This is a genomic window from Streptomyces sp. NPDC040545 (assembly GCF_055595065.1).
The window spans coordinates 115,344-169,280 of the sequence record NZ_JBVIWA010000013.1 but is presented as its reverse complement, the minus strand read 5'-3'; the positions used below and the strand labels follow the sequence as shown (position 1 = coordinate 169,280).

General features: G+C 71.1%; 61 protein-coding genes, 4 tRNA genes and 1 pseudogene (1 of these 66 cut by a window edge). 33 read left to right on the top strand and 33 right to left on the bottom strand.

Annotated elements, in window-relative coordinates:
* Both opcA and ACZ573_RS24290 read right to left on the bottom strand, forming a co-directional pair.
* Positions 1–445, bottom strand: the 5' portion of a protein-coding gene (gene opcA, locus ACZ573_RS24295) for a glucose-6-phosphate dehydrogenase assembly protein OpcA (protein ID WP_471307405.1). It extends 488 nt beyond the left edge of the window; the window shows 445 of its 933 coding nt (coding positions 1–445); it begins with the start codon at positions 443–445; the stop codon falls past the left edge of the window.
* Positions 446–465: 20 nt separating this feature from the next.
* On the bottom strand, positions 466–2,109 hold the full coding sequence (locus ACZ573_RS24290) for a helicase HerA-like domain-containing protein (RefSeq protein ID WP_471307403.1): 1,644 nt from the start codon (positions 2,107–2,109) through the stop codon (positions 466–468).
* Between the two features lie 88 nt (positions 2,110–2,197).
* Between ACZ573_RS24290 and ACZ573_RS24285 the strand changes: the two genes are divergently transcribed.
* Positions 2,198–2,494: a type II toxin-antitoxin system VapB family antitoxin gene (locus tag ACZ573_RS24285; protein ID WP_030010424.1), complete on the top strand. Its 297-nt coding sequence runs from the start codon at positions 2,198–2,200 to the stop codon at positions 2,492–2,494.
* Between the two features lie 93 nt (positions 2,495–2,587).
* Positions 2,588–3,259 (top strand): LytR C-terminal domain-containing protein, encoded by a 672-nt coding sequence (locus ACZ573_RS24280; protein ID WP_471307402.1) that lies wholly within the window; start codon positions 2,588–2,590, stop codon positions 3,257–3,259.
* Between the two features lie 71 nt (positions 3,260–3,330).
* On the opposite strand, the gene upp is transcribed toward ACZ573_RS24280, so the two are convergent.
* A complete protein-coding gene (upp, locus tag ACZ573_RS24275) occupies positions 3,331–3,966 on the bottom strand; it encodes a uracil phosphoribosyltransferase (RefSeq protein ID WP_030010426.1) in 636 nt (211 codons plus the stop codon).
* 164 nt (positions 3,967–4,130) lie between these two features.
* Between upp and ACZ573_RS24270 the strand changes: the two genes are divergently transcribed.
* From ACZ573_RS24270 to ACZ573_RS24225, 10 genes are all read left to right on the top strand, one after another.
* On the top strand, positions 4,131–5,111 hold the full coding sequence (locus tag ACZ573_RS24270) for a universal stress protein (protein ID WP_471307399.1): 981 nt from the start codon (positions 4,131–4,133) through the stop codon (positions 5,109–5,111).
* 81 nt (positions 5,112–5,192) lie between these two features.
* Entirely contained in the window at positions 5,193–5,372 is a 180-nt protein-coding gene (locus ACZ573_RS24265; protein ID WP_030768873.1) for a hypothetical protein, read from the top strand.
* A 275-nt stretch (positions 5,373–5,647) separates the two neighbouring features.
* Positions 5,648–6,196 carry a tRNA adenosine deaminase-associated protein gene (locus ACZ573_RS24260; protein WP_471307394.1) on the top strand — a complete coding sequence of 183 codons (549 nt, stop codon included), beginning with the start codon at positions 5,648–5,650 and terminating at the stop codon, positions 6,194–6,196.
* 50 nt (positions 6,197–6,246) lie between these two features.
* Positions 6,247–6,675, top strand: a complete 429-nt coding sequence (tadA, locus tag ACZ573_RS24255; RefSeq protein ID WP_301374607.1) for a tRNA adenosine(34) deaminase TadA — start codon at positions 6,247–6,249, stop codon at positions 6,673–6,675.
* Positions 6,676–6,795: 120 nt separating this feature from the next.
* Positions 6,796–6,880, top strand: a tRNA-Ser gene (locus ACZ573_RS24250).
* Positions 6,881–6,956: 76 nt separating this feature from the next.
* Complete coding sequence (locus tag ACZ573_RS24245; protein WP_471307393.1) at positions 6,957–7,280, top strand: hypothetical protein; 324 nt, start codon at positions 6,957–6,959, stop codon at positions 7,278–7,280.
* Positions 7,281–7,736: 456 nt separating this feature from the next.
* A complete protein-coding gene (locus ACZ573_RS24240) occupies positions 7,737–7,898 on the top strand; it encodes a hypothetical protein (protein WP_167745563.1) in 162 nt (53 codons plus the stop codon).
* Positions 7,899–8,127: 229 nt separating this feature from the next.
* Positions 8,128–9,006, top strand: a complete 879-nt coding sequence (locus ACZ573_RS24235) for an RNA polymerase sigma factor SigF (protein ID WP_301369232.1) — start codon at positions 8,128–8,130, stop codon at positions 9,004–9,006.
* Between the two features lie 230 nt (positions 9,007–9,236).
* Complete coding sequence (locus ACZ573_RS24230) at positions 9,237–10,088, top strand: RNA polymerase sigma factor SigF (protein ID WP_202200826.1); 852 nt, start codon at positions 9,237–9,239, stop codon at positions 10,086–10,088.
* Positions 10,089–10,138: 50 nt separating this feature from the next.
* The gene (locus ACZ573_RS24225; protein WP_471307390.1) at positions 10,139–10,939 is read left to right on the top strand and encodes a hypothetical protein; all 801 of its coding nucleotides are present in this window, start codon (positions 10,139–10,141) and stop codon (positions 10,937–10,939) included.
* Positions 10,940–10,988: 49 nt separating this feature from the next.
* Here ACZ573_RS24225 and ACZ573_RS24220 read toward each other — a convergent pair whose 3' ends face one another.
* Positions 10,989–11,228 (bottom strand): hypothetical protein, encoded by a 240-nt coding sequence (locus ACZ573_RS24220; RefSeq protein WP_471307388.1) that lies wholly within the window; start codon positions 11,226–11,228, stop codon positions 10,989–10,991.
* Between the two features lie 244 nt (positions 11,229–11,472).
* Between ACZ573_RS24220 and ACZ573_RS24215 the strand changes: the two genes are divergently transcribed.
* Positions 11,473–11,865 carry a MarR family winged helix-turn-helix transcriptional regulator gene (locus ACZ573_RS24215; RefSeq protein WP_471307499.1) on the top strand — a complete coding sequence of 131 codons (393 nt, stop codon included), beginning with the start codon at positions 11,473–11,475 and terminating at the stop codon, positions 11,863–11,865.
* A gap of 85 nt (positions 11,866–11,950) precedes the next feature.
* Positions 11,951–13,498: pseudogene (locus ACZ573_RS24210) on the top strand (MDR family MFS transporter); the annotation flags it as partial.
* A 23-nt stretch (positions 13,499–13,521) separates the two neighbouring features.
* Here the strand turns inward: ACZ573_RS24210 and ACZ573_RS24205 are convergent.
* The 9 genes from ACZ573_RS24205 to ACZ573_RS24165 all read right to left on the bottom strand — a co-directional run bounded on the left by ACZ573_RS24205 (position 13,522) and on the right by ACZ573_RS24165 (position 22,920).
* On the bottom strand, positions 13,522–14,199 hold the full coding sequence (locus ACZ573_RS24205) for a TetR/AcrR family transcriptional regulator (RefSeq protein ID WP_471307386.1): 678 nt from the start codon (positions 14,197–14,199) through the stop codon (positions 13,522–13,524).
* Positions 14,200–14,321: 122 nt separating this feature from the next.
* Positions 14,322–16,535, bottom strand: coding sequence for an ArnT family glycosyltransferase (locus ACZ573_RS24200; protein ID WP_471307384.1), 2,214 nt, complete (start codon positions 16,533–16,535; stop codon positions 14,322–14,324).
* On the bottom strand, positions 16,532–17,800 hold the full coding sequence (locus tag ACZ573_RS24195) for a bifunctional glycosyltransferase family 2/GtrA family protein (protein ID WP_471307381.1): 1,269 nt from the start codon (positions 17,798–17,800) through the stop codon (positions 16,532–16,534). The genes ACZ573_RS24200 and ACZ573_RS24195 overlap by 4 nt, the downstream gene beginning before the upstream one ends.
* Before the next feature lie 25 nt (positions 17,801–17,825).
* Positions 17,826–19,364 carry a sensor histidine kinase gene (locus ACZ573_RS24190; RefSeq protein ID WP_471307380.1) on the bottom strand — a complete coding sequence of 513 codons (1,539 nt, stop codon included), beginning with the start codon at positions 19,362–19,364 and terminating at the stop codon, positions 17,826–17,828.
* Positions 19,364–20,131, bottom strand: a complete 768-nt coding sequence (locus ACZ573_RS24185) for a response regulator transcription factor (protein WP_390799675.1) — start codon at positions 20,129–20,131, stop codon at positions 19,364–19,366. The genes ACZ573_RS24190 and ACZ573_RS24185 overlap by 1 nt, the downstream gene beginning before the upstream one ends.
* 145 nt (positions 20,132–20,276) lie before the next feature.
* Entirely contained in the window at positions 20,277–21,158 is an 882-nt protein-coding gene (locus ACZ573_RS24180) for an amidohydrolase family protein (RefSeq protein ID WP_471307376.1), read from the bottom strand.
* A complete protein-coding gene (locus ACZ573_RS24175) occupies positions 21,142–21,480 on the bottom strand; it encodes an antibiotic biosynthesis monooxygenase family protein (protein ID WP_471307374.1) in 339 nt (112 codons plus the stop codon). Before ACZ573_RS24175 ends, ACZ573_RS24180 begins: the two co-directional genes overlap by 17 nt.
* A 115-nt stretch (positions 21,481–21,595) precedes the next feature.
* Complete coding sequence (locus tag ACZ573_RS24170; protein ID WP_471307372.1) at positions 21,596–22,489, bottom strand: DUF2797 domain-containing protein; 894 nt, start codon at positions 22,487–22,489, stop codon at positions 21,596–21,598.
* On the bottom strand, positions 22,486–22,920 hold the full coding sequence (locus ACZ573_RS24165; protein WP_471307370.1) for an Lrp/AsnC family transcriptional regulator: 435 nt from the start codon (positions 22,918–22,920) through the stop codon (positions 22,486–22,488). The genes ACZ573_RS24170 and ACZ573_RS24165 overlap by 4 nt, the downstream gene beginning before the upstream one ends.
* Positions 22,921–23,027: 107 nt before the next feature.
* On the opposite strand from ACZ573_RS24165, the gene ACZ573_RS24160 reads away from it, so the two are divergent.
* A complete protein-coding gene (locus ACZ573_RS24160) occupies positions 23,028–23,939 on the top strand; it encodes an SMP-30/gluconolactonase/LRE family protein (RefSeq protein WP_471307369.1) in 912 nt (303 codons plus the stop codon).
* Between the two features lie 14 nt (positions 23,940–23,953).
* Here the strand turns inward: ACZ573_RS24160 and ACZ573_RS24155 are convergent, their stop codons facing one another.
* The 7 genes from ACZ573_RS24155 to ACZ573_RS24125 all read right to left on the bottom strand — a co-directional run bounded on the left by ACZ573_RS24155 (position 23,954) and on the right by ACZ573_RS24125 (position 29,331).
* Positions 23,954–24,319: a PH domain-containing protein gene (locus ACZ573_RS24155; RefSeq protein ID WP_471307367.1), complete on the bottom strand. Its 366-nt coding sequence runs from the start codon at positions 24,317–24,319 to the stop codon at positions 23,954–23,956.
* A gap of 564 nt (positions 24,320–24,883) precedes the next feature.
* The gene (locus ACZ573_RS24150; RefSeq protein WP_471307366.1) at positions 24,884–25,093 is read right to left on the bottom strand and encodes a hypothetical protein; all 210 of its coding nucleotides are present in this window, start codon (positions 25,091–25,093) and stop codon (positions 24,884–24,886) included.
* 1 nt (position 25,094) lies between these two features.
* On the bottom strand, positions 25,095–25,640 hold the full coding sequence (locus ACZ573_RS24145; RefSeq protein WP_471307365.1) for a hypothetical protein: 546 nt from the start codon (positions 25,638–25,640) through the stop codon (positions 25,095–25,097).
* Between the two features lie 296 nt (positions 25,641–25,936).
* Positions 25,937–26,272 (bottom strand): hypothetical protein, encoded by a 336-nt coding sequence (locus ACZ573_RS24140; protein ID WP_471307363.1) that lies wholly within the window; start codon positions 26,270–26,272, stop codon positions 25,937–25,939.
* Positions 26,273–27,004: 732 nt separating this feature from the next.
* On the bottom strand, positions 27,005–27,139 hold the full coding sequence (locus tag ACZ573_RS24135; RefSeq protein ID WP_328962367.1) for a hypothetical protein: 135 nt from the start codon (positions 27,137–27,139) through the stop codon (positions 27,005–27,007).
* A gap of 646 nt (positions 27,140–27,785) precedes the next feature.
* Positions 27,786–28,478 (bottom strand): HAD family hydrolase, encoded by a 693-nt coding sequence (locus tag ACZ573_RS24130; RefSeq protein WP_471307361.1) that lies wholly within the window; start codon positions 28,476–28,478, stop codon positions 27,786–27,788.
* Positions 28,465–29,331 (bottom strand): GntR family transcriptional regulator, encoded by an 867-nt coding sequence (locus tag ACZ573_RS24125; RefSeq protein ID WP_403471637.1) that lies wholly within the window; start codon positions 29,329–29,331, stop codon positions 28,465–28,467. Before ACZ573_RS24125 ends, ACZ573_RS24130 begins: the two co-directional genes overlap by 14 nt.
* Before the next feature lie 153 nt (positions 29,332–29,484).
* Here ACZ573_RS24125 and ACZ573_RS24120 point away from each other — a divergent pair, with 153 nt between their 5' ends.
* The 14 genes from ACZ573_RS24120 to ACZ573_RS24055 all read left to right on the top strand — a co-directional run bounded on the left by ACZ573_RS24120 (position 29,485) and on the right by ACZ573_RS24055 (position 37,817).
* Positions 29,485–29,814 carry an SCO3933 family regulatory protein gene (locus ACZ573_RS24120; RefSeq protein ID WP_030764160.1) on the top strand — a complete coding sequence of 110 codons (330 nt, stop codon included), beginning with the start codon at positions 29,485–29,487 and terminating at the stop codon, positions 29,812–29,814.
* Positions 29,815–29,816: 2 nt separating this feature from the next.
* A complete protein-coding gene (locus ACZ573_RS24115; RefSeq protein ID WP_471307357.1) occupies positions 29,817–31,166 on the top strand; it encodes an FtsK/SpoIIIE domain-containing protein in 1,350 nt (449 codons plus the stop codon).
* Between the two features lie 79 nt (positions 31,167–31,245).
* Positions 31,246–31,437, top strand: coding sequence for a hypothetical protein (locus ACZ573_RS24110; RefSeq protein WP_471307355.1), 192 nt, complete (start codon positions 31,246–31,248; stop codon positions 31,435–31,437).
* A gap of 67 nt (positions 31,438–31,504) precedes the next feature.
* Positions 31,505–32,170 (top strand): DUF2637 domain-containing protein, encoded by a 666-nt coding sequence (locus ACZ573_RS24105; protein WP_471307352.1) that lies wholly within the window; start codon positions 31,505–31,507, stop codon positions 32,168–32,170.
* A 19-nt stretch (positions 32,171–32,189) separates the two neighbouring features.
* Entirely contained in the window at positions 32,190–32,378 is a 189-nt protein-coding gene (locus ACZ573_RS24100; protein WP_030764151.1) for a mobile element transfer protein, read from the top strand.
* A 20-nt stretch (positions 32,379–32,398) separates the two neighbouring features.
* A complete protein-coding gene (locus ACZ573_RS24095; protein WP_199810277.1) occupies positions 32,399–32,554 on the top strand; it encodes a hypothetical protein in 156 nt (51 codons plus the stop codon).
* A gap of 12 nt (positions 32,555–32,566) precedes the next feature.
* Positions 32,567–32,899 (top strand): SpdD-like protein, encoded by a 333-nt coding sequence (locus ACZ573_RS24090; protein WP_471307349.1) that lies wholly within the window; start codon positions 32,567–32,569, stop codon positions 32,897–32,899.
* A gap of 5 nt (positions 32,900–32,904) precedes the next feature.
* Positions 32,905–33,450 (top strand): GGDEF domain-containing protein, encoded by a 546-nt coding sequence (locus ACZ573_RS24085; protein ID WP_471307496.1) that lies wholly within the window; start codon positions 32,905–32,907, stop codon positions 33,448–33,450.
* A gap of 94 nt (positions 33,451–33,544) precedes the next feature.
* Positions 33,545–33,724 (top strand): hypothetical protein, encoded by a 180-nt coding sequence (locus ACZ573_RS24080; protein WP_471307347.1) that lies wholly within the window; start codon positions 33,545–33,547, stop codon positions 33,722–33,724.
* Positions 33,725–33,729: 5 nt separating this feature from the next.
* A complete protein-coding gene (locus ACZ573_RS24075) occupies positions 33,730–33,927 on the top strand; it encodes a hypothetical protein (protein ID WP_471307345.1) in 198 nt (65 codons plus the stop codon).
* Positions 33,924–34,991, top strand: a complete 1,068-nt coding sequence (locus ACZ573_RS24070) for a DNA cytosine methyltransferase (RefSeq protein ID WP_471307343.1) — start codon at positions 33,924–33,926, stop codon at positions 34,989–34,991. The genes ACZ573_RS24075 and ACZ573_RS24070 overlap by 4 nt, the downstream gene beginning before the upstream one ends.
* The gene (gene repSA, locus ACZ573_RS24065) at positions 34,988–36,400 is read left to right on the top strand and encodes a replication initiator protein RepSA (protein ID WP_471307340.1); all 1,413 of its coding nucleotides are present in this window, start codon (positions 34,988–34,990) and stop codon (positions 36,398–36,400) included. The genes ACZ573_RS24070 and repSA overlap by 4 nt, the downstream gene beginning before the upstream one ends.
* The gene (locus ACZ573_RS24060; protein WP_389804523.1) at positions 36,388–36,594 is read left to right on the top strand and encodes an excisionase family DNA-binding protein; all 207 of its coding nucleotides are present in this window, start codon (positions 36,388–36,390) and stop codon (positions 36,592–36,594) included. Before repSA ends, ACZ573_RS24060 begins: the two co-directional genes overlap by 13 nt.
* Positions 36,591–37,817, top strand: a complete 1,227-nt coding sequence (locus ACZ573_RS24055; RefSeq protein WP_469358132.1) for a site-specific integrase — start codon at positions 36,591–36,593, stop codon at positions 37,815–37,817. Before ACZ573_RS24060 ends, ACZ573_RS24055 begins: the two co-directional genes overlap by 4 nt.
* A gap of 79 nt (positions 37,818–37,896) precedes the next feature.
* On the opposite strand, the gene ACZ573_RS24050 is transcribed toward ACZ573_RS24055, so the two are convergent.
* Together ACZ573_RS24050 and ACZ573_RS24045 are read right to left on the bottom strand one after the other, a co-directional pair.
* Positions 37,897–37,969, bottom strand: a tRNA-Arg gene (locus tag ACZ573_RS24050).
* A gap of 218 nt (positions 37,970–38,187) precedes the next feature.
* Positions 38,188–38,278, bottom strand: a tRNA-Ser gene (locus tag ACZ573_RS24045).
* Positions 38,279–38,464: 186 nt separating this feature from the next.
* Here ACZ573_RS24045 and ACZ573_RS24040 point away from each other — a divergent pair.
* From ACZ573_RS24040 to ACZ573_RS24030, 3 genes are all read left to right on the top strand, one after another.
* Entirely contained in the window at positions 38,465–38,890 is a 426-nt protein-coding gene (locus ACZ573_RS24040; RefSeq protein WP_471307335.1) for an SSI family serine proteinase inhibitor, read from the top strand.
* 119 nt (positions 38,891–39,009) lie between these two features.
* Positions 39,010–42,339 carry a response regulator gene (locus ACZ573_RS24035; RefSeq protein WP_471307333.1) on the top strand — a complete coding sequence of 1,110 codons (3,330 nt, stop codon included), beginning with the start codon at positions 39,010–39,012 and terminating at the stop codon, positions 42,337–42,339.
* Between the two features lie 13 nt (positions 42,340–42,352).
* Positions 42,353–42,928: an antibiotic biosynthesis monooxygenase gene (locus ACZ573_RS24030; protein WP_471307330.1), complete on the top strand. Its 576-nt coding sequence runs from the start codon at positions 42,353–42,355 to the stop codon at positions 42,926–42,928.
* Positions 42,929–42,940: 12 nt separating this feature from the next.
* On the opposite strand, the gene ACZ573_RS24025 is transcribed toward ACZ573_RS24030, so the two are convergent.
* From ACZ573_RS24025 to ACZ573_RS23985, 9 genes are all read right to left on the bottom strand, one after another.
* Positions 42,941–44,590: a long-chain fatty acid--CoA ligase gene (locus ACZ573_RS24025; protein ID WP_471307328.1), complete on the bottom strand. Its 1,650-nt coding sequence runs from the start codon at positions 44,588–44,590 to the stop codon at positions 42,941–42,943.
* Between the two features lie 162 nt (positions 44,591–44,752).
* Positions 44,753–45,286: a SigE family RNA polymerase sigma factor gene (locus tag ACZ573_RS24020; protein WP_471307326.1), complete on the bottom strand. Its 534-nt coding sequence runs from the start codon at positions 45,284–45,286 to the stop codon at positions 44,753–44,755.
* 134 nt (positions 45,287–45,420) lie between these two features.
* Complete coding sequence (locus ACZ573_RS24015; protein WP_471307323.1) at positions 45,421–46,587, bottom strand: lipid-transfer protein; 1,167 nt, start codon at positions 46,585–46,587, stop codon at positions 45,421–45,423.
* Positions 46,584–46,997 (bottom strand): MaoC family dehydratase, encoded by a 414-nt coding sequence (locus tag ACZ573_RS24010; protein WP_471307321.1) that lies wholly within the window; start codon positions 46,995–46,997, stop codon positions 46,584–46,586. The genes ACZ573_RS24015 and ACZ573_RS24010 overlap by 4 nt, the downstream gene beginning before the upstream one ends.
* Entirely contained in the window at positions 46,994–48,052 is a 1,059-nt protein-coding gene (locus tag ACZ573_RS24005) for an acyl-CoA dehydrogenase family protein (protein WP_471307319.1), read from the bottom strand. Before ACZ573_RS24005 ends, ACZ573_RS24010 begins: the two co-directional genes overlap by 4 nt.
* Positions 48,052–49,026, bottom strand: coding sequence for a bifunctional MaoC family dehydratase N-terminal/OB-fold nucleic acid binding domain-containing protein (locus ACZ573_RS24000; RefSeq protein ID WP_471307317.1), 975 nt, complete (start codon positions 49,024–49,026; stop codon positions 48,052–48,054). The genes ACZ573_RS24005 and ACZ573_RS24000 overlap by 1 nt, the downstream gene beginning before the upstream one ends.
* Positions 49,023–50,174, bottom strand: coding sequence for an acyl-CoA dehydrogenase family protein (locus tag ACZ573_RS23995; RefSeq protein ID WP_471307313.1), 1,152 nt, complete (start codon positions 50,172–50,174; stop codon positions 49,023–49,025). The genes ACZ573_RS24000 and ACZ573_RS23995 overlap by 4 nt, the downstream gene beginning before the upstream one ends.
* A gap of 154 nt (positions 50,175–50,328) precedes the next feature.
* Positions 50,329–50,649 (bottom strand): hypothetical protein, encoded by a 321-nt coding sequence (locus ACZ573_RS23990; protein WP_471307493.1) that lies wholly within the window; start codon positions 50,647–50,649, stop codon positions 50,329–50,331.
* Positions 50,650–51,258: 609 nt separating this feature from the next.
* Positions 51,259–51,720 carry a DUF6344 domain-containing protein gene (locus tag ACZ573_RS23985; RefSeq protein WP_471307312.1) on the bottom strand — a complete coding sequence of 154 codons (462 nt, stop codon included), beginning with the start codon at positions 51,718–51,720 and terminating at the stop codon, positions 51,259–51,261.
* 286 nt (positions 51,721–52,006) lie between these two features.
* Between ACZ573_RS23985 and ACZ573_RS23980 the strand changes: the two genes are divergently transcribed.
* Entirely contained in the window at positions 52,007–52,630 is a 624-nt protein-coding gene (locus ACZ573_RS23980; RefSeq protein WP_471307309.1) for a hypothetical protein, read from the top strand.
* A 93-nt stretch (positions 52,631–52,723) separates the two neighbouring features.
* Here ACZ573_RS23980 and ACZ573_RS23975 read toward each other — a convergent pair.
* Both ACZ573_RS23975 and ACZ573_RS23970 read right to left on the bottom strand, forming a co-directional pair.
* Positions 52,724–52,811: transfer RNA gene (locus ACZ573_RS23975), tRNA-Ser, on the bottom strand.
* Positions 52,812–52,863: 52 nt separating this feature from the next.
* Positions 52,864–53,811 carry a trypsin-like serine peptidase gene (locus ACZ573_RS23970; RefSeq protein WP_471307305.1) on the bottom strand — a complete coding sequence of 316 codons (948 nt, stop codon included), beginning with the start codon at positions 53,809–53,811 and terminating at the stop codon, positions 52,864–52,866.
* Positions 53,812–53,937 lie beyond the last annotated feature (126 nt).

Below are 53,937 nucleotides of genomic sequence, written 5' to 3'. Positions count from 1 at the left end.
TGATCCGGCGCTGGGCGAGCGCGCCCAGCTGATCCCCCGCCAGGTCGGTGGGCGCGTCGGCCGGCCACCAGGCCACCACCGGGGCGTCCGGCAGGAGCAGCGGCAGGACGACCGAGCCGGCCTGCTCGGTCAGCGCCCCGTGCAGGCGCAGCAGCACGATCTCGCCGGTCCCGGCGTCGGAGCCGACCCGCAGTTCGGCGTCGACCCGGTTCGCGCGGAGCTTCTGCGGGCCGCGCGAGCTCCGCCTGATCACCGCGATGATGCGGCAGGGGTGTTCGCGCGAGGCCTCGGAGGCCGCGCGTACGGCGTCGTAGGCGTTCTCCTCGTCGGTGGCGAGGACAAGGGTCAGCACCAGCCCCATGGTCGGGCTGCCTATCGCCCGGCGGGCTTCGAGCAGGGCCCGGTTGACCTTGCTGGACGTGGTGTCGGTGAGTTCGGTCCGCATGCACCGAGTCTGTCACCGCGTCACCGGCGCCTGCGCGCCGTCCCGAAGATCGAGCGCGAGATCTCCCGGCCCAGCTGTGTCCCGATCGACCGGGCGAGCGAGCGGAACAGCCCGCTCCCCACCACCTGCTCGGCCGGCGGGGGATCCGGCTTCGGGGCGCTGCGCGCGGCCCGCGCCGCCTCCTTGGCCGCCTCCTTGGCCTCCTTCTCGGCCTCCTTCTCGGCCTCTTTCTCGGCCTCGGCGGCGGCCGCGGCGGCCTCCGCCCGCGCCTCCGCGGCGGCCTGTTCGGCGCTGATCTTCTCGTACGCCGACTCGCGGTCGACCGGCTCCGCGTAGCGCGACCAGAGCGGCGAGGACTTCACGGCCCGCTCCAGGTCGGCCGCCGCGATCGGTCCCATCAGCGACTGCGGGGCGCGCAGCCGGGTCGCCGCGACCGGGGTGGGTGCGCCCCTCTCGCTGAGCACGGTGACGACCGCCTCGCCGGTGCCCAGCCGGGTGAGCAGCTCCTCCAGGTCGTACGCGGAGTCGGGGAAGGTCTTCACGGTCGACTTCAGCGCCTTGGCGTCGTCGGGAGTGAAGGCGCGCAGCGCGTGCTGCACCCGGTTGCCGAGCTGGGCGAGGACGTCCGCCGGCACGTCCTTGGGGGTCTGGGTGACGAAGAAGATGCCCACGCCCTTGGAGCGGATGAGCCGGACGGTCTGGGTGATGGACGTGAGGAAGGCCTTCGAGGCTCCGTTGAAGAGCAGGTGCGCCTCGTCGAAGAAGAAGACGAGCTTGGGCTTCTCCAGGTCGCCGACCTCCGGCAGGTCGTTGTAGAGGTCGGCGAGCAGCCACATCAGGAAGGTGGAGAAGAGCTGCGGTTTGTCCTGGACGGCGGGGAGTTCCAGTACGGAGACCAGCCCGCGGCCGTCGGCGGCCGTCCGCAGGAACTCGCCCGTGTCGAACTCGGGCTCGCCGAAGAACTCCGAGGCGCCCTGCTGCTCGAAGGCGGTCAGCGCCCGCAGGATCACCCCAGCCGTCACCGTGGACAGTCCGCCGATCCCCTTGAGTTCGGGTTTGCCCTGGTCGGAGACGAGGAAGGCGACGACAGCGCGCAGGTCCTTGAGGTCGATCAGCTCCAGGCCCTTGGAGTCGGCGTAGTGGAAGATCAGGCCGAGGGACTGCTCCTGCGTCTGGTTGAGCTCGAGCACCTTGGACAGCAGCACCGGGCCGAAGCTGGTGACCGTGGACCGGAGCGGGATCCCGGGGCCGGTCCCGCCCAGCGAGTAGAACGCGCAGGGGTATCCGGTGGGCTCCCATGGCTGGGCCACGTCCCGGGCCCGTTCGGCGACCCTGTCGCCCGGCGTGCCGGGCGCCGAGATCCCCGAGATGTCGCCCTTGATGTCCGCGAGGAAGACGGGGACGCCGCCCGCAGACAGCTGTTCGGCGATGAGCTGGAGCGTCTTGGTCTTGCCCGTTCCGGTGGCTCCGGCGATCAGTCCGTGGCGGCCCAGCATCGCCAGGGGGATGCGGATCTGACGGTCGGGCAGGCATGCGCCGTCCCAGAGGAGGGCCCCGAGGTCGAGCGCGGGGCCGGTGAACGCGTACCCGGCGGCGATCTCCCCGGCCGGGCCGGCCGGGCCCGTCCGGTCCTCCGGAAGGGCGGGGTCGGTGCTCTCACTCATACTTCACTCCCCAAATAGCGCTGTTCGCCACTTTTGCACCACCGCCACGAGGCTGCGCCCGCACGCACCGGCCCGGTAGGCTTTCCGTGTGATCTTCAAGCGCATCGGAAGCGGACGGCCCTACCCCGACCACGGCAGGGAAACCACCCGGCAGTGGGCGGACGTCGCGCCGCGCCCGGTCCGGCTCGACCAGCTCGTGACGACCAAGGGCCAGCTGGACCTCGAAACGCTGCTCGCCGAGGACTCCACCTTCTACGGCGACCTGTTCGCGCACGTCGTGAAGTGGCGGGGCGACCTCTACCTGGAGGACGGGCTGCACCGCGCCGTGCGCGCCGCCCTCCAGCAGCGCCAGGTGCTGCACGCGCGCGTCCTCGAGATGGACTGACGGCTTCGTCTGGATTGCGCCTTTCGGGTCACCATTGACCTATCAGCAGATCATTTAGTAGGCATCGACTCCGGGCCGCACTACGCTGCGCCCATGAGCATGCTCACTCCCCCCGGCATGGGCGGAAAGTACCGCGTCACGGGAGCCGCCTACCCCCGTATGAGTCGTAAGCGGAGCCGTACCCGGATCGTCCTCGCCGTGCTCGGCTCGATCCTTGCGCTGTCCCTGGTCGGCTACGGGGCCCTGCAGCTCATCGACGTGTTCCGGGGCGACAGCCCCAAGCGGAACACGGCTGCGGGTGCCAAGGACTGCCCGACGACGCCTCCCGGTGCCGCTGCCAAGGGCGGCCCCGGCGCCGCCTCCGCCGCCCCGGCCGCCACCAAACCGGCGGTCGTCCTCCCCCCGCCCGGGGAGATCGCGGTCAACGTCTACAACGCGACCCCGCGTGCGGGCCTGGCCAAGGCGGTCGGTGACGAACTGGCCAAACGCGGCTTCGTCATCGGCAAGGTGGGCAACGCCCCGGCCGACTTCGACAAGAAGGTCCCCGGCACGGGGATACTGCTGGGCTCCCCCACGACCGACAAGGCCGTCTTCGCCGTGCTCGGCACACAGCTCGCCGGGGTCACCCAGCAGACCGACACCCGCGAGACCGCGGACGTCGACCTGATCCTGGGCGACGCCTTCACGGAGCTGAGTAAGAAGGAGGACGCGGACAAGGCGCTGGCCCTGCTGGCCAACCCCGTGCCCGCGCCCAAGAACTGCTGACGCGCAGGACGCCCCGGACGCGTCCCGCGCGGGACGCGTCCGATGCACCGCGCGTGTCCGGCGTGCCGGCCCTACTCCGCCGAGCCGTACATCCGGTCGCCGGCGTCACCCAGGCCCGGCACGATGTAGCCGTGCTCGTTGAGCCGCTCGTCCACCGCGGCCGTCACCACCGTCACCGGCGTGCCCGCCAGCTCGCGCTCCATGATCTCGACGCCCTCGGGCGCGGCCAGCAGCACCACGGCCGTGACATCGTCGGCGCCGCGCTTGATCAGTTCCTGGATCGCCGCGACCAGCGTGCCGCCGGTGGCGAGCATCGGGTCGACGACGTAGACCTGGCGGCCCGAGAGGTCCTCCGGCATGCGCGTCGCGTACGTGGAGGCCTCCAGGGTCTCCTCGTTGCGGACCATGCCCAGGAAGCCCACCTCGGCGGTCGGCAGCAGCCGCACCATGCCGTCGAGCATGCCGAGGCCGGCGCGCAGGATCGGGACGACCAGCGGGCGCGGGTGCGAGAGCTTCACGCCGGTGGTCGGGGCGACCGGGGTCTCGATGTCGGCCTGCTCCGTGCGCACGTCCCGGGTGGCCTCGTAGGCGAGCAGGGTCACCAGCTCGTCGGCGAGCCGCCGGAAGGTGGCGGAGTCGGTGCGCTTGTCGCGCAGGGTGGTGAGTTTGTGCGCCACCAAGGGGTGATCGACGACCTGCAAACGCACAACATCCTCCAAAACTCAGCCTGCGACCTGCAAAAACGGTCGCACGACGCGACCTGCACCCAAAAGGCTACGCGCTGACGCGGCCCCTTCGCGTCCGAAGCCGCGCTCCCGCCCGCCGCTTCCTTGCGGATGCGACCCGCGCGGACGCCCAGCAGGCTGGACGGATGAGCAACACACCGGTGATCGCGGCCGTCGACGGTTCGGAACACAGCCTCAGGGCCCTGGAGTGGGCACGGAAGGAGGCCGTCCGGCACGACAGCGGGCTGCTGGTCGCCCATGTGCTGCCCGACCATGCCCAGTTGTACGCCGGGCGCCGGGCCTCGCTGCACGACGCCTCCGAGCCCGCGGAATTCGCCGACCCCGTACGCGACTGGGTCGAGTCCCTACTCGGCGCCGGCGGCTCCGGGCTGCCCGACGGGGTCACGTACGAGGCCCTGGAAGGCTCCGTACCCGAGGCGCTGCGGGTGATCGGCTCGCGGGCCCGGATGCTGGTGATGGGCTCCCGGGGCCGCGGCGGCTTCGCCAGCCTGCTGCTCGGCTCCAGCAGCCGGGCCGTGGCCAGCACGGCCGCCTGCCCGGTGGTCGTGATCCCGCACGCGGAGCGCGGCGTCGGCGTCGCCGCCGACGCCGACGCCGCCGACGACGATGCCGATGCCGGCGCCGAGCAGTCGGCCGGGCGGGTGGTGGTCGGGCTGCACGCCGCCGAGACGCCCGACGACGTACTGACCTTCGCGTTCACCGAGGCCGCCGTGCGGGGGACCACCGTCCAGGTGGTCTCCGCGTACGCCATCCCGCCCTCGCCGACCCTGGTGATCGACAGCCCCTTCGCGGTGATTCCGCCGGAAGGGCTGGCCGACGAGGGGGACGGCGTACCGGCCGAGCGGGAGATGTTGCGGTCCCAGACGGAGCGGCTGGCACCGCTGCGCGAGCGGTTTCCGGACGTCCCGGTCGAGCAGGCCGCGGTGCCCGGGGACCCGGCGGGCCGGCTCGTCATCGCCTCCCGGGCGGCAGCGCTGGTCGTGGTGGGCCGCCACCACCCGCGGCGCACCGCCATGTCGCTGGCGATCGGCTCGGTGGCCCATGCGGTGCTCCACCACGCGCACGGCCCGGTGGCGGTGGTCCCGACCCTCAAGGACGACGTCTGACCTGCGGTGGGGTGGCATCAAACGCGCCGTCCGGGGGAAGGTGGGTGCAGGGGGGACGACCGACCAGCCAGGTGGTGGCCGATGCCCGACAGGCAGCCGAAGGACGAGGTGCCGGAGACCGCGGCACAGCGCCGAGCACGCCGCGCGCAGTTCCTGCGCGACCTGATGGAGGCGCGCGAGCTGCGCGATCGCGTCCAGCCCCGCCGCGCCCGGGCGGCCCGTATGCGCCAGCAGATGCGCATGCGCACCTTCCGCTGGTGATCCGGGGCCCCGCCGCGCCGCGACACGTCCGGGCTGCACCACCCGCCCCACACCCCTCCTCACGACCCCGCCGCCCCCGCGCCGCAACCCCGTACAGCCCCTGCCGGTGCACGGCGCGGCACGACGCAAGCGCGGAAGACCTCTCGCAAAGCCGCTGTTTCTGCCACGATGCCGATTGGGCGGGGTACGGACGGCGAGCAGCACGGCCGCTTTGCCCCAACCTCCGGCCGGGGGGACCTCCAACCGGCACGCCTAAGACCAGTGGGAGAGTCACGGTGTATTTCGCCGCACTGCTCGCGCGCACCGAAGACGGGTGGGAAGCGAGCGACATGGAACTCGACGACGTCGAGTCCCTCAGTGATCTGATCGATCTCGCCCGGTCCGCCGCTGTCGACGACGACACGGTGGTCGCCCTCATCGAGCAGGAGGACGCCTGGTTCGGCGTCGTCCGCGTGGACGGCGAGGAGGACCCGCGGTACTTCGTATCGAACGCCTCCGCGGCCGCCCGCAGCTCCTACGGCTCGATGCTGACCAAAGAGCTGCTGGGCAGCGACGAGGAGGACGACGAACTCGACGACCTGGACCTGGACGGCACCGAGGACGGCGAGGAGGATGCCGTCGCCGTGTTCACGGACGAGGACGCCGACGAGGACGAGGTGGGCGGGACCGGTGCGGAACCGGTACCGGCCGGTCCGCTCGGTGACCCCCGGCTGCTGGACGATCTCGGGGTGACCAACAAACAACTGATGACCCTGGACGGGGACGCACTCTCGGAGATCGCCGACTCCCTCGGCGCCACCGAGGTCCTGGAGGCCGTCCGCTAGTGGTCCCTGCGAACACCGACGATCCCGTACGGGACCCGTGGCGGGACTCCATGCGCCTGGCGCTCCAGGAGGCCGCCCGGGCGGTGCCGGCCGGCGATGTGCCGGTCGGCGCCGTCGTGCTGGGCCCGGACGGGCGGATCCTCGCCACCGGGTACAACGAGCGCGAGGCGACCGGCGACCCCACCGCGCACGCCGAGGTCGTGGCCCTGCGCCGGGCGGCCGCCGCGCTCGGGGAATGGCGCCTTCCGGGGTGCACCCTCGTGGTGACCCTGGAGCCGTGCGTCATGTGCGCGGGCGCGCTCGTCCAGTCGCGCGTCGCCCGGGTCGTCTACGGCGCGGACGACGAGAAGGCGGGCGCCGCCGGGTCGCTGTGGGACCTCGTACGGGACCGCCGGCTCAACCACCGTCCCGAGGTGGTCCGCGGTGTCCTGGCCGACGAGTGCGCGCGGCAGCTGACGGACTTCTTCCGCGACCTCTGAACGGCGTGCGGGCCCCGGTACCGGCACCCAGGGCCCGGAAAGGGCCTGCGTACGGCCACCGTGCCGCCCCCGGACCTACCGATTTCGGCGGATGGGGTTCCTTAGGCTAGGATCCATCTCGGTAGTGTGTCCGAGTGGCCGAAGGAGCTCGCCTCGAAAGCGAGTATGGGGCAACCCATCGGGGGTTCAAATCCCTCCACTACCGCTTCGATCGAGAGCCCCGCCCCGCAAGGGTCGGGGCTCTCGGCGTGTTCCGGGTCGTCTCTCCGGAGGACACCCGCGTGACCGCCCGCCCCTTCGGCCGTTGTCACGGCATGACCAAGACCCAGCGCATGCTCGCCGCCCTCGCCCTCGCGGGGGCCGCCGCGGGCCTCGCCGCACCCGCCGCCTCGGCCGCCCCGGTCTCCCCCCTCACTCTCCCGGACCTGCCGTCGGCCGCCCCGGGGATGCCGGCCGGGGCCCAGCCCACGTCCGTCCAGGAGATCGGGTCGCAGCTGAGCGCCGGCGCGAACCAGCTCAACGCGCTGATGGAGCTGCCCGACCACCTGGCCCCCGTCATCGCGCCCGTGCAGCCCCTCACGGACCTGGCCGGCGGCCTGGAGTAGCCAGCGGGGCCGCAACCGCCGCCACACGCCCCTTGTGCGCTCCCTGTGCGCCCTGTGCGCGCCCCCTGTACGCCCGAGCCCCCGTACGCCCGCGCGGGCCGCGGGGACGACGCGAAGAAGGCCCCGACGGGAGTCGGGACCTTCTTCGCGCGGAACGGGGGACGTGGCATCGGGGGGACAAGCCACCTCCCCCGACGAGGACGGACCTGCCGGTCCGGGCCGCGATCAGGGGGAAGCGCGCGGCCCCGACCCCGCAGTGAGGCCCTGCCCCTCGCCCACCGGTTTCCTGCCAGAACCGGTGGGCGCACACCCATCCTGTGCCCGCCGCCACTGCACGCTCCACGGCAAAGGACCCGGAGTACCGGGCCATTGGTCCTTAAAGGACAGGTGAGTGTCCAATCTTGACCGGTTAGACTCACCCGACTTGCTCGGACCGGTTGGGGAGGCCGCCCGCACGTGGACACCAAGAAGCTCATCACGGGTGCCCTCACCGTGTTCGCCCTCTTCGTGATCATCACCCAGCCGAAGAGAGCGGCCGAGATCGTGGAAATAGGCTTCCAGGGGATATCGGATGCCGCCTCCGGCATCGGCGAGTTCATGACCGAACTGGTGCGCTGACCCGTACGCTGAAGCGGTTACCGGACTTCCGGCCCCCCACTCCGACGGGTGGGGGGCTTTTTGTATACCCACCACTGGGGATATTGCCCTGATATGCCCAACTTGCCCTCAACACGGCGCTATACGGTGCTTGCACACAGTGCACATCTCTTGTGATGCTATGACCGCTTTTGATGGATGAGTTGACTGAAGGGGTGGCGTGACCGTGCCGGCCAGTACTGCGCCTCAAGTGCCACCCCAGCAGGACCCCCAGGTGCCGCCCCAGCCGGAGCCCCAGCGGGAACACCGCCAGGAGCCCCGTCAGGAGCCGCCCGAGGAGCCCCCGGTAGCGCCGAGACCCCCGAGCAGGGGCGCGGACACCCGGGCGCTCACCCAGGTCCTCTTCGGGCAGCTGAAGGGCCTGGAGCCGGGCACCGGCGAGCACAGCCGGGTGCGCGGGGCCCTCATCGAGGCCAACCTCCCGCTCGTCCGGTACGCGGCCGCCCGATTCCGCAGCCGCAACGAGCCGATGGAGGACGTGGTCCAGGTCGGCACCATCGGCCTGATCAACGCCATCGACCGGTTCGACCCGGACCGCGGCGTGCAGTTCCCGACCTTCGCGATGCCGACCGTCGTGGGCGAGATCAAACGGTACTTCCGCGACAACGTCCGCACCGTCCACGTGCCGCGCCGCCTCCACGAGCTCTGGGTCCAGGTCAACGCCGCCACCGAGGACCTCACGACCCTCCACGGCCGCACCCCGACCACCGCCGAGATCGCCGAGCGGCTGCGCATCACCGAGGACGAGGTGCTGTCCTGCATCGAGGCCGGGCGCAGCTACCACGCGACCTCGCTGGAGGCCGCCCAGGAGGGCGACGGCATGCCCGGGCTGCTGGACCGCCTCGGCTACGAGGACCCGGAGCTGGCCGGCGTCGAGCACCGCGACCTCGTCCGCCATCTCCTCGTACAACTGCCCGAACGCGAGCAACGGATCCTGCTCCTGCGGTACTACAACAATCTGACGCAGTCACAGATCAGCGTGGAGCTCGGCGTCTCCCAGATGCACGTCTCCCGACTCCTCGCCCGGAGTTTCGCCCGACTGAGATCCGCAAACAGGATCGAGGCGTAACCGGAACGAGTGGAGATCATTCACACGTTTCCCGACAGATCGGACTGATCGCCCTCCAGGCTTGTCTGTCGCTGGAGATATATGTCGACATGGCGCTACAGCGCGTTGCCGACATGTGACATTCTGCGTGAACCGCGTTTGCCGCAGCCCCGCCTCCGGTATTCAGGTGGAGGCTGCGTTCCTCCGACGGGCGCGCAGTACGCGACCGTCCGCGACCTCAAGGGGGTGGCATGTCCGTAGACCAGGGCAGCTCCAAGGTGCTCACGCTCGTCAAGAGCGCGCCTGCGCCCACAGCACCTGCAGCGTCCGACCGCTCGGAAGCCATCGACACCCGGACTCTCTCCCGCTCCCTCTTCCTGCGGCTCGCCGCCCTGGATGCGGACAGCCCCGAACGGGCGTACGTACGCGACACCCTGATCGAGCTGAACCTGCCTCTCGTGCGCTACGCGGCCGCCCGATTCCGCAGCCGCAACGAGCCGATGGAAGACATCGTCCAGGTCGGCACCATCGGGCTGATCAAGGCGATCGACCGCTTCGACTGCGAACGCGGCGTCGAGTTCCCGACGTTCGCGATGCCGACCGTCGTGGGCGAGATCAAACGATTCTTTCGGGACACTTCCTGGTCCGTCCGCGTCCCGCGCCGGCTCCAGGAACTGCGCCTGGCGCTGACCAAGGCCAGCGACGAGCTCGCCCAGAAGCTGGACCGCTCGCCGACCGTGCCGGAGCTCGCCGCCGTGCTCGGGGTCTCCGAGGAGGACGTCGTCGACGGCCTCGCCGTCGGCAACGCCTACACCGCCTCCTCGCTCGACTCGCCCTCCCCCGAGGACGAGGGCGGCGAGGGCTCCCTCGCGGACCGCCTCGGGTACGAGGACACCGCGCTGGAGGGCGTCGAGTACCGCGAGTCCCTGAAGCCGCTGCTCGCCAAACTCCCGCCCCGGGAACGGCAGATCATCATGCTGCGCTTCTTCGCGAACATGACGCAGTCGCAGATCGGCGAGGAGGTCGGCATCTCCCAGATGCACGTCTCCCGGCTGCTGACCCGCACCCTCGCGCAACTGCGCGTAGGCCTCATCGGGGAGTGACCCGGCGCCTCGCGCTTCCCAATTGACGATCCGTCAGGAAAACTGGCGCGATGCGAAAGGGATCGCGAGCGGCCGCCGCCACCACCACCCTGCTCGCCCTGTGCTGCACGGCCGCCGCCGGCCTCACCGGCTGCGGCGGCCCGGCGCGGGACGGCTATGTCGCCGTGGGCGCCGCGGCTCCGGGCCCCGAACGGGGCGCGGGGGAGAACGTGGCTCCGCGGGGTCAGGTGGAGTTCCAGCAGCTCGGAGGCCCGGACACGGCGGGCGGATCCGCCCGGTCGGCCACGGCCTCCAGTACGTCGACCGGTGTCGCGGGATCCGGGAGCCCTGGCGGCTCCGCCCCAGGCGGAGCCACGACCACCGGCCCCGGCGGCTCCGCAGGCACCCCCTCGGACCCGGGCAGGACCCCACCGCGCCCCGGCACACCCGGCACGCCGACGGCGCCCACCGCCCCGGCCTCACCGGCCTCTCCGACCTCGCCGGGCACCCCGGCGAGCCCGCCCGGCAGGCCCGGGACGACACCGCCGGCGCCACCCGCGTCCACACCGGCCCGGCTGACGCTGTCCGCGCCGGTCAGGTCGGCCGCGGCCGACCGCTGGTGCGAGCAGGTCACCGTGACCTTCACCAACACCGGAACCACCGCGGCCCGTTCGGGCACGGTCAGCTTCGCGACGCACATCATCGGCGCCCTCGGCATCGACTGGGCCACGATCACCACGAGCCAGGCCCTGCCGGCGCCGCTGGCGGGCGGGACCTCGAAGACGCAGACCTACACGGTGTGCGTGGAGTCCTGGCGGGTGCCGCTGGGCATGCACGTGGACACCCGGAAGGTCACCGCGACCTGGAGCTGAGCCGAGGTGCGGTGAGGCGAGGGGCCCTCGGGGCGCTGCCCGGGGGCCGTCAGGTCAGGGCCATCCAGGCGGCAACGCCGATGACGAGCACGAGGGCGAGGACCAGCCCCACCTTCAGGGCCGGGTTCGAGGACGACCCGGACCGCTGCTCCGCGCGCCGCTGCTGACGGGCGCCCGGACCCGCCTGGCGGGCGGGTGCGGCCTCCTCGACGAAGGCCTTGAACATCTGCGTGCTGCCCGCGGGGTCGTAGTTGCCCTCGGGGACCTGTGAGTTGTGGTTGTCAGCCATGGAGCAGGACCCTAGCCGGTTTTCCGATTCCTTTACCGCCCCACCCCCCAGATTCATTTGCCTGTAGCAACCATGCGCTTCTATGGTTGCCTCAAGCAACAAGATGGGGGACCCGGTGACCGTGCAGACCGCTCCGACCGTGCAGAGCGCACCAACCGTGCAGAGCGCACCGACCGCGCCGCCTGCTCCGACCGCACCTCCTGCTGCGACCGCTCCTCCTGCTGCGACCGCCCCGTACGCGGAGCTGGCCCGCCAGCTCACCGGCATCGGCGCGGTCAAGCGCGAGCTCGCCCGCTGTCTGCCCGCGGACTGCCCGCCCGGCGCCGCCGCCGTCCTCACCCTGCTCGACCGGCACGGGGAGATGCGGCTGAGCCGGCTGACCGAGTACATGGGGGTCGACATTTCCGTGACCAGCCGGCACGTCACGCACATCGCCGACCGCGGCTGGATCGAGCGCGAGACCGACCCGGGCGACGGGCGCTGCCGGATCCTGCGGCTCACCCCGGCCGGGCGGGTGCTCCTCGCCGAGCTCGGCGCCCGCTGCACGGCCTCGCTGGAAAGAGCCCTCCACGACTGGTCCCCCCAGGACATCGACGTACTCAACACCCTGCTGGCCCGACTCCGATCGAGCTTCTAGACAAAGGAAAGACATGGCCCAGTCGGAGACGACGACCGACCACCCGCCCGCGTCCGCGGCCACCCCCGCGGCCTCCTCCGTGACCATGACCCACCCGCAGATCATGAAGGCGCTGTCCGGGCTGATGCTCGGCATGTTCGTGGCGATCCTGTCGTCCACGATCGTCTCCAACGCCCTCCCCCAGATCATCAGCGACCTCGGCGGAACCCAGTCCTCGTACACCTGGGTGGTCACCGCCGCGCTGCTGTCGATGACGGCCGCCACCCCGCTGTGGGGCAAGCTGTCCGACCTCTTCAGCAAGAAGCTGCTGGTCCAGATATCCCTCGTGATCTACGTCCTCGGATCCGTGGTCGCGGGCCTGTCCCAGAACACCGGCACGCTGATCGCCTGCCGCGTGGTCCAGGGCATCGGCGTCGGCGGCCTCTCCGCCCTGGCGCAGATCGTGATGGCCGCGATGATCTCCCCGCGCGAGCGCGGCCGGTACAGCGGCTACCTGGGCGCGGTCTTCGCCGTCGCCACCGTCGGCGGCCCGCTGCTGGGCGGTGTCATCACCGACACCGAGTGGCTGGGCTGGCGCTGGTGCTTCTACGTCGGCGTGCCGTTCGCGATCATCGCGCTGATCGTCCTCCAGCGCACCCTGCACCTCCCGGTCGTGCGCCGCGACGTCAAGGTCGACTGGCTGGGCGCCTTCCTGATCAGCGGCGCCGTCTCCCTGCTGCTGATCTGGGTCACGCAGGCCGGCGACTCCTACGAGTGGATCTCCTGGCAGACCTGGGCGATGACGGGCGGCGCGCTGCTGCTCGGCCTGCTCTTCGTCCTCGTCGAGTCCCGCGCGAGCGACCCGATCATCCCGCTGCGGCTGTTCCGCAACAAGACCATCAGCCTCGCCTCGGCGGCCTCCCTGTTCGTGGGCATCGCGATGTTCTCGGGGACCGTGTTTTTCAGCCAGTTCTTCCAGTTGGCCCGCGGTGAGTCCCCGACGATGTCCGGAATCCTCACGATTCCGATGATCGCCGGCCTCTTCGTCTCCTCCACGGTTTCCGGTCAGGTGATCACCAAGACCGGCAGGTGGAAGGCCTGGCTCGTCTCCGGCGGCGTCCTGCTGACCGCCGGCCTGGGTCTGCTGGGCACCCTGCGCCACGACACCCCGTACTGGCACATCGCGATCTACATGGCGCTGACCGGCCTCGGTCTCGGCATGATGATGCAGAACCTGGTCCTCGCCACCCAGAACCAGGTGGCCCCCGAGGACCTGGGCGCGGCCAGCTCGGTCGTCACCTTCTTCCGCTCCCTCGGCGGCGCCATGGGCGTCTCCGCGCTGGGCGCGGTCATGGCCCACCGGGTGACGCACTACGTCCAGGACGGCCTCGCGGCCCTCGGCCCGAAGGCAGCGGCCCTCGGCCACGGCGGCACCGCCGGGGGCGGGATCCCCGACCTCGACAAGCTGCCCGCGCCGATCCGCGAGGTCATCGAGTCCGCGTACGGGCACGGCGTCGGCGACGTCTTCCTCTACGCCGCCCCGTTCGCGCTGCTCGGACTGGTCCTGGTGGTGTTCATCAAGGAGGTCGCCCTGAAGTCGAAGCCGGCGGCCCACGCCCCGGCGGCGTCGAACGAGCCGGCCCCCGCCGAGACCGCCGTCAAGGCCTCGTCCGCCTCTTAGGGATCCTGCCGGGCCCCGCCCGGCGGAACCTTGGCCTCGATACCCGCGATCAGGATGTCGAGCGCGAGGCAGAAGTCGCCCTCCGGCGCCCGCCGGACCGTCCCGCCGCATCCGTGCAGGAAGTGCGAGACGGCCAGGTGGGCGCCGGTGCGGGCGGCGTCCACCAGGCCGGTGGCGTCCAGCAGCCGCTGGAGGGCGGCGTCGAAGGCCCGCGCGTGCGGGCCGATGTTCGGGAACCCGGCGGTGAGCGGGGCGACCCACGGGTGGTCCGCCAGCACCCGCCGGTAGCCGCGGGCCAGCGCCCGCAGCCGCCCCGGCCAGCCCGGCTCACTGCTCTCCACCGCGCTCACCGCCGCGGTCTCCGCCGCACCCGGCGCCGTCTCGGGCGGCAGTTCCAGCTCGCCCAGCGCGCTGTCGAGGGCGAGTTCGAGCAGATCCTGCTTGGTGTCCACGTACCAGTACAGGGACATCGCGGTCACCCCGAGCCCGGCGGCGAGCCGCCGCATCGAGAACCGGGCCAGCCCGTCGGCGTCGAGCAGCCGCACGGTGGCGGCGGTGATCCGCTCCCGGTCCAGCCCGGAGGGTGCCTCGCTGCGGCGTCTGGTCGGTGCGGCAGGCCTGGCGGCCAGCCACACACTGGTGCGGGTCTCGCCGGGATCGGCCGCGGTCACCATGCAGGCACCCTCCTCACGACAGGTGGATCAGCCCGGAATGCCCGGTCCGCCCTCTTGATGCTAGGGGGTGTCTTGCCGATCGGGCCGGAACAGCGGGCGGGGTCCGCTGCCGTGGGACCGGATCAGGCCGTCGGAGCCGTCAGGTCGTAGAAGGTGGCTCCGCCGACCGTGAACGCCTTGAAGGTGGCCTTGACCCAGGTCTCGATGTCCGAGCTGGTGCCCCCGCCCGGTCCGCCCCGACCGCCGCCGGGGCCGCCGCCCCCGGGCATGCCGCCCTCGGCGTCGCCGGTGGCGGCGCTCTGGCCGATGAACCAGTGGATCTTCCCGTCCCGCACGTACTTCTGGAACTGCTCCAGGGTCGGCGAGGGGTCGCTGCCGTTGAAGCCGCCGATCGGCATGACGGGCGCCCCGGAGGCCAGCTGGTAGCTCGCCGCGTTCTGGGCGCCGATCGCGGCCGCCGCCCAGGTGTACTCGTCGGCGTCGGTGGTGAGGGCCTTCTTGGCCTCCGCGCTCACCCGGGCGCCGTTCAGCAGGCCGCCCGGACCGCCCTGGCCGCCGACGAACCGCTCGCCGCCGCGCCCTGCGCCCGCACCGCCCTGGCCCTGCGGCATCACGCCCCGCGGCATCGCGCCCTGCGGCGGCATACCTCCCTGCTGCCCGGCGCCCGGTCGGCCGCCGTTCGGCATCCCGCCCTGGTGGCCCTGGCCGCCCTGGATCCTCTCGCCGGGTCCGCCGAAGCCGCCCGGGCCGCCCATCATCCCGCCCGGTCCGCCGAAGCCGCCCGGGCCGCCCATCATCCCGCCCGGTCCGCCGCGGCCGCCCGCCACCGCCGGTCCGGCGGTCACGATGGAACCGGTGTGCGCCGTGCTCACCGTGGTCAGGCAGTACGCGAGCGGCCCGGCCAGCGCCGCCACCACGCCCAGCGCCGCCGTGGCCCGCAGCGCCCGGCGCCCGGCCCGCGCGGCGAACGGCAGCGCGGCCGCGGCGAGCAGCCCGCCCACCAGGACCGCCCAGCGCAGCCACGGCAGATAGCCGGTGGCGCGGCCGAGCAGCACGTACGACCAGACCGCCGTCAGGGCGAGCGTGCCGGACAGGGTGAGCGCTGCGGCCTTGCCGCCCCGCTCCTCCCACAGCACGGCGACGCCCATGCCGATCAGCGCGGCCACGAACGGCGCCAGCGCCACGGTGTAGTACTCGTGGAAGATGCCCTGCATGTAGCTGAAGACAGCCGCGGTGATCAGCATCGAACCGCCCCAGGCCAGGAACGCCGCCCGGGCCATGCCCTCCAGCGAGTCGGTGGCCCGGCGGGCCCGCCAGGTGATCAGCAGACCGGCCACCAGCAGGACCAGGGCCGCCGGCAGCAGCCAGGCGATCTGCCCGCCGATGTTGCCCGAGAAGAGCCGGTCGATGCCGGTCTCTCCCCAGCCGCCGCCACCGCCGCCACCGGCGCCGCCCCGGCCGCCGCCGCCCACGCTGCCGGTCTCGTTGCCGTTGATCCGGCCGAGGCCGTTGTAGCCGAGGGTCAGCTCCAGGAAGGAGTTGTTCTGCGAGCCGCCGATGTACGGGCGGGAGGAGGCCGGCCACAGCTCGACGACGGCGACCCACCAGCCGCCGGCCACCACCATCGCGAGCCCCGCCAGCAGCAACTGGCCGAGCCGCTTGCGCAGCCGGATGGGCGCGCAGACGGCGTACAGGAGGGCCAGGGGCGGCAGGATGACGAAGGCCTGCAGGGTCTTGGTGAGGAAGGCGAAGCCGACCGCCACCCCCGCCCAGACCAGCCACCGAGTGCGGGCCCCGTCGAGGGCGCGCAGCACGCAGTACACGGTGACGGTCAGCAGCAGGGTCAGCAGCGCGTCGGGGTTGTTGAAGCGGAACATCAGCGCGGCGACGGGCGTGAGCGCGAAGGCGGCGCCGCTCAGCAGCCCGGCCGCGGGACCGAACTGGCGGCGCACGGCGGCGTACAGCACACCGGTGGTCGCGACGCCCATCAGGGCCTGCGGTACGAGGATCTGCCAGGCGCCGAGCCCGAAGAGCCGGACGGACAGCATCATCGGCCACAGGGCCGCCGGGGGCTTGTCGACGGTGATGGAGTTGCCGGCGTCGGAGGAGCCGAAGAAGAAGGCCTTCCAGCTCTCACTGCCCGCCTGCACGGCGGCGGAGTAGAAGGAGTTGGCGTAGCCGGAGGAGCCGAGGTCCCACAGGAGCAGGGCGGCGGTGGCGATCAGCAGCCCGGCCAGGGCGGGGAGTTCCCAGCGGGGGCGGTCGGCCGCCACGCGGCGGCCGGTACCGGCGCGGACCTCGGGGACCGGGAAGAGCGAGGGTGCTGCCGTGGTCATCGGATGTCGTCCTTCACGGGAGTGTCGCGCCGCTCGGGGAAGACCCAGGCGCGGAAGAGCAGGAAGCGCAGCACGGTGGCGGCGAGGTTGGCGGTGATCAGAACGGCCAGTTCGGTGCCGTGCGCGGGATCGGCGGTGGCCGCCCCGAGCGCGGCGAGGGAGCCGCTGGTGAGGGCTAGCCCGATGCCGAACACCACGAGGCCCTGGGCCTGGTGGCGCACGGCGCGGTCCCGGCCGCGCACCCCGAAGGTGAGCCGGCGGTTGGCGGCGGTGTTGGCGAGCGCGGAGAGCAGCAGCGCGGCGCCGTTGGCGAACTGCGGGCCGGTCCCGGAACGGAAGGCGGAGTACAGGAGCAGGTAGAGCACGGTGGACAGCGCTCCGACGGCGCAGAAGCCGAGCAGCTGGCGGGCGAGTCCGCCCTCCACCCCGGGCAGTGCGGCGCGGTCGCGCGGATCGTCACCGAAGGGGCGGGCGAGCCGGTCCAGCGGGAGCGCGCCGACCGCCAGGGCCCGGCCCACGCGCCAGACGCCCTTGAGGTCCTCGGTGGCGGTCCGGACGATGTGGACGGTGGAGTCGGGGTCGTCGACCCAGTCCACCGGCACCTCGTGGATCCGCAGCCCGGCCCGTTCGGCGAGCACGAGCAGTTCGGTGTCGAAGAACCAGCCCGTGTCCTCCACCAGCGGCAGCAGCCGCTCGGCGACCTCGCGCCGGATCGCCTTGAATCCGCACTGCGCGTCGCTGAACCGGGCGGCGAGGGAGGACCGCAGGAGGAGGTTGTAGGCCCGCGAGATGAACTCCCGCTTCGCACCCCGCACCACCCGCGAGGACCGGGCCAGGCGGGTGCCGATGGCGAGGTCGGAGTGGCCGGAGATCAGCGGTGCGACCAGCGGCAGCAGGGCGTTGAGGTCGGTGGAGAGGTCCACGTCCATGTAGGCGAGGACGGGAGCGTCGGAACCGGACCACACCTGGCGCAGGGCCCTGCCCCGGCCCTTCTCCTCCAGGCGGGTGCTGCGTACGCCGTCCAGCGCGGCGGCGAGCCCCCGCGCGACCTCGGGAGTGCGGTCGGTGCTCGCGTTGTCGGCGACCGTGATCCGGAAGGGATAGGGGAAGGTCCGGCTGAGGTGCTCGTGCAGTCTGCGGACGCACGGGCCGAGGTCCTTCTCCTCGTTGAAGACAGGGATCACCACGTCGAGGACGGGCTCGCCGGGCACGGGCGCGAGGGGCGCCCGTGCCGGAAGGGCCCCGGTAGAGGTGTCGGTTCGCATGTTCCGAGACTCGCGGGGCGCCCTGTCACCGCTGTGTGCTGAGCCTGTGCCCTGCCTGTGAGTCCGTCCGGTCCGGCTGAGCGTGCGGCAGCAGGACCTCGAAGCAGGTCCGTCCGGGCTCGCTCCGTACGCCGACCCGGCCGCCGTGCGCGGTGACCACGGCCTGGACGATGGCCAGCCCGAGTCCGGTGGAGCCCGCCGCGCGGGAGCGGGAGGCGTCGCCGCGGGCGAAGCGCTCGAAGACACGGGGGAGCAGGTCGGGTGCGATGCCGGGCCCGTCGTCCTCGATCCGCAGCCGGACGGCGGATGTTTCACGTGAAACGTGCGCGGTGACGGTGGTGCCCGGAGGGGTGTGCGTACGGGCGTTGGCGAGCAGGTTGACCAGCACCTGGTGGATCCGTGCCGGGTCGGCCCGGATCGGGGCCGGATCCTCGGGCAGGCTCAGGCGCCAGTGGTGCTCGGGGCCTGCGGCCCGGGCGTCGCTGACGGCGTCGACGACGAGCGGCGCCAGGTCGGTGTCGGCCTCACCGGTGGAGAGCGGACGGCCGGCGTCGAGCCGGGCCAGCAGCAGCAGGTCCTCGACCAGGCCGGTCATCCGGGTGGCCTCGGATTCGATCCGGCCCAGGGCGTGCCGGGTGTCGGGGCCGGGTTCCTCCCGTCCCCGGCGGGTCAGCTCGGCGTAACCGCGGATGGAGGCCAGCGGGGTGCGCAGCTCGTGGCTGGCGTCGGCGACGAACTGCCGGACCTGCATCTCGCTCTGCTGGCGGGCGGTGAGCGCGGAGGAGACATGGCCCAGCATCCGGTTGAGGGCGGCGCCGACCTGGCCCACTTCGGTGCGGGGGTCGGCCTCGGCGTCCGGGACCCGCTCGTGGAGGGCGGGCTCGCCCTTGTGCAGGGGAAGTTCGGAGACCCGGGTGGCGGTGGCGGCGACCCGGCGCAGCGGGCGCAGCGCGACCCCGACCAGGGCCTGCCCGGCGAGGGAGGCCGCGATCAGCCCGGCCAGGGTGACGCACAGCTCCACTCCGATCAGGGCGCGCACGGTGGAGTCGACGTCACTCAGGGGGAAACCGAGGGCGAGAGTGCCGTCGGGCGCGAGCAGCACCCGGTAGCCGCCGAGGCCCGGGAGCTCCGCGTCCACCGGCTCCGGCCTGCCGTCCGCGACCGTCCGGGCGGCCCGGGCGAGGGCCTTGCCCTGGGCCTCGGTCAGCGGCGGCGGCTGCTCGACCGACCATCCCTCGGCGCGGACGTTGCGGGCCGTCCCGAGGACGGTCCCGGCGGGATCGAGCCGGATCCCGGCGGCGTCCAGCGGGCTGCCGGGAGCCATGACGAAGCCGGCGCTGTTCTCCCGGGCCGGCTTCCCGCCGGGCGCCCGGACGGCCATCCTCACGGAAGCCTTCAGCTGATCGTCGAGCTCGGTGACCAGGTACGAGCGCAGGGCGAAGGTGGTGACGGTCCCGATGGCCGCACCCACGACGGCGATCAGCGCCACGGCCGAGACGACGAGCCGGGTACGCAGCGACCAGGGCCGGCGGCCGCGCGGCCGCCGTTTCGTGCGGAAGGCCACTACTCGGCCGGCTTGATCAGGTAACCGGCGCCGCGCCGGGTGTGGATCATCGGCGGCATACCGAGCCCGCTGTCCAGCTTCCTGCGCAGGTAGGAGATGTAGAGCTCGACCACATTGGCCTGGCCGCCGAAGTCGTAGGACCACACCCGGTCCAGGATCTGCGCCTTGCTCAGCACGCGCCGGGGGTTGCGCATCAGGTAGCGCAGCAGCTCGAACTCGGTGGCGGTCAGGTGGATCTCCCGGCCGCCCCGCACCACCTCGTGGCTGTCCTCGTCCAGCCGCAGATCGCCGACGGTCAGCACCGAACCGCCGCGTGCGGCCTGTGCCGCGCCGGAGCGCCGGACCAGGCCGCGCAGGCGGGCCACGACCTCCTCCAGGCTGAAGGGCTTGGTGACGTAGTCGTCGCCGCCCGCCGTGAGGCCCGCGATCCGGTCCTCCAACGAGTCCTTGGCGGTCAGGAACAGCACGGGCACCTGGGGGATCTCCCGGCGCAGGCGCCCGAGGACGGCCAGGCCGTCCATGTCGGGAAGCATGATGTCGAGGACGACCACGTCGGGCCGGAACTCGCGTGCCGCCCGTACCGCGCCCGCCCCGTCGCCGGCGGTGCGGACCTCGCAGCCTTCGTAGCGCAGGGCCATGGACAGCAGCTCGGAGAGCGAGGCCTCGTCGTCGACGACGAGTACCCGGCAGGGGCCGCCGTCGGGCCGCACCAGGGCCGTGGGGTGGTTGGTGGACGTGGACGCATGGGAGGTGGTCGTCGCAGTCATACCGAAACGCTGTCCCGTGCCTCTGAGAGCGTTCTTGTGCCTTCCTGTGAATTTCCTGAGAAAGGAACCCGGGGAAGGAAGGCAGGGCGACGGGCCGGGCAGGGCAGGGCACAGGGGCAGGGCGCAGGGAAAGGGCGCAGGGGCCTCAGCCGTCGAGGCGGAACAGCCGGGCGCCGTTGTCGTGGCAGACCGCCCGCAGCCAGTCGTCGCCGAGGCCGAGCCGTTCGAGCGCGGCGAGCTGGTGCTCGTAGGGGTAGGGGATGTTCGGGAAGTCGGTGCCGAGGAGGATCCGGTCGCCGAGGTCCGCGAGGCGTCCGAGATCCCCGGGCGGGAAGCCGCACATCTGCTCGGAGAAGTCGGTGAAGGCCATGGTGGTGTCCAGGCGCACCTCGGCGTACCGGTCGGCGAGGTCGAGGAAATCGGCGTACTCGGGCATGCCCATGTGGGCGATGACCAGCGGCAGCCTCGGGTGGCGGGCCAGCAGCCGGGCGATCGGCTCGGGTCCGGTGTGCTTGCCCGGGACGGGGCCGGAGGCGCAGTGGATCACGATCGGTAGGCCGGCCTCGGCGAGCAGCCCCCAGACGGGATCGAGCCGGTCGTCGTTCGGGTCGTAGCCGCCGACCTGGAGGTGCGACTTGAAGATCCGGGCTCCGGACTGGACGGCTTGGCGGACGTACGTGCTCACGCCCTCCTCCGGGAAGAACGTCGCGGTGTGCAGGCAGTCGGGGGTGCGGGCGGCGAAATCAGCGGACCAGGCGTTGAGCCAGGCGGCCATCGCCGGCTTGTGCGGGTAGAGCATGGCGGTGAAGGCCCGGACCCCGAACTCCCGCAGGAGCGCGACGCGCTGATCCTCCTCGTGCCGGTAGGTGATGGGCCACTCGACGCCGGTCAGCGGGCCGACCGCGTCGAAGTAGTCCCACACCTTGTCCAGGACCCGCTCGGGCATGAAGTGGGTGTGGACGTCGACCAGTCCGGGCAGCCCGAGCCGCTCCCGGAAGGCGCGGACCGCCTCAGCCGTTGCGGACATAACCATGGCTCCGCTCGACGGTCGCGACGTGCAGGGTGTAGCTCTCGTACCAGTCGGAGCGGCCCTGCTTCATGGCCGCCTGGTGCTCCAGGTCCTCGCGCCACACGGTGAGGGACTCGTGGTCGCGGAAGTAGGCGACGGTGATGCCGAGGCCTCCCGGGTCACGCGCGGACTCGTAGCCGAGGTATCCCGGGTTCGTCCGGACGATCTCCTTCATCCGTGCGAGAGCCTCGGGGTATCCGCTGTCGTCGTCGGTGCGGATGTTGCTGAAAACGGCCATGACATAAGGCGGTTCGAAGGCCGGTACCGGCTGAGTGGTCATGTCGAACACCCTCGGCGGAGCGCCCCTGGCGTGTCCACCGGAATCGGCCCCGAAAGGCCGAAGGGATCCAAGTTTTGACCATGGCCGCCACGGTCCGAGCCGCGGTCCGCCGGTGTCAGAACAGCCCGCCCTGCTCGGTGGGAGCCGCGGAGGCGGACGGGATCTGCGCCGTCGGGACCGCGGTCACGGCCTCGTCCCCGGGAGCGGTCAGCTCCCAGCCCGCCAGCAGCCGGGTGTCCACCACGAGCCCGTCGGCGAGGTGCAGATCGGGACCGGCCGCGCCCGCCAGCCGGCCCACGACGGACCCGCCGGACACCATCTCGGTGAGCACCCGCGCCGGCCCGGGCAGGCCCGGCAGGGCGTCCAGCCCGAACGCCCCCGCGTGGTCGGACACTTCGCACTCCACCCGCTCCAGCGACTCCGGCCACCCGGCCAGCGCCGCCGCCCGTGCGTGCAGCTCGGCGACCTCCCGGGCCCGATCGGGCGCGGCCGGCAGGTGGGCCCGCACTCCGCGCTTACGGGCGTACGCGATCCGGTCGGGCACCCCCAGCGCAGCCCGCAGCAGCTCCTCGGTGCGCCGGGTGGCCATCAGCGGACCGCGGCCGAGCCAGGTCCATGCCACCGCTCCCTGCTCCAGCAGCCGGGCCGGGCCGCGCTCCTCGGCGGTGATCCCGACCTTGACCATGCCGGGCCCGAACCAGGCCAGGTAGACCCGGTAGGTGCGCGGATCGGCGGCGTTGGTGTCGGCCGCCACGGAGAACGACCGGTCGAGACGGGCGCATTCAGGGCACTGCGCGTTCCCGGCGCGGCCCGGCACGGTATCCGCGGTGGGGCAGGGCGTCCGCTTCCCGGCCCGCCGCACACCGAGGCAGTGCCGCTCCCCACGGGCGGCGAAGGCGATCCGCTGCCCGTACGCGAGCTCGCTCACCCGCTCGCCGCGCCCCTCCCCGTACCACCCGATGGCGGGTCGGCCGTCCTTCCACCGGATTCCGGTGCACCACCAGGTCACAGCGGGAGCGGCCGCTCGAAGAAGGTGTCCAGGACGACGGTGGCGTGCGTCCCGCTGACGCCGTCGATGGCATAGAGCCGGCGCAACACGTCCTGCAGCTGTTCGGTCGAGGCCGTACGTACCTTGACCAGCACGGACGCGCTGCCCGCGATGATGTGCGCCTCCTGGATCTCGGGGATCGCGGCGAAGTCGGCACCGGACTCGCCCATCCAGGCGCTGGAGTCGACCATCACGTAGGCCAGGACTCCGCTGCCGACGGCCGCCGGGTCGACGTCGACGGTGGTCCGCCGGATCACCCCGCGCTCGCGCAGCTTCCGTACCCGCTCGTGAGTGGCTCCCGCCGAGAGCCCGACGGCCGTGCCGAGAGCGGCGTACGACTGGCCGGCGTCCTGTTGCAGGCGCAGGACGAGCGCACGGTCGATGTCGTCCACGCAATCTTCCTCTCATGGGTCGGTCGACCCTTGCGAAGACGGTACCTGATCCTGCAATCTCACCATCGAGCCGAACAATATTCGGCAAGACTCTTCCAGGGGGAATCATGTCTGCCATGGCCGAGCTCACCTTGTACGAGATTCTGGACGAACGCTTCCGGACCGGCCGCTGCGCCAACGGCGACGCCCGGCTGGACCGGCTCTACGGCGACTGCCGCTGGGCGGAGGGCCCGCTCTACCTGCCCGCCTGGCGGCAACTGGTGTGGAGCGACATCCCCAACGACCGGATGCTGCGCTGGGACGAGGCGACCGGAGCCGTCTCCGTCTTCCGCTCCCCGGCCGGCCACTCCAACGGCAACACCCTGGACCGCGAAGGCCGCCTGATCACCTGTGAGCAGGGCAACCGGCGCGTCACCCGCACCGAACCGGACGGCAGCCTCACCGTCATCGCCGACCGCTTCGACGGCAAGCGGCTCAACAGCCCGAACGACGCGGTCGTCCGCTCGGACGGCTCCATCTGGTTCTCCGACCCGGACTTCGGCATCACCAGCGATTACGAGGGCCACCGCGCACCCGGCGAGATCGGCGCCTGCAACCTGTACCGGGCCGACCCCTCGACCGGCGAGGTCCGGACGGTCGCCGACGGCTTCCTCGGCCCCAACGGCCTGGTCTTCTCCCCCGACGAGAGCGAGCTGTACGCCGCGGACACCCGGGCCGGCCACATCCGCGCCTTCAAGGTCACCGACGACGGCACCCTCACCGACGACCGCGTCTTCACCACCTGCCTCGGGGTCGACAACATCCGCTTCGACGACGAAGGCCGGCTGTGGGCGGCCGCGATGGAGAACGGCGTCCAGTGCTACGCCGCGGACGGCACCCTGATCGGCCGTCTCCGCGTCCCCGAACCGGTCTCGAACATCGCCTTCGGCGGCGCCAAGAACAACCGCCTCTTCATCACCGCCACCACCTCCCTCTACTCCCTGGTGATGTCGGTGACCGGCCTGCCCCGGGTCCTCTGAGGCCGAGCCGCCGCCTACCGGGCGACGAACTGGGTCAGGATCGCCTGCACCTCGTAGATGTCGACGCCCTTGGTGAAGGTCTTCTCGATCGGCACCGAGCTGCCGGATATCCAGATCTTGAGCTCGGCGTCGAGATCGAAGTGCCCGGCGGTCTCGACGGAGAAGTGCGTGATGCTCCGGTACGGGATGGAGTGGTACTCCACCTTCTTCCCCGTGAGCCCCTGCTTGTCGACGAGCACCAGCCGCCGGTCGGTGAACAGGATCGTGTCCCGGATCAGCAGGTACGCGGCATGCACCTGCTCCCCCTGCCCCAGCAGCCGCGCGTAGTCCCGCTGCGCCGACACAGGGTCGACGGTGTGCGCGTTCCCGAACAGTCCCATGAGTGCCCCCGTTTTCCAGCTCCGGATCTCCGGCTTCGGACGATCTCCAGAAACCGTACCGAGGCCGGCCCCTCGTCCACGTCACCCGCCGGAGCCATCCCGGCCCTGACATCCTCCGGGGGACCCCGTCCCCATCAAGGAGGAGACGGCGGGCCGTCAGGACATACGACAGAGGCCCCCAGGATTTCTCCTGGGGGCCTCTGTCCTGCTGTGCACTCGGCAGGATTCGAACCTGCAACCTTCTGATCCGTAGCTCTAGCCGGATCGGTCAGCGACGGTCATACCAGCTGTTTCAAGAACCTAGACGGACACGGCTGGACGGTAGCGTCTACTGAGGCTGCTGTACGGCACTGCTGTACAGCTACGTTGTGGCTATGGGCTCGGCCGCGCAGCGTCCGACGCAAACTCAGTGCCTACGGGTCGGCCAGCATGGCCCGGCCAGCGTCACTCGCGACGATGCTCGGCCCCAGAGCGTCTGGCTGCCTTCTCCTGCAGCGGCCCTGCCGTGAACCTGGCGCAGGCTCCGGTCCCGATTGGTTGCGGAGACGCCACGCCGCATGCAGGTCACTCGTCGGCCGAGTAATCCGCGGCCACAGAAGAGGGCACACCCAATCCGCCGAAGGCTTCCTCGTCAACGCTCGGAAGCGCCACAATGCCCTTGGTGCCGTCCGCCAGCACGACCTCGACCTGAAGCGGCGCGGGCTGGTCCGTCTCGGCGTCTCCGCTCGCTCGCATTCGCGGGGTCTTTCCGTGGTGGTGCTGGAGTAGAGGCATGTCAACGACTCCTGTAGTACTGGTGCACCGCGCCTCCCAATAGGACTAGGAAGGCCAGCGCAAAAAAAGCAACACCCATCTGTAGAGTACGTCGCTTGGGCGAAAGCAGCCATTGATTGTTTCGATGGACCCAGTTCGCTTCGTTGACATACAATTGCTTGATCATTTGGCTTGCGGGCTGGGAAAGGTACGTGGCGAGCTCCCGGGGCTCCACGCGTACCGGCTCTCCTCGCGTAAGGCGGCGCCAGGCCTTGGGGCCCTTTTGAGGCCTGCCAACAAGGCACCAAAGTAGCCAAACGATGCTCAACGAGAGCAGCACCATCGTGCCGACCCGCCAACCGACCGGCACCGAGACATCCGGCACCAACGTCACAAGGACCGCCTCGAAGCCGAGCATCGCCGCGGCCGCGACGTTGTAAGCGTCGAGCCGACTATGCTGGTGCGCCCGCTCGTCCCTCAATTCTTCCCAGAGAAGCCTAAGCCGATCTGGAAAGTCAGGAGGATCGGGTGGGCTGGGCGGTTGCTGAGCCGTCATACGTTCGATCATGCGTGATCCGATCCAGCGGCGCCGACTTATCCACGTCCACACGAGGGACGCGATATCCAAGCCCCAGGACACACGACCCGACCTACACGCCCATCAAGTCTGATGGCGCCCCTGAGAGACGTGCCTGCATGAGGCGGAAACCGAGACTGCCGAGGCCTCACGCATGGAGCCAAGAGAGACGGCCCTCGACCTGTGGACGTGCCTGGTCTTCACCGTGCCTGCCCTGCATCACGGACGATTCAGCGAGACCGTCTGGCCTGCACTCGCGACCGGAGCCCTTGTGACACCTGGCCTTCTCACGGACTTCCACAGTTCCTGTTGACGGCCGAGACCCAAGTGGTAACGCGACGATCATGAATGTTTCTCTGCTTAACAATGAAGACCATCGCCCCACCCGCGACAAGGGTTCCTACTGCACCGGCAATGGCAAGCACGGCTTCCTTATCTTTCATCACGAATGCTGCACCAACAAGGACGATGAGGGCAGCTGCGGCAGCAGCTGACACGAGATAGATCAGCAGGTTGTAGCGCCTCACTTCCCGTGACTCATAGTCACGTTGTTGCTGAAGAAACGCACAGTTGTCGTTACGATACGGGCTCACAACAAGCTCTGGATCAGGCAGTGGTTCCATGGTCACGTCACCTCCGCCTCGACAGTTCACACTGGACCGCCAGTTAGTCCATCAGGAACGGTGTGCCGCGAGACTGCAGGGCATTGCCACTCCCTTTGCTCAGGCAGGGGCGATGCGCTTGAATGGACGTCAGGATTTGAGTGCGTCAACAAGCCAGAACGTCAAGGACCACTAGTAACCACGCTAGATCCATGGTGGCGTTGATGCATGTCGAAGGTCGCACCCCTCACTCTCACTGATGCACGATCGGTGTAGCGGCCTCGGCCGGTGTCCTGCCGGGTTAGGGTCGAGATAATCAGAGGTCGAGCGCTGTCCGAAGGTGACTGAACGACACGCTCATCAGCCACGACGAAACCGGTACCGACGCGGAGCGACCACACCGGCCTAGGCCGCATCGCGGCAGCAGCTAGCTCTCCGCCCGCCCATTCCGGGTGGTGCGCTCGCCTCACGCTCCCGTCATCCGTGACGGCGGGGGTACGGCGCCCAGCCCTACTCAAGCCCGGCAGTCGGCCGACCTTGCGCAAGAGGCCACCCCTCCCTCGCCGCTGGCCGTCTTTTGGCACGCCGTCCCGGCCGCAGTCGGCAACGCTCCCGGCCACGCATGCCATGTGACGGTTGCCGCGTCTGAGCGCCCGCCTGAGCCGTACTGCTGCCCTAGGAGCATTGGCGGTACGTCGCTGCTGTACCGCCAACCCTGCGGACCCCGACTCGCGCCGGGGCCCGGGGGCTAGATCAGCCGGCGTAGTCGTGGTGGTCGCGGGGGTCGTAACCGTGGTTGCAGGTGGGGCAGAGGGTGAGGTCCTCGGGGTCGTCGGAGTGTCGGTTGGGGATGATGCCGCTGTCGCATTGGGGGTCGGTGCAGGCCATGGTGTGCTCCTTCGAGGTCGGTGCCGTTGTCCTGATGGGCACCGCCCCTGCACGGTCTGGGAGGGCGCACAAGGTGGAGCGCGCCACTGTACGAACGACCTTGTGCGCCCTCCCAGACCGTGCTGCCCTCGGGATCAGGACAGCGGTGCCGACCGGCGGCCACCACACCGGCTCCCCAAACCGCAGCCTGAGCCTGACCCCACCCCAACACCCCCCACCCCAACATCCCCCATCCCGTCTGCCGTCGACCCACACGTCTGTGGAGCGCGCCACGTACGAACACCCCCTGGACGCCCGTCCCGTGTCTGCTCGGCTTGTCCTGGGTCGACGGCAGACGGAATCGGAGTTCCCCCGCCCCAGCCGCATATGGCTGGCACACGCGAGCGGCGCCCCTCCGTCCCGGAGTTTGAGCGCCCCCGCTGGAGGCATGTCGGTGAGGTAGGGATCCCGCGGCCGCTGGGTTCAGCTCATGCCCTTTGGCCTATCCCGCCTTGCAGGGGCGGCCGGCGGCGAAGCGCGCGCGGAGCGGGCCGAAGGCAGGAGCGTCGCGCGGAGCGGCGCCGGGAAAGGCCGCCCGGCGGAGCGGAGCGCAGCCGGGTGCTTGATGAGGTAGAGAAACCTGTAACAGGTCCGCGCCGCTCCTCGGCTACGCCGCGTTGAGCGCGTCGGCGATGGCCCGCATGTCGTCAGTGATCGTGTCGGCTTGCGCTTCGGCGAACAGGTCGGCCTTGTACGGCTTGTTGGCGTAGGCAATGACCGTTGCGCCGGCTGCATGAGCGGCCTGAACGTCGGTGAGCGAGTCACCGATCAAGGTGCACAGGGTGATGTCCATGTGCATCTGCTCCGCCGCCCCAATGAGCGGGAACGGGTTCGGTTTCATCAAGTGGGGCTGGCCCACCGGTCGACCGATGACCCTCGCGACGTACCCATCCAACCCGTGCGCCTCCAAGAAGCTCCGGACGCACTCGGCAGAGTTGTTACTCACCACAGCCACAGCCCGTCCCGAAGAACGCACAGCCTCAAGGGCCTCGACCGCACCCGAAGTCGGCGGCCCGGCCAGCGCGACAGCCTCGACCTCCGCCGCCGTCAGAGCCTGCTCCACCTTCTGCCCAAGCTCAGCATCGACCTCGTAAGCAATCCGCATGACCTCAATCGGGTCGTCGGTCTCGGTCGCCTTCGCACCCGCGGTCTCGTCCTGAGCTGCGAGTAGCGCGGTGAGCTGCGTGGCGACCTCCGGGGCGGGCAACCCGGCGAAGACGTCGCAGATGGGCCCGTCGAAGTCGAAGAAGACTACGCGCGCATGCGCCAAGACCCCTCGAAGTCGATCATCGTGCGTCAAGGTCAAAATCCCTTCCGATGGTCTCCCACACGCTGTCGAACCACATGCGGGCCTGCTGGACTTGCTGCGCTCCGCTGGAGGACTCGCCGTCGTTGATCGAGTGATGGAAGAGCGTGGCGTCCTTGCCCACGAGGTCGTAGATCTCGATCGTCTCGCCCTGGGCGACCACCTTGTTGGGGCGGATCGGGTAGTACCCGAAGAACGCGTCCTCGTCGTTGATCACGTAGAGCTTGAAGAACTGGGTACCGCTGTGAACGCGGACGCTGATCTGTGTCTCAGCGACAAGACCCAGGTGCCCCAGCTCGGCAATGGCATCTCGGATGCTGCGGGTGTAGCTGACCATGATGTCGTGCATGCGGTCACGAAGCCGCTTGTCATCCGCACCGTCATCCATCCGCACCGGTGCGGCCTGGGGCACCGACATGTCTGGGACGAGTATCCGCACGGCGATGCTCGACGGCGTGAGCCGGCCGACCCTGATCTTGTCCAGCGGTTCCTGAAGCGCCCCGTGCAGCGTCTCGCTGGAGAACCCGGCAAAGTCGATCGTCACGCGGTCCTTGGAGAACGCCTGCTCGACGTACGGGCGTAGACCCGCCGGCCGTTCGGTCCGGTTGCGGACATAGACACCGCTGCCCTTACGGGAGACCACCAAGCCCTCGTCTTCGAGGTCGCGCAGCGCGCGCTGGATCGTCGCCCGAGCGAATCCGTAGTACTCCGTCAGCTTCGCGTGGGACGGGAGCTTCTCGCCTGGGCCCAGCTTCCTCGTGCGGATGGCCGCACTGAGGCTGCTCGCCACCTGCTCATACGGGGCTCGGTCGTCATCTGGGTCGAGGGGCTCGGGGACGAAGGTCATGGGTCGATGTTAGGGGAACCCCTACGAGGCGGGACAGCCATGCCAGTCATGTTGTTGACATGGCTAGCCATCTCTTCTACTTTCGAGATGTGACCAACCCAGCTAGCCAAGTTGGTCATCTAGCTTCCTGCTGGCATCTCTGAAGGAGAAACCATGCCGTCGTTCAAGGTGGACACGTCGACCGCCGTGGTGTTCGTGGCCACGGCTCCGACCCCGAAGCTCGTGAGCAAGCAGACCGGTGAGCGGGCGATGGACCGGGAGACCGGCGCCGGCCTGTCCACAGTCGGCCTGCTGATCTCGGACGAGGGGGAGGGCAACCTCTACCAGGTGACCGTCCCGGAAACCGGTCTCCCCGAAGGCCTGATGCCGGGGATGCCGGTGTCGGTGATCGGCCTCAAGGCCCGGGACTGGGAGAACACGTTCAACGGCCAGACCCGGCACGGCATCTCGTTCCGCGCCGTCGCCATCACGGTCGGGGCCTGACCATGGCCGACCTGACGACCTTATGGGAGGTCGGCCTCCCCCTGGCCGGTGCGGGTGGCGGTCTCGGCTACGCGAAGCTCCGCGCCCCGCGCGTGTTCTGGTCCGTGGCCGGTCTGCCGGCGGCCCGGGTTCGGTTCGCGGTGACGTACCGGGCCACGATGGACGTATGCGGGCTCACGGTGCAGCCGTCCCGCCTCCGGGCCTTCCTGGTCCGCAACGTCGCCCGCCGCAGCGACGTCCAGCCGGTCCCGCCGAGGGTCCGCCGGGTGCGAGGCTCCTCGACCGGCATGCGGGTCACCCTCCGCCTGCCGGCCGGGCTGGAGCCCTCCGACGTGATCGCGGCCTCCGAGCGGCTGCGCCACGCCTGGGGCGTCCACTCGGTGCACGTGGTGGAGACGAAGCCGGGATTCGTGGAACTGCGGATGACCGGCTACGACGTTCTACGGCGGGTGAAGATGCCGCGCCGACGCCCGTCGGGCCAGATGGTGGTACCGGTCGCGCTCCGGGAGGACGGCACCGCGTTCGTACGGGACTACCTCAAGGTGCCGCACGCGCTGACGCTCGGCGCCAACCAGTCGGGCAAGTCCATGTACCAGCGGAACCTGATCGCCGGCCTCGCCCGGCTGCGGGTCGCCCTGGTCGGGATCGATTGCAAGCGGGGGGTCGAACAGCGCCAGTACGCGCCGCGGCTGTCGGCGCTCGCTGTCACGCCGGAGGAGGCATCTGGCCTCCTGGACGCGCTCGTCGGCGAGATGGAAAGCCGCTTCGACCTGCTGAGCGACTACGGGGCCGCCGACCTGTGGGCCCTGCCCGAAGAGGTTCGGCCCGTGCCGATCGTGCTGCTCGTGGACGAGGTCGCGGAACTGTTCCTCGTGGCGGTCAAGAAGGACGAGGAACGCCGGGACCGCATGGTCATGCAGTTGATTCGCCTCGGGCAGATGGCCCGCGCGGCCGGTATGTACCTGGAGATCTGCGGCCAGCGCTTCGGCTCCGAACTCGGCAAGGGCGCCACCACACTGCGTGCCCAGCTCACCGGCCGCGTGGTCCATCGCGTCAACGACAAGCAGACCGCCGACATGGGCCTGGGCGACATCGCCCCGGACGCGGTGGTGGCCGTGACGACGATTCCGCCCGACAAGCCCGGCGTCGCAGTAGCCGGTGATACCTCCGGCGGCTGGTCCCGGATCCGCACTCCCGAGTTGAGTGCCGAGGAAGCAGCCGCGATCTGCGCCCAGTTCGCGCACCGCACCCCGGCTCTTCCGGCCCTCGCCCCGTACCGGCCGGTTGTCTCCACCGTGACCCCGGCTGCCGGGTCCGTTCCGCTCGTGAAGCCGACTCCGGCCACGGACTAACAGTCCCCTCTCCTCGGTCGGCGCGACCGTCTCGCGCCAGGTCCCTACCGACCCATGCCCGAAACCGAAGGGAATCGCCATGACCACCGAGAAGAAGACGCCGGCCCGTCGGCCACGGTCCCCCAAGCCCACACCGACCGCGGAAGCCTGCGGCACCTGCGACGGGTCCGGGGAGACAACCACGACCGTCCGGGTCGGGCGCAAGCGCCGGGAGATCGACGCCACCCAGTCCGGACTGTGCCCTGACTGCCTCGGCATCGGCACCGCCTGACCCGCTCTCCAACCCGCTGGTGCCGGAGAACAACACCTGGCACCGGCCTCCCGAAAGGAGGCGACCCGTGTCCCGCACTCTCCGCCTCGACGCCGTGCTCATCCAGGCAGTCATCGCCGGCGCCCTGTCCTTCGCCCACCTGCACGACCTCGCAGCGGCGGCAGGACAGGACGGCTGGAAGGCCTGGGCCTACCCGGTCAGCGTCGACCTGCTGCTGGTCGCGGCATGGCGCCGCATGCGCACCGACGGGGAGAACCGCGATGCATGGCTGTGGTTCGCCATCGCCCTGATCGCCTCGCTCGGCGCCAACATCGCCACCGCTGGACTCCTCGACCTGAACAACGTCCCGCCCTGGCTGCGCATCCTCGTCGCCGGCTGGCCCGCCCTCGCCTTCCTCGGCGGCACGCTCCTCGCCCACTCACCCGCCCCACTCCAAGAGCCGGACCACGACGACCAGCTCCACGTCGAACCCGCCGCGGCCGTGACCGTGGAACGCGCGCCGGACCCGGCTCCCGAGCTGCCGCCGGCCGAACCCGATCCGCAGCCCTCGCCTCCGGCGCCTGCTCCGATCGCGCCCGCTGTGCCGGTCCCACCGGCCCTGCTCGACCACGCCCAGAAGATCGCGGACGCCCACCACGCACAGACCGGTGCCCCGATCGACACGGCGACTCTGCGGAGCCGCCTCGGCATCCCGCCCGCGCTGGCGGACGCCATCGCCATCCAACTCACCTGACAGGAAGGGAGACAGACCCGTGCGCCCGAACCGCTTCTACAAGGTCATCCGCTTCGGCCCCGTGACGGTCGGCAGCTACAGCGACGGCCGGGGCCGCACCTTGCACACCGCCGTGTGCACCGCCCCCGGCTGCGACTTCTCCGCCGACTACCGCGGTCGCGCCGCCGCCGAACTCGCCGCCCGTACCCACCGCTGCAACCCGCGTTGATCACGAAGGAGAACCGCGTCATGGACGTACCGCTCTGGCTCGCCCTGATCGTCGTCGGTGCCCTCGGCTACAAGCTCATCCGCCCTCCGCTGTGGCTCGTGGCCGTGCTCCTCATCGGCGGCTACCTCCTCGCCAACAGCTCTCTCGCACCGCTCATCGACCCGATCACCAAGTAGGGAGACCCCGCCATGTTCCGACCGCGGATCCCGGTCAACCCGCTCCCGACCGGCATCATCACCCCGCCCGCACAGCCTGTCGCCCTCTCCGGCATCGAGCCCTCCCGTGAGACCTCGCCGATGGCACCCGACCACCACGCGGCGCCGACCGCCCCGGCACGCACGACAGTCCAGCTCACCCCCGGAAGCGTGGTCGCCCTCGCCGCCGGCGGTGGAGCCGTCGTCCTCGTCGTCGGCGCCGTCCTCGTCTCGATGCTCCTCGCGGTCGCCATCACCGGCGTCTCCGTCGCCGTGATCGCGGTGGTCCTGCGCCTGCTGGTCAAGGATCTTCAGAAGGGGCGGTGACGCAGATGGACACGCACGTCATCGCTGCGGGCTTACCGGCCCTGGGCTGGGCCCTTCACGGCGGAGTACTCCTGCGCCGCTTAGCCACCGCCCGCCGCGACCCCCTGACCGGCCTTCACACCCGCGCTGGCTGGACGGCCCGCGCCGAACGCGTCATCGCCAAAAGCCCGAACGCGCTCGTGATCCTGGTCGACCTGGACGACTTCAAGGCCATCAACGACACCCACGGCCATGCCGCCGGAGACGCGGTACTCACCGCGACCGCCCGCCGCCTGGGTACCTGGTGCGGACGCCACGGCTTCTGCGCCCGCCTCGGTGGAGACGAGTTCGCCGCCATCGTCACCGACCCCGAGCACACCGCCGGCCTCCGCGCCCTCCAGGACGCCTTGGACCAGCCGGTCACGTACGCCGGCTGCACTCTGCCGGTCTCGGCCTCGGTCGGCCACTGCCACCGCGATCACCTGCCGGTGCCAATCCTCACCGATGCGCTGTCCGCCGCCGACTCGTCGATGTACGCGGCCAAGGGCCACGGCAGGCGCAACACACGCTGAGCGGCCCCCGGAGCGGCCTCGGTCGCCAAACTTCCGCCGCTCCGGGCGCCTGAACCCCTCCCAGATCCCACGGACCCGAAAGGGACAACTCATCATGCCCCAGAGCGCATCGACCCCGCCCGTCTGCCGCGACTGCGACGGCTTCGCCACCGCCACGATCACCACCGGCGCCCGCACCGCCGACGGCACCCGGACGACCATCCGCGTCAACTGCCCGACCTGCCGGGGCCTCGGCCGCACCATCGCCTCGGCCCTCGTCCGGCTCGGCCGGTGAACGTCATGGCGAAGCTGACCCCGACGAACAACACGCCCGGGCTCCACATCAGCAAGCCCTCGGCATCCGTCCCCGCCACCGCATCCGCGGTCTGCCACTGCGGCGCCTCCGCCTCCGCCAAGGGAGACGCCCAGGTCGGTGCCCTGGTCGCCGGTTGGAACGCCAACCACGGCTCCGCGCACACGAAAGGGTCCCGGTCGTGACCAGTCGCCCCCAGATCGTGGATCTGTTCGCCGGCGCCGGAGGTTGGTCTGAGGGCCTGCGGATGCTCGGACTTCGGAGCATCGGGGTCGAGATCGACAGCACTGCATGCGCCACCCGAACCGCCGCCGGCCACCTCACGATTCACGCCGATGTCGCTGCCTATCCGACCTCGTCGCTGGACAGCAACGCCACGGGGCTGATCGCCTCCCCGCCGTGCCAGACCTTCAGCGCCGCTGGCCTCCGCGCGGGGAACACCGACCTACCCCTGTGCCACCAAGCCTTGGACGACCTCGCCCGCGGGCACGACACCCGCGCGTCCCTGCTCACCGGCTGCACGGACCCCCGTTCGCTGCTCATCGTCGAACCCCTCCGCTACGCACTCGACCTGCGCCCGGAATGGATCGCCCTGGAAGAAGTGCCCGCAGTGCTGCCTCTCTTTGAGCACACCGCACGCATCTTGACCGGCGCCGGCTACTCGACCTGGACCGGAGTGCTCAACGCCGCCGACTTCGGCCTGGCCCAGACCCGGCGCCGTGCCTTCCTCATCGCCTCCCGCACCCGCCCCGCCCTGCCCCCGGAGCCCACCCACGCCGACGGCGGCACCCCTACCGACCTCTTCGGCGACGCACTCCCGTCCTGGCAGACCATGAGTGACATCCTGGGCTGCCCGCCCAGTCAGGTGGTCACCCGCGGAAACCATACGTCCGGAGGCAGCCGGTTCCCCACCACCAGCCCCTCCTGGGCCATCACCGGTCGTGCTCGGTCATGGATGCTCCGAGTCGGCAACCGCCCCTCCGCAACCCGTCGCCGCGTCGACCAGCCTGCGCCCACCCTCCTGTTCGCCAACGCCGTCAAAGACGTCTCCTGGATCGAGCCCGACGGCACCCCAGTCAGGCGACTGTCTGTGGCAGAAGCCGCCGTCCTACAGGGCTTTTGCCCCTCCTACCCGTGGGCTGGCTCCCGCACCAAGCAGTTCCAGCAGATCGGTAACGCCGTCCCCCCGCCCCTCGCCACCGCCGTCCTGCGCTCGCTGGTTCCGGCCGGGCTGGAGGTGGCCGCGTGACCGACACCGCCACCGCGGCGGGCCTGGACCCGGCCACCCTGAGCGACCTGCTCCGGGTGGCCGGGGCCCCCGGCTTCGACCGCCTCCACGAACAGATCCGCCGCACCGGCGGATGCGCCGCCCCGATCTGCCTCGCCGGCGGCACCAAGCTCATCGACCCGGCCACCCGCACCGTGATCCACGCCTACAACACCGACACTGAACCCGGCGGCGTCCTCCGCGTCGCCTGCGGCAACCGCCGCGCCTCCCGCTGCCCCGCCTGCGCCTGGACCTACGCCGGAGACACCTACCACCTGATCCGCGCTGGCCTCGTCGGAGATCCCGCCAAGGGCACCCCCGAGACGATCCGCGATCACCCCCGCGTCTTCGCCACCCTGACCGCCCCGTCCTTCGGCCCCGTCCACAACCGACCCGGCACCCGCCCCTGCCGCTGCGGCATCCGGCACCCCGAGGACGCCGAGGACCTGGGCACCCCGCTCGACCCGTCCACGTACGACTACGCGGGCGCCGTGCTCTGGAACAACCACGCGTCCGAACTCTGGCGCTACTTCACGATCTACCTCCGCCGAGAGATCGCCGCCCGCGCCGGCCTCACCCAGAAAGCCGCCCGCGAACAATCCCGCGTCTCCTTCGGCAAGGTCGCCGAGTACCAGAAACGCGGTGCCGTCCACTTCCACGCCGTGATCCGCTTCGACGGACCGGACGGGCCCGACAGCTCACCGCCCGCGTGGGCCACCCTCGACCTGCTCACCGACGCCATCCATGCTGCTGCCGCCCGCGTCAGCCTCGTCGTGCCCGCGAGCCCGGAGCACGGCTTCAACCACGACTGGGTGCTCCAGTGGGGCGAGCAGATCGACGTGCAGCCCATCGGATCCTTCGGCAACGGCGAGGACCTGACGGAACAGGCAGTCGCCTCCTACGTCGCCAAGTACGCGACCAAAGCCGCGGAGACGACCGGCACCGTGGACCACCCGGTCGGCAACAAGGAAGCACTCGTCCTGCTCGGTGTGCCCGATCACCCCCGGCGGCTCATGGAAGCCTGCATGGACCTCGATCGGGCCTACCCCGACCGGCGGTTGCGGGCCTGGGCCCACATGCTCGGCTTCCGCGGCCACTTCTCCACCAAATCCCGCAGCTACTCGACCACCCTCGGCGCCTTACGCCAGGTCCGCGCCGACTACCGCGCCGCCCAGCAACGCGCCTCGCTCGGCCTGCCCGACCCGGACGACCACCCCGAGGCCACCCTCCTCGTCGTCGCCCACTGGTCCTACGCCGGCCACGGCTCCACCCCCGGCGAATCCTGGCTCGCCGCCAACATCCGCCGGGACCTCCAACACACCCGTGAACTCTCCCGCGAAATGCGGGCCGAACTGTCCGACGTGGAAGGAGAAACCGCATGGCTGCCGTAGTCATCCAGCGGAAGTGGCACACCACCGCCGAGGTCGCCGAGATGCTCGGCTTCGGCCTGTCGAAGACCAAGATGCTCGTGCTCACCGGGGAGATCCGTTCGGTCAAGGTCGGACGCAACCGCCGCATCCTCCCGGCCTGGGTCGACGAGTACGTCGAGCGCATCACTACCGGCGTCGAAGGGTGGGTGGCATGAGCGGGAAGCGCGGCAACGGCGAGGGCTCGATCTACCCGTACAAGAACGGCTACGCCGCCTACGTCTGGGTCACGAAGCCGGACGGCAAGCGGGCCCGGAAGTACGCCTACGGAAAGACCCGCGAGGAGGTCCACGAGAAGTGGCTCAACCTCCACGCGGAAGCCAAGAAGGGACCCGTGGCCACCCGGCACCGGACGACGGCGGCCTTCCTCTCGTACTGGCTGGACTCAATCGTGAAGCCGAACCTGGCCCCGCTCTCCTACGTCTCCTACGAGGGCTACGTCCGCCTCTACATCGCTCCGCACCTCGGTCCCAAGCGGTTGGACAAGCTCACCGTCCGCGACGTACGCGAGTGGCTGACCAAGCTGGCGGCCGTCTGCCAGTGCTGTGCCCAGGGCAAGGACGCGAAGCGCACCCCCGAAAGCCGCCGATGCTGCGCCGTCGGGGACTGCTGCGAGTCGTACCCGTCCCGGCGGGTGATCCAGGGCTCGCGGGATGCCTTGCGGGCCGCTCTGACCCACGCCGTCACCGAGGAGGAGATCGGGAAGAACGTCGCCTCGCTCGTGAAGGTCCCCAAGCCCCGGCGCCGCCGGATCAAGCCGTGGTCGGTGGCCGAAGCCGGCCAGTTCCTCGCCGACGCTGCTGCCCGGGACGATCACCTTTTCGCGGCCTGGGTGCTCGTGCTCTGCCTCGGGCTGCGGCGCGGGGAGGTGCTGGGCCTGACGTGGAAGTCCGTCGACCTGGACGCCGGTGAGCTGTACGTCGACCACCAGATCCAGCGGGCCGGGCGGGAGATCCTCCACCGGGAGACCAAGACGGAGGAGTCGGAGGACTTCCTACCGCTGCCAGCGCTCTGCCTGAAGGCGCTCCGGATGCGGCGCGCCCAGCAGATCGGTGATCGAAAAGCGGCTGGCGAGCTGTGGCAGGACAGCCACGGGCTGATCTTCACGACGAAGTACGGGACCCCGATCGAGCCGGGGAACCTGACCCGGATGTTCGGGCTGCGGGCCCGGCGGGCCGGATTGCGGGTGATCCCGCTGCGGAACACTCGGCACACGTGCGCCGCGCTCCTGGTCGTGCTCAAGGTCCACCCGAAGGTGGCTCAGCGAATTCTTCGGCACTCGCAGATCGCCATGACGATGGAGGTCTACTCGGCGGCGGGTGACGAGGATGTGCGCTCGGCCCTGGACCAGCTGTCCGCGGCGATGGGTGGCAGCGGCTGAGGCGGTTGCTGTACTTCGCTGCTGTACGGCCTGAAACGGCAGAAGCCCCAGACTTTCGTCTGGGGCTTCTGACCTGCTGTGCACTCGGCAGGATTCGAACCTGCAACCTTCTGATCCGTAGTCAGATGCTCTATCCGTTAAGCTACGAGTGCTTGGGCTTCCCGGGGTTTTGCGCCCCGTTGGCCTTGCGAGAACAACAATACATGGACCTCGCCGGGACGCGAAATCCATTACCCAAACCGCTTCTGACCTGCGAAAACGAGCCGGACGGAGATCATCCGGATGGGTTCGCGGAGAGGGCGGAGCAGGCCGGATCGCCCCGGAATGCATCGAAGCCCCGGTCCGTCAGGACCGGGGCTTCGATGAGGTGCGGAGGCGGAGGGATTTGAACCCTCGATGGGCGGTAAGACCCAAACCGCATTAGCAGTGCGGCGCCATAGACCGGACTAGGCGACGCCTCCAGCACACCCCCGTGTACGAGGGTGCGTGCAGATGATGACACAGGCGCAGGGCCCCTCACCAATCCGCTCCCACGGTACTAGGCGGGACGGGCGGAGGGCAAAGCCTTAAAGCGGCCGCGGCACGCAACGTCAGCGCGCCCGCGTCGTTGGTCAGGCGTACGACGTACGGACGACCTGGAGTGCCCCATGCTGCGTCTCGCCGCCTTCGCCGTCACCTCCGCCCTGGCCGCCACGGTGGCCGGGCCACTGCCCCCGCTCCCGCTGGGCCGGCTGCTGGCGACACCCGACCGCCTCACCATCGCCATGGCCGACACCGGAAACCACCGGTTGGACCGGGAGTACCGGCTCGAATGCGGCCCCGCCGGCGGCGATCACCCGGAGGCGGAAGGTGCCTGCGCCCGGCTGGATCAGTTCGCCCGTGAGGGGAAGGACCCCTTCGCCCCCGTCTCCAAGCGGCAGATCTGCACCATGCAGCACGGGGGCCCCGCCACCGCCCGGATCACCGGAACCTGGAACGGCCACAAGGTGGACGCCACCTTCCGGCGGACCAACGGATGCGAGATCCGCCGCTGGGACGAGTTGGAACCTCTGCTTCCGAGTGGGCGTTCCTGACCTGGGAGGATGCGCGGGATGGGCGGTATCCGCCACACATCGGCCACCCCATCGCGGGCCTGTGGCCTTAGACTCCTCCCGTGACTTGCCGGTAGTTGTGGTCAGGGAGGAAGCTCGTCGTGAGCAGCAGGCCATCCCGAGGCGCTGCTCGCCTCGCAGCAATACTCGACGCTCTTCCGGACGCGCTGTTGCTCGTCAACGCCAACGGCACGGTCGTCAACGCCAATTCGATCGCGCTCGAGATCATGGAGAGCCCCGGTACCGGGCTCGTCGGCCGGGGCGTGCTCGACCTCCTGCCCGAGTTCGACTCCAAGCTGATCCCCGGCTCCATGCGCCGGCCCGGCGAGGACGACGGCGGCCGCGCCAAACCCAAGCGCATGATCGCTCGGCGTACCGACGGCTCCGAGTTCCCCGTCGAGCTCACCAGCGCCCATCTCGACGGACGCGACGCCTACCGCGAGCCGCAACCCTCGTACACGGGCGACGAGCTGCTGATGCTCGTGGTCCGTGACCTCTCGCAGACCGTGGACACCGAGGCCGAGCTGGCCCGCTCGCAGCGGCAGACCGAGATGATCCTGCGCGCCGCCGCCGAGGGCGTCGTGGGCACCGACACCGACGGACGGGTGGTGCTGGTCAACCCGGCCGCCGCCCAGATCCTCGGCTACCGCGCCACCGACCTCGGCAACCGCGAACTGCACGGCCTCATCCAGCACTCCCGGGCCGACGGCTCCCCCTTCCCCTTCGAGGAGTCCCCGCTCGCCGACACCCTGCGCAGCGGGCGCAAGCACCGCGTCCGCGGGCAGGTGCTGTGGAACAAGGCCGGGCAGCCGGTCGCCGTCGACCTGACCACCTCGCCCGTACGGGACGGGGAGCAGCTCGTCGGCGCCGTCATGACCTTCACCGACCGGCGGCCCTACGACGCCCTCGCCGCGCGCCACGCGCAGCTGATGGCCGTCCTCGGCGAATCCCTGCGCGGGCCTCTGGACGAGCTGCGCGGTGAGCTGGCGACGCTGGCCGCCGACGACGCAGGACAGCTGTGGCCCGAGGCCAACCAGCTGCTGCACCACCTGGCCGCCGGGTACTCACGGATGACCACGCTGGTGGACAACGTCCTCGGCTACCAGCGCCTGGACACCGGCCGGGACCGGCTCGCGAAGAAGAAGGTCCTGATCAACACCGTCGTCACGGCGGGCGTCGACGGGGCCGTCGAGCTGATCGGTCCGGGCCGCGCGCAGTTCGCCGTCCACGCGCCGACCATCGAGGCCGAGGTGGACGGGGACCGGATCTCGACCGCGCTCGCCCACCTGATCGCGGACGTGGCCGGGGTGGACGCGACCGGCAAGACCCGCCAGGGCAGCGGCTACAGCGATTCGACGATCGTGGTGGCCGCCGCGCAGCGCGGTGATGTCGTACGGATCGAGGTGCGCGGGCCGTACGAGGGCGGGAACCCGGTCCACGAGCCGATCGTGCGGGGGATCGTGGCCGCGCACGGCGGTGTGCTGCAGACGGTGGAGGTTCCGGGCGCGCCCGGCGGGGCGTACGTGCTGGAGCTCCCGCTCGGCTCGGGTGCCGGGACGGTGACCCTGCCGGAGCCGGCGGAGGAGCCTCCGGCCGGTCCGACCACGGACGGCGCGGGGACGGCCGGGGGCGCGGCTCCCGGCAAGGTCTCCGGCGGCCGGCGTGGCCGGCGCGGGGTGGACGCCTTCCTGGACGACGAGACCCCCGGCCCCGAGGCGGCGCAGGCCGCACAGGCCGCACAGGGGGGTGGCGCGCTGGCGCTGCCTTCCGGGCGGCGGCGCGCGGGCGAGGCCGGCGACGCTCCCGAGACGGGCCCAGAACTCGCGCAGTCCCCGGTGAACCCGGCGGGACTGGGCACCGGACGCAGGCGCGGCCGGGCCGGTGACGGCAGCGACGGGGCCGAGGGCATCGGCGGGCCCGACGGCCCCGGGCGGCCCGTGCCCCCGCAGGGCACCGCCATGCCCGCGCTCCCGCCCGTACCCGCGGTGCCCCCGGTGCCGGTGACCGAGCACCCCGCAGGGCGGCGCCGGGCACTGGGTCCGGCCGGTCCGGCTCAGCCCGGCGGCCCCGTCCCCGCGACCGGGCTCGGGCCGGCGCCCGCTCCCGCGCGGCCCATCGCCCCTGAGGGCGGCTTCGCGCTGCCCGCCGGCCCGACACCGGCTCCCGCCCCAGCCGACTCCGACGGTGACGCCCCGGCAGGGCGGCGTGGCCGCCGGGTGCTGGGCGCCCCGCCCGCCGAGCCCGAGGCCGCTGCCGCCGGCTCCGCCGCGCAGCCCGACGAGTCCGCCGAGAACCCGACCGGGCGGCGCCGCGCGCTGGCCGGCGCCCCGGCGTGGCCCGTTCCGGCGGCCCGTACCGCTCCTGAGGAGGACAAGGCCTCCGGCCAGGTCGCGCTCCCCGGTGCGCGTCGGCCGCAGGACACCCCGGCGGAGGGCCGGGCCGCGCAGCCGATCAGCGTGCGCGCCCTCGGCACCCTCGGCCAGGGCATCTCCGTCGATCCGGGCGGCTCCGGCCCGGCCTCCGGGGCCGATGCGGCCTCCGGCTCCGGCCGCCGTCGCCGGCTCGCCGATCCCGCCCCGCAGGGCCGCGCCTTCGCCATAGGGGCGCCCGAAGCAGGCTCCGACGAGGGCCCCGAGCCGCTGGACGGCCCGGGCGGCGCCGTCGAGGTCGTCAACCGGCCCGTGCCGCTGCCCATGGACGACGAGCTGCCGCCGGAGCCCTTGGACAACCCGCGCCGGCTCCTGGTGTGGCCCGCGCCCGATGTGCAGACGCAGCAGGCGCTGAGCGACCGCGGCTACCGGCCGGTGATCGTGCACTCCCGCGAGGAGGTGGACGCGCAGATCGCCGCGTTCCCCGCCGCGCTGTTCGTCGACCCGCTGACCGGCCCGATCACCCGGACGGCCCTGCAGTCCCTGCGCCAGGCCGCGGTGGCCGCGGAGGTCCCCGTGCTGGTCACGGCCGGGCTGGGGCATGCCACGCGGGAGGCGGCGTACGGTGCCGACCCGGCCGTGCTGCTGAAGGCGCTGGCGCCGCGTGACAGCGAACAGCACCCCTCACGGGTGCTGCTGATCGAGGAGCGCGACGAGCTCGCGACCGCGCTGACCGCCGCCTTGGAGCGGCGCGGCATGCAGGTCGCACGGGCGGGCGCCGACACCGACGCCGTGGAACTGGCGGCGCGGATGCGGCCCAACCTGGTGGTCATGGACCTGATGCAGGTGCGGCGTCGGCGGGCAGGGATCGTGGACTGGCTGCGCGCCAACGGGCAGCTGAACCGCACCCCCCTGGTCGTCTACACCGCGACCGGCATCGACCCGGCCGAACTGCCGCGGCTCGCCTCCGGCGAGAGCGTCCTCTTCCTCGCGGAACGGTCCACCACGGCGGACGTCCAGGGCCGCATCGTGGACCTGCTGGCCAAGATCGGCACCAACTAGTAATCCTGGGCCGATGGCCATCACCAACACGAGCGAGCACACCGTCCCCGCCGACAACGGGGAGGTGAATCTGCTCATCGCACGGCAGGTGGAGCCCGGCCACGAGGAGACCTTCGAGGCCTGGGCCCACGGCATCCTGGAGACGGCCGCGGGCTTCCCGGACCACCTCGGGTACGGGCTCTTCCGTCCGGCGGCCGAGGGCGGGCCGTGGTTCCTGGTCCACCGCTTCCGCAATCAGGCCGCGTTCCAGCGCTGGCAGGACTCCCCGGAGCGGGCGCAGTGGTTCTCCAACTGCCTCGGCCACCACCACACGGAGATAGCACGCCGGGAACTGCACGGCATGGAGACCTGGTTCGCCAAGCCGGGTGCGACCCGGCCCGCGCCGCCCCGGTGGAAGATGGCCATCAGCTCGGGGCTGGCCATCTTCCCGATCTCGCTGATCGGCAACGCGGTGCTCGGGCCGTACCTGGTGGATCTGCCCTTCGTGCTGCGCACGGCCGCCTTCGCCGTCGTGTTCAGCACCCTGATGACCTACGTGGCCATGCCCGCGGTCAGCCGACTGCTGCGGCCGTGGCTCACCCGGGGTTAGGCCCTGCGGTCGTCAGTCGAGCCGGGTGACGGCCAGCACTCCGTCGGCGTACTGCTTGCGGATCACCTTCTTGTCGAACTTGCCGACACTGGTCTTCGGCACCGACTCGATGAACGTCCAGCGCTCCGGCAGCTGCCACTTGGCGACGGTCAGGGCGAGGAACTCGCGCAGCCCCGTGTAGTTCACGCTCGCGCCCTCCTTGAGGACGACCGTGGCCAGCGGGCGCTCGCCCCACTTCTCGTCGGGGACGGCGACGACCGCGGCCTCGGCGACTTCGGGGTGCGCCATCAGCGCGTTCTCCAGGTCCACGCTGGAGATCCACTCGCCGCCGGACTTGATGACGTCCTTCGCGCGGTCGGTGAGGGTGAGGAAGCCGTCGGCGCTGATCACGCCGACATCGCCGGTCTTGAGCCAGCCGTCGGCGCTGAACTTGTCCTCGGGCCGGAAGGGTTCGCCGGACGCGCCGCCGTAGTAGGAGGCGGCGATCCAGTTGCCGCGCACCTCCAGCTCGCCCGCCGACTGTCCGTCCCAGGGCAGGAGATCACCGGCGGGGCCGATCAGGCGGGCCTCGACGCCCGCCGGGAAGCGGCCCTGGGTGATCCGGTAGGGCCACTCCTCCTCGGCGCTCAGGCCGGCCGGCGGGTGCGCCATCGTGCCCAGCGGCGAGGTCTCGGTCATGCCCCAGGCGTGGCAGACGCGGACGCCGAGCTTGTCGTACGCCTCCATCAGGGAGGGCGGACAGGCCGCGCCGCCGATGGTGACCTGCTTCATCGAGGTCAGGTCGCGCGGGTTGGCGGTGACCTCGGCCAGCAGTCCCTGCCAGATGGTGGGAACCGCCGCGGCGTGCGTGGGCTTCTCCCGCTCGATCATCTCGGCGAGCGGGGCGGGCTGCAGGAACCGGTCCGGCATCAGCATGTTGATACCGGTCATGAAGGTGGCGTGCGGCAGCCCCCACGCGTTCACGTGGAACTGCGGGACCACGACGAGGGTGGTGTCCCTGTCGGTCAGCCCCATCGACTCGGTCATGTTGACCTGCATCGAGTGCAGGTAGAGCGAGCGGTGGGAGTAGACGACACCCTTGGGGTCCCCGGTGGTGCCGGAGGTGTAGCACATCGCGGCCGCCTGGCGCTCGTCCAGCTCGGGCCATGCGTAGCTGTCGGAGCTGCCCGCGAGGAGCTCCTCGTACTCGTGCACCCGCACGTTCAGGCCTTCGAGCACGGAGCGGTCGCCGATGCCGCTGACCACCACGTGTTCGATGGTCGGCAGGTGCGGCAGCAGCGGCGCGAGCAGGGGCAGCAGCGTGCCGTTGACCAGCACCACCCGGTCGGCGGCGTGGTTGACGATGAAGACCAGCTGCTCAGGGGGGAGCCGGAGGTTGAGAGTGTGCAGGACCGCGCCCATGGAGGGGATCGCGAAGTACGCCTCGACGTGCTCGGCGTTGTTCCACATGAGGGTGGCGACCCGCTCGTCCTGCTGCACTCCGAGCTCGTCGCGCAGGGCGCCGGCGAGACGGGTGGCGCGGTTGCCGATCTCGGCGAAGCTGCGGCGGTGCGGCTCGGCCTCCCCGGTCCAGGTCGTGACCTGGGACTTTCCGTGGATCGTCATCCCGTGTCGGAGTATGCGGGTGACGAGGAGCGGTACGTCCTGCATGGTGCTGAGCAAAGCGTCCTCCCGGTGAGCGCTGCGGCGCTGCGGCGGCTACGGATGCTGCCGATTCTGCGCACGTACCGGTCGGCATGTCACTACCCGGGGGTAGAAACCAGGCCGTGTTTCACGTGAAACATCCCCGGGCGTCCTCACGTTTCACGTGGAACATCCTTCGTCTCAGCGGACCGGCAGCAGCTCCGGGTCCTCGCGGAGCTTGCCCAGCGCGCGGGAGACCGCGCTCTTGACCGTGCCGACCGAGACCCCGAGCAGCTCCGCCGTCTGCGCCTCGCTCAGATCCTCGTAGTACCGCAGGACGACCATGGCCCGCTGCCGGTCGGGCAGCCGGGTCACCGCTCGCCACATCGCGTCGCGCAGGGCCTGCGCCTCGGCGGGGTCGCAGGCCGCAACCGCCTCGGTCTCCGGAAGCTCGTCGCACACGAACTCGTCCACCTTGCGCTTGCGCCACTGGGAGGTCCGGGTGTTGACGAGGGTCCGGCGGACGTAGCCGTCCAGGGCGCGGTGGTCCTCGATCCGGTCCCAGGCCACGTACGTCTTCGCGAGGGCCGTCTGGAGCAGGTCCTCCGCATCGCACGGGTTGGCGGTGAGGGAGCGCGCGGTGCGCATCAGGACCGTGCCGCGGGTCCGGACGTACGCCGAGAACGACGGGTACGGCGTCGGATTCGAGGCGAGCGTGCACACAGGCGTGGTCATGTCTCCACGCTAGGAGCGCCCGCCCTCCCTGGGATCGGCCGCAGGTGCCGATGGTGGATCCACCTCAGGTTGTAGGAACAGGGCGGCCCCTACCCCCTGAAGGTGGAGGGGGCAGGGGCCGCGGGTCCCGGATCTCAGCTGTCGGCACCGAGGATCAGACCGGAGGTCGGAACCCCGGTACCGGCCGTGACGAGAGCGTGCGCCGCCCCCGCGACCTGGTTGACGGAGGTGCCGCGCAGCTGGCGGACGGCCTCGGCGATGCCGTTCATCCCGTGCAGGTATGCCTCTCCGAGCTGGCCGCCGTGCGTGTTGAGCGGCAGCGCGTCCGCGGCCACGAAGTCCGCCGCCTCGCCCGGCGCGCAGAAGCCGAACTCCTCCAGCTGCATCAGGACGAAGGGCGTGAAGTGGTCGTAGAGGATGCCGACGTCGATGTCCGAGGACCTCAGCCCGCTGGTCCGCCACAGCTGGCGGGCGACCACGTCCATCTCCGGCAGCCCGGTGAGGCCGTCACGGTAGAAGGAGGTCATGCCCTCCTGGCGGCGCCCTGCGCCCTGCGCGGCCGCGGTGATCACGGCGGGCGCCTGTCTCAGGTCCCGGGCGCGTTCGGTCGTGGTGACGACGACGGCCTGGCCGCCGTCCGTCTCCTGGCAGCAGTCCAGCAGCCGCAGCGGCTCCACGATCCAGCGCGATGCGGCGTGGTCGGCGAGGGTGATGGGCTTGCCGTGGAAGTAGGCGGCGGGGTTGTTCGCGGCGTGCCGGCGGCCGGTGACCGCGACGTGCCCGAATGCCTCCGGGGTGAGCTGGTAGGTGTGCAGGTAGCGCTGGGCGGTCATGGCCACCCAGGAGGCGGGGGTCAGCAGCCCCCAGGGCAGCGACCAGCCGAGCGCCGCCCCCTCCGCCGAGGGCTCCCGCTGCTGGACCCCGGACCCGAAGCGGCGCCCGGAGCGCTCGTTGAAGGCGCGGTAGCAGACGACGACCTCCGCGACCCCGGTGGCGACGGCGAGGGCGGCCTGCTGGACGGTGGCGCAGGCCGCGCCGCCGCCGTAGTGGATACGGGAGAAGAAGGACAGGTCCCCCATGCCGGCCGCCTGGGCGACGGTGATCTCGGGACTGGTGTCCATGGTGAAGGTGACCATGCCGTCGACATCGGCGGGGGTGAGTCCGGCGTCTTCGAGGGCGGCGTGCACGGCCTCGACGGCGAGCTTGAGCTCGCTGCGGCCGGAGTCCTTGGAGAACTCGGTCGCCCCGATGCCGGCGATGGCGGCGCGGCCGCCGAGCTCGTCGCGGGCGCGGACGCTCATGCCGGCACCTCCGCGGTGACCGTTCCCGTGACGTGGTGGCCGATGCCGTTGGCGCCGACGACCCGGATCTCGATGGTGGTCCCGGGGCCGGTCGTCCCGGAGACGGCGGCCTCGGAGACAGCGGTGACGGTTCCGGTGAGGGTCATCGTGTCGCCCGGGTAGTTGGGGGCGCCGAGGCGGATGGCCACCTTGCGCAGGACGGCGCGCGGGCCGAGGTGGTCGGTGATGTACCGGCCGACCAGGCCGTTCGTGGTCAGGATGTTCATGAAGATGTCCGGGGAGCCCTTCTCCTGCGCGAGCGCCGCGTCATGATGCACGTCCTGGTAGTCGCGGGAGGCGATGGCGCCCGCGACGATCAGCGTGCGGGTGACCGGTATCTCCAGCGGCGGCAGCGTGTCGCCGACGTTCATACCTGCTCTCCCTCGGCGCTCGAAGCACATACGGGGGACGCCGCGATCGAGGCCCCCAGCTCGGCCAGCAGCTCGCTGCCGCAGCCCAGGTAGGCGTCCAGTTGGCGTCCCCACAGGAAGTGCCGGTGGACGGGGTGGTCCAGGTCGGCGCCCATGCCGCCGTGCAGGTGCTGGCCCGCGTGCACGACCCTCTTGCCCGCCTCCGAGGCCCACCAGGCAGCCGTCAGGGCGTGCTCGTGTGCCGGCAGACCCTGGTCGATGCGCCAGGCCGCCTCGTACGTGGTGACCCGGATCGCCTCGGTGTCCATGTACGCGTCGGCCGCGCGCAGCATGACCCCCTGGTTGGTGGAGAGCGGCCTGCCGAACTGCTCCCGGGTGGAGGTGTATTCCACCGCGCGGGCGAGAGAGCCCGCGCAGACGCCGGCCTGGAGCCCGGCGAAGGCGGTGCGGGCGGCGGCGAGTGTGTTCTCGTACGCGCCGTCGGAGCCGAGGCGCTCTCCCTCGGCCGCGGTCAGCGTCAGCCGGCCCGCCGACCAGGGGGCGGTGGTCTCCACCGGGGAGGTCCGCACACCGGGCGCGCCGGTCCGTACGAGCCACAGCGCCCGGTCCGCGTCCGGGACCAGTACGTGCGTGGCGTCGCGCAGCCACGGCACGGCGGGGGCGGTCCCGGTGAGCCGGCCGCCCTCGGCGGTGATCCGGCCGCGCGCCGGGAACGCCCCGGTGGCCACGGCCTCGCCCGCGCCGAGGGCGGGCAGCAGGCGGGCGCGCTGGTCGGGGCTGCCGTGGGCGGCCACGGGGAGGATCCCGTACACGCAGGTGGCGGCGTACGGGACCTGCGCGGTGGTGCGGCCCTGTTCCTCCAGCAGCAGGACCAGACCGAGCAGGCCGACCTCCTCGACCGCGGCGATCAGTCCGGCCGTGGTGAGGGCCTTCCACAGCTCGGCGTCGCTGCCGGTGCCGGCTGCGGCGAGGCGCTCGTGGGTGGCGAGATCGGAGAGGATCCGGGCGGCGAGTCCGGCCGCGGCGGCCTGCTCCTCGGTGGGGTGGAAGTCCATCAGCCCTCGCTCCCGCGGAAGACGGGGAGTTCGAGGCCGGCGTCGACGCGCAGGAACTCCAGCTGGACGGGGAGGCCGATGCGCACCTTGTCGTAGGGCACGCCGGTGATGTTGCTGATCATCCGGACTCCTTCGGCGAGCTCGACGAGGGCGACCGCGTAGGGCGGGTCGAAGGCCGGGAAGGGCGGGTGGTGCATGACGACGTAGCTGAACACCGTACCGGCGCCGGTGGCCTCGACCGTGTCCCAGTCGGGGCTCGCGCAGGCGTTGCAGCCGGGGAGCCACGGGAAGCGGAGGGTGGCGCAGGAGGTGCAGCGCTGGATCAGCAGCTTGTGGTCGCGCACGCCGTCCCAGAATCCCTGGTTGTCGCGGTTGATCACCGGGCGGGGGCGCTGCGACGGGGGCCGCTGTGCCGGGGGCCGCTTCACCGGACCGGCGGCGGGAGCGTACTTGAGGATGCGGAAGCGGTGGGTGCCGGCGAGCTCCCCGTCCGCCTGGACGTCCATGCGGGTGGTCACGAAGTGGCCGGTGCCCAGCTTGGTCGTCTTGCGGGGCGACACGGTCTCGATGACGGCGTCGAAGGTGATCGCGGCACCGGGGCGCAGGGGGCGGTGGTACTCCTGCTCGCAGTCGGTGGCGACCACGGAGGTGAAGCCGGCGCCGTCGAGGAACGTGAGGAGCTCGTCGTAGGCGGAGGAGCGGTCCGCGTGGCCGGAGAGACCGCCCATGGTCCAGGCCTGGAGCATGGTGGGCGGCGCGATGGCGTCTGGGCCGGTGTAGGCGGGGTTGGCATCGCCCATCGCCTCGCACCAGTGGCGGATCATCGGCTCGTTGATCACGTCCTTGCCCCGGCCCGCGGTGGCGGCCGGCTGCCCCTCGAAGGCCGCCAGCAGGGTGTGGAACCGGGCTGCCTCCTCGGCCTCGGCCGCGACCCCGGCCGCGTCCACGTCGTCCACGTCCGCGTCCGCCGTCATCGCTTCCTCCCCTTCATGCCGAGCCGCATCATGGCGACGATCTCCCGCTGGACCTCGCTGACCCCGCCGCCGAACGTGTTGATCTGGGCGGCCCGGTTCATCCGTTCGAGCTCGCCGCCCGCGAAGGCCGCGGGCCCGCGGATCAGCGCCTCCTCGCCCACCACCTCCTGGCACATCCGGTACACCTCGACGGTGGACTCGGTGCCGAGGAACTTCACCCCGCTGGCGTCACCGGGGGCCAGGGCGCCGCTGCCCACGTCCTGGACGAGACGCCAGTTGAGGAGGCGTACGGCGGCCAGGCGTGCATGCGCCTCGGCGAGCCGGGACTGCACCCAGGGGAGGTCGGCGGGCCGGTCGCCGGTGACCGGGTCGGGGGCGCGGGCGTGGTCGAGCGCGTACGCGTAGAAGTCCTCGGCCTGCATGCCGATGGCGGCGAGTGCGACGCGCTCGTGGTTGAGCTGGTTGGTGATCAGGCCCCAGCCGCCGTGCTCGGGGCCGACGAGATGGCCGGCGGGCACGCGGACGCGGTCGTAGTACGTGGCCGTGGTGGTGAGCCCGCCGACGGTGTCGATGGGGGTCCAGGAGAAACCCGGGGTGTCGGTGGGCACCAGGATGATCGAGATGCCCTTGTGCTTGGGGGCCGCGGGATCCGTGCGGCAGGCGAGCCAGATCCAGTCCGCGTTCTGGGCGTTGGAGGTGAAGATCTTCTGCCCGTCGATCAGCCAGTCGGATCCGTCGCGGACCGCGCGCGTGCGCAGGGCGGCGAGGTCGGTGCCGGCCTCGGGTTCGGAGTAGCCGATGGCGAAGACGATGTCGCCCGCGAGGATCCGGGGGAGGAAATAGTCCTTCTGCTCGTCGGTCCCGTACTTCATCAGGGTCGGGCCCACGGTGTTCAGCGTGACCATGGAGACGGGGGCGCCGGCCCGGTAGGCCTCGTCGAAGAAGACGAACTGCTCGTCGGCGCCGCGGCCCTGGCCGCCGTACTCGACGGGCCAGCCGAGGCCGAGGAGCCCGTCGGTGCCTATGCGGCGCAGGAGTTCGCGCTGGCGGCCCGGGTCGTCGGGGAGGCCGTCCGGCAGCAGGTCCTTGAAGTACGCGCGCAGTTCGGCGCGGAGCCGCAACTGGCCTTCGGTCGGAGCGAGGTGCACGGCGCTGGCCTCCCGGCATCACATCATCGAGGGAACCTGACTGTCCGTCACATTCACCCGCGATGTCAAGGTCGGAGGGACATGCGCGAGGGCGCCCGCGCTACCGGACCCCAGCCGGTCCGGTCGCACGGGCGGCCTCAAGGATCTGAGCGGCTCAGGCCGCGGCTACCACCAGGGGGTAGAAGCTGACCGCGACGGTCGAATTCGACTGGTCGATCGCGGTGAGGGCCGAGCCGTTCACCTGAGCGGTGTTGTTCTGGTTGGACGCGCCGGAACCGGTGGCCACCTGCTGCGACGTGGACGAGTTGCCGTTGTTGTCGCCGCCCACGCCGCTGCCGATGACGCTGGCGACGCTCGCATTCGATCCGTCGTTCGCGAAGGAGCCGTTGTCGGCCGACGCCCCGCCGAAGAGAGCGACGGCGAGGGGAAGCGCGGCGACGGCAGCGATGACGCGGGCGGTACGGATGCTTGCCAGGTCTTTATCCTCCAGAAAACCGAAGTGGGACTTGGTCCAAGGCAGTTGGCCGGCCGCCTCGGTCGTTCGTTCCGCGTGGTGACGACGTCGCGAGACCAGAGTTGCCCATCGAATCCCCGGCGAACCACCCCGGAGTCCCCGATTCCCCCTCAAATATGACCGACATCGGATCAACCTCATTCACGCCCCCGAAGCCCCAGTTCAGCACCCTGGAAGCAGCTGAACCCCACGCCACACAAGGGATGAAGCGTTCCCCCAAACCGCCTGTCCCGGACATGTCGAAAAGGGCCGCGCCGTCCGGGAACCCCACCGTCTCCCGGGCCTGCGGCCCTGCAATGCCAAGCTTCACGCCCCCTGCGCGTCCCGGCGCAAGCCGGGGTGTTCCATCCGTGCCCTGCCCTGGGGGCACCCACGTAGCGCGATCCACGGTCACGACCGACCGGGCTCCAGCGCCTGTTACCGGGCCTGCTGCTCTCGTTCCTGCTGGTCCGCGCGCTGGTCCTCGTACTGGTCCTCGCGCTGGTCCTCGTACTGCTGCTCCGACGACCGCCCTGACTGCCGCTTTCGGACTGCGGGACGACGGGACTACGGGACTACGGAACTACAGGGCTACGCGGCGAGGGCGAGCGCGTCCCGGGCGGCACCGGTGGCGACCGCGGGTACTGCGGATTCCGCAGCGGGCGCCGCGACTGCGGCGGCAGGTACTGCGGTGTGCGCTGCGGCGGGTGCGGCGGCCGAGGTCAGCGTCCGGGAAGCGGTCCCGGAACCGGCACCCATGGCCGCTGCGGTGGTGGAACGCCGTACGGAAGGGGTCTTGCCGTGCGCCTCGGCGTGGATCCGCTGCTTGATGGTCGGCGGCAGCGAACCGCCCCGCATCATCGCCCGCCAGGTCCGCCGGGCCGCGACGGCCGGCCGGCGTACGGCGGTGGCCGCGTTGCCCGCAGCGGCGGGGGCGGGGACGGAGGCGACGGCCGGAGCCGACTTCGCCACGAGGCCGAAGCCGGACAGGATGGCCACCAGGGCAGCGAGGACGGAGGTCCAGATCGACGTGATGATGCTGCGGTGAGTCATGACGGGGTGCCTCGATTCACGATGTTCGGACGGGCGGATCTGAATACATTCGTCATGATGTGGCCGCAACCGCACCATCCCCACGACCCGCGCCGATCTTCCGACAAACACCACTCGGACGGCCCAAGAAGGTGCCCCAAGCCCCCGGCCGCCGTCCCCGGAGCCACCGGAAAACCTGCATCCGGACCCACCCTGACCTGCATATTTGCTTCAGCACGGCGCCGACCGACCGGCAAGCCGGAAATACCGTCGCCCCGCTCTGCCCAGACGGAGAACAATCCCGGGTATGGGGACAGACATACACGGCTTCATCGAGTGCCGCCGGGATCGCCTGCTGGACGAGGACGACCGCAGCTGGGACGGTGCCATCTACCTCGATCACCTCTACAACGGGCGCTCGTACGTCGCCTTCGGGGCCCTGTTCGGCGTCCGCGACACCACGTCATTCCGCCCTCTCGCCGACTACCGCGGCCTGCCCCCTGACGTGTCGCAGGAGACCCTGGCCGGCTTTGAGGCCTGGAGCTCGGACGCAACCGGTGCGTCGTGGATCACCTGGGCGGAGCTGGCGGCAACGGACTGGGACGAGGCAGCGAACGCGGTCGACGAGTGCGTCCACGAGTACCGCCGCAGCCCAGACGGGACCTGGGTGCTGCACGGCCGGAACACCGGCCTCGACCGCTTTGCCGTGCTCGCCGGCGTCACCGATCCGCACGCTCTCTACCGCGCGGGCCGCGCCTACCCGGAGGGCACCGAGTGGCCCGACGGCGATCGTCTCTTCCGCATCGGGCGCCTCCGACGGAAGCACGCCGTGCCTGACAGCGACTGGGGTGCTGTGTGGTCGGTCATGCGGACCTTGGCGGGCCTGCACGGCGACGAGGGCGTCCGCCTGGTCGCCTGGTTCGACGGCTGACTCCGCCACAGCTGGGCCCGATGGCCGGCTTCGCATGCAGAAGGGGTGCCACCGGATGGTTGGCACCCCTTCTGAGCTGGGCCTCGGCCCGCTTGGCGGTGGGTGTGGGATTTGAACCCACGGTGACTCGCGCCACGACGGTTTTCAAGACCGTTCCCTTAGGCCGCTCGGGCAACCCACCTGGCCGGTACAGAGTACCGGCCAGGTGGGGGTGGCGGGAGCGGCATAAGAGGTCAGGAGGTCTGGGCCTTGTCGTAGGCCGCCTTCGCCTCGTTGCCGAAGTACGGGCCGTACATCCGGTTCGGCAGGAAGGTGTAGCCGAAGCTGTTCACCGAGACCTGGGTGCCCAGGCCCGTGGCCTCGTTGAAGTCCTGGAACCAGGGGCCGCCGCTGGAACCGCCGGTCATGTTGCAGCCCAGGCCGTGGTCCTTGGTCAGCAGGAAGTCCTTGCCGCTGTTGCCGCTGCAGTAGACCAGTTTGGTGCCGTCGTACGGAGCCGCCGCGGGGAAGCCGAAGGAGTACATCTTCTTGTTGTAGCCGCCGTTAAAGGCGATGCCCTGGGCCCCGACGGCCTGGCTGAGGGTCTGTCCGTTCAGCGGGGCGACGACGGCGAGGCCGACGTCCATGTTCATGTCCTCGCTCGCGGCCCACTGGTCGGTGGCGAAGGTCTTGGTGGCCGACCACTGGCCGTAGGGGGCGGAGCCGTTGTTGTACGCGGGTACGAAGACCCAGTTCGTGTGCCAGGCTCCCTGGTACTTCACGCAGTGACCGGCCGTGATGACGGTGCTGCCGTTGGCGCTGGTGACCGAGTCGCCGGAGCAGGATGCGGTCCGGTCGCCCATCGTGAAGAAGACTCGCCCCGAGGTCTTCACCACGGCGCCGCCGCCCATCCAGGCGCCGCCCGCCTGCGGGAACGCCGTGGGGGACGCCGCCGCCGTCGGGGCGATGGTCGTGGGGGCCGCCGATGTGGCGACCGGGGTGCGGGCCACGCCGGGCACCGCCGTCACGTCGAGCGGGGTGGCGCCGCGCATCCGCTCGGCGGTCCAGAAGCCGTGGGTGTGCTGTTGCCGGAAGGACGCGGGGGCATCCGCGGCGATCGAGGGGGTGGCTGCCGTCAGGGCGCCCGCGACGAGGGCGCCGGCCGCGAGCAGGACGGACAAGGCCGTGCGATGACGATTCACGCATGACTCCTTCTGCCGTGCCCGGGCCGGGTGGCGAAGCCGGGCAGGGTGGGGGTGAAGAGCGGTCGGTGCGGATCGGCTGTGCGCGGTTCGTGGTGCGTGCTGCGTGGTGCATTCGTGCGTCGT

Coding starts and splice junctions, on each gene's coding strand:
- ACZ573_RS24110 (WP_471307355.1), top strand. CDS start 31,246: ATGACCACCGAGAAGAAGACGCCGGCCCGTCGGCCACGGTCCCCCAAG.
- ACZ573_RS24160 (WP_471307369.1), top strand. CDS start 23,028: ATGTCTGCCATGGCCGAGCTCACCTTGTACGAGATTCTGGACGAACGC.
- ACZ573_RS24195 (WP_471307381.1), bottom strand. CDS start 17,800: ATGCGAACCGACACCTCTACCGGGGCCCTTCCGGCACGGGCGCCCCTC.
- ACZ573_RS24135 (WP_328962367.1), bottom strand. CDS start 27,139: ATGGCCTGCACCGACCCCCAATGCGACAGCGGCATCATCCCCAACCGA.
- ACZ573_RS24005 (WP_471307319.1), bottom strand. CDS start 48,052: ATGGACTTCCACCCCACCGAGGAGCAGGCCGCCGCGGCCGGACTCGCC.
- ACZ573_RS23980 (WP_471307309.1), top strand. CDS start 52,007: ATGGGGACAGACATACACGGCTTCATCGAGTGCCGCCGGGATCGCCTG.
- ACZ573_RS24085 (WP_471307496.1), top strand. CDS start 32,905: ATGGACACGCACGTCATCGCTGCGGGCTTACCGGCCCTGGGCTGGGCC.
- ACZ573_RS24175 (WP_471307374.1), bottom strand. CDS start 21,480: ATGACCACTCAGCCGGTACCGGCCTTCGAACCGCCTTATGTCATGGCC.
- ACZ573_RS24020 (WP_471307326.1), bottom strand. CDS start 45,286: ATGACCACGCCTGTGTGCACGCTCGCCTCGAATCCGACGCCGTACCCG.
- ACZ573_RS24115 (WP_471307357.1), top strand. CDS start 29,817: ATGGCCGACCTGACGACCTTATGGGAGGTCGGCCTCCCCCTGGCCGGT.
- ACZ573_RS24040 (WP_471307335.1), top strand. CDS start 38,465: ATGCTGCGTCTCGCCGCCTTCGCCGTCACCTCCGCCCTGGCCGCCACG.
- ACZ573_RS24155 (WP_471307367.1), bottom strand. CDS start 24,319: ATGGGACTGTTCGGGAACGCGCACACCGTCGACCCTGTGTCGGCGCAG.
- ACZ573_RS24095 (WP_199810277.1), top strand. CDS start 32,399: ATGGACGTACCGCTCTGGCTCGCCCTGATCGTCGTCGGTGCCCTCGGC.
- ACZ573_RS24015 (WP_471307323.1), bottom strand. CDS start 46,587: ATGAGCGTCCGCGCCCGCGACGAGCTCGGCGGCCGCGCCGCCATCGCC.
- ACZ573_RS24055 (WP_469358132.1), top strand. CDS start 36,591: ATGAGCGGGAAGCGCGGCAACGGCGAGGGCTCGATCTACCCGTACAAG.
- ACZ573_RS24200 (WP_471307384.1), bottom strand. CDS start 16,535: ATGACCACGGCAGCACCCTCGCTCTTCCCGGTCCCCGAGGTCCGCGCC.
- ACZ573_RS24125 (WP_403471637.1), bottom strand. CDS start 29,331: ATGACCTTCGTCCCCGAGCCCCTCGACCCAGATGACGACCGAGCCCCG.
- ACZ573_RS24270 (WP_471307399.1), top strand. CDS start 4,131: ATGAGCAACACACCGGTGATCGCGGCCGTCGACGGTTCGGAACACAGC.
- tadA (WP_301374607.1), top strand. CDS start 6,247: ATGCGCCTGGCGCTCCAGGAGGCCGCCCGGGCGGTGCCGGCCGGCGAT.
- ACZ573_RS24290 (WP_471307403.1), bottom strand. CDS start 2,109: ATGAGTGAGAGCACCGACCCCGCCCTTCCGGAGGACCGGACGGGCCCG.
- ACZ573_RS24180 (WP_471307376.1), bottom strand. CDS start 21,158: ATGTCCGCAACGGCTGAGGCGGTCCGCGCCTTCCGGGAGCGGCTCGGG.
- ACZ573_RS24000 (WP_471307317.1), bottom strand. CDS start 49,026: ATGACGGCGGACGCGGACGTGGACGACGTGGACGCGGCCGGGGTCGCG.
- ACZ573_RS24145 (WP_471307365.1), bottom strand. CDS start 25,640: ATGATCGAACGTATGACGGCTCAGCAACCGCCCAGCCCACCCGATCCT.
- ACZ573_RS24030 (WP_471307330.1), top strand. CDS start 42,353: ATGGCCATCACCAACACGAGCGAGCACACCGTCCCCGCCGACAACGGG.
- ACZ573_RS24140 (WP_471307363.1), bottom strand. CDS start 26,272: ATGGAACCACTGCCTGATCCAGAGCTTGTTGTGAGCCCGTATCGTAAC.
- ACZ573_RS24185 (WP_390799675.1), bottom strand. CDS start 20,131: ATGACTGCGACGACCACCTCCCATGCGTCCACGTCCACCAACCACCCC.
- ACZ573_RS24075 (WP_471307345.1), top strand. CDS start 33,730: ATGGCGAAGCTGACCCCGACGAACAACACGCCCGGGCTCCACATCAGC.
- ACZ573_RS24230 (WP_202200826.1), top strand. CDS start 9,237: ATGTCCGTAGACCAGGGCAGCTCCAAGGTGCTCACGCTCGTCAAGAGC.
- ACZ573_RS24280 (WP_471307402.1), top strand. CDS start 2,588: ATGAGCATGCTCACTCCCCCCGGCATGGGCGGAAAGTACCGCGTCACG.
- ACZ573_RS24120 (WP_030764160.1), top strand. CDS start 29,485: ATGCCGTCGTTCAAGGTGGACACGTCGACCGCCGTGGTGTTCGTGGCC.
- ACZ573_RS24265 (WP_030768873.1), top strand. CDS start 5,193: ATGCCCGACAGGCAGCCGAAGGACGAGGTGCCGGAGACCGCGGCACAG.
- ACZ573_RS24205 (WP_471307386.1), bottom strand. CDS start 14,199: ATGGTGACCGCGGCCGATCCCGGCGAGACCCGCACCAGTGTGTGGCTG.
- ACZ573_RS24080 (WP_471307347.1), top strand. CDS start 33,545: ATGCCCCAGAGCGCATCGACCCCGCCCGTCTGCCGCGACTGCGACGGC.
- ACZ573_RS24060 (WP_389804523.1), top strand. CDS start 36,388: ATGGCTGCCGTAGTCATCCAGCGGAAGTGGCACACCACCGCCGAGGTC.
- ACZ573_RS24150 (WP_471307366.1), bottom strand. CDS start 25,093: ATGCCTCTACTCCAGCACCACCACGGAAAGACCCCGCGAATGCGAGCG.
- ACZ573_RS24220 (WP_471307388.1), bottom strand. CDS start 11,228: ATGGCTGACAACCACAACTCACAGGTCCCCGAGGGCAACTACGACCCC.
- ACZ573_RS24090 (WP_471307349.1), top strand. CDS start 32,567: ATGTTCCGACCGCGGATCCCGGTCAACCCGCTCCCGACCGGCATCATC.
- ACZ573_RS24225 (WP_471307390.1), top strand. CDS start 10,139: ATGCGAAAGGGATCGCGAGCGGCCGCCGCCACCACCACCCTGCTCGCC.
- ACZ573_RS23985 (WP_471307312.1), bottom strand. CDS start 51,720: ATGACTCACCGCAGCATCATCACGTCGATCTGGACCTCCGTCCTCGCT.
- ACZ573_RS24010 (WP_471307321.1), bottom strand. CDS start 46,997: ATGAACGTCGGCGACACGCTGCCGCCGCTGGAGATACCGGTCACCCGC.